The following is a 56,745-nucleotide window of genomic DNA, read 5'->3' as shown; positions in this document are numbered from 1 at the left end:
TTGCGCCCGTGCTATATGAATTCTCTATGACCTTTCCTGAAGTCGATATCCATATCAAAGAGCCGTTTCGCGGCGACGTGGAGGCGATGGTGAAAAATGGCGAAGTCGATCTCGGCATCGCGCTCTCTCATCCCGTGGAGAGCGAGAAAATTGAGTTCACGCAGCTGGGGAAGGTGGTCATGGTGCATGTCGTCAGCGCCGCGCATCCGCTGGCGCAGCGCATCCCCGTCTCCTTTGCCGATTTGCACAGCTGGCGGCATATCACCTTTGGCTCTCAGGAGAAAAGAATCGCCACCACCGAATATCTCGACAGCCCTATGCTGTGGCGGGTTGAAAGCTACAGCGCGATGCTGGAGGCGGCGCTGGCCGGTCTCGGATGGGCGTCGCTTCCCCGCGAGTTCGTCGAGCGCGAACTGCGCGCAGGCACCTTGATCGAACTACGGCAGCAGGAGTATCCCCATACCGACTGGATCGTCGGCATTGACCTGCTCTGGTCTAAACAGGCGCCCGCCGGCAAAGCGCAACGCTGGCTGCGCGACCGCCTGGTGAAGCATAAAATTTTTGAGCAGGACCAGGCGGGAAACCGAACCACGCTATAGCGACGAATAATCGTTTCTCAAAAGTAAACGTCCCGGCTTTTTTGACCGAAATCATTTGGCCTGCCCGCCATTTTACCCGACAATCTGCCGCCTTGTTATGTGTCTGGTCTGGCGCGGATGTCCGGTCTCCTTCGCTCTGTTCAGTCTGACCAGACAAAGAGTGATCAATCCTGTCGCGCCGGCATCTGAACAACCAGTAATTCAAAGTGTAAAAATGACTATTCAAGCAAGTACGGAAAAGGCAGTCGCAAACAGGCCATCCTGGTCGATGAAAGATACCATCTGGATGATGGGGGTATATGGCACCACGGTGGGCGCCGGTACGCTATTTCTGCCGGTGGAAGTGGGAACGCGCGGGCCACTGGTGTTTTTTATGATGCTGCTGCTCGGCCTGCCGCTGTCGCTGATACCGCACGTGCTGATCTGCCGCATCTTTATGCGGGACAATCAGGCGGAGAACGCCGAGCTTCCGCTGTTTGGTAAATTTTTCGGCCCAAAAGGGCGTCAGGGCATTAAGATCTTTTTCTGCGTGGCCCATTTCCCCGTCACGCTGGTGTACGTCGTCTCGCTGGTCAACGCCTTAGACAACTATGTTACCGCCCACCTGCATTTCGCGGCGTTGAATCGCGCCGTGCTCGCCTTTATTGCGGTATCGCTACTGTTTATTGTGTTAAGCAAAGGCCGCGACCGCGTGGTCAGCACCATGAGCACGCTGGCGATCCCCTTTGCCCTCTCTCTGCTGTTGATTGCCATGATGCAGATCCCCTCGTGGCATCTCTCCAACCTGACGGAGGCGCTGCGCGAAACCACGGGCGCGCCTGCTGGCGAATCGCTGAAGGCGCTCTGGCTGTCGCTTCCGCTTATCACCTTCTCGTTCTGTTCCGCGCCGATGATGTCGCCGCTCTCCTCCTGGTATCAGGAGAAGGGGAAGGGCGGCGAGCAAAAAGCCGTGCGCGTGATCCGTCTGGCTTACTGCGCCATCTTTTTCAGCATCATCTTTTTCGTGCTGAGCTGCGTGCTGAGCATGCCGCGCGAGGTGTTTATCGCGGCAAAGGCGCAGAACCTCAACGTGCTCTCGGTGATGAAAGGCAACGGCAGCGCTGAACTGCTCTTTTTATTCGCCCCCTTTATCGCGATGGTGGCGATGACCAAATCGTTTCTGGGGGTTTGTCTGCCGGTCGCCGAAACCTTCGCTACCCTGCTCGGCGACGCCGCCGGGCTGAAAGATCAATCTGGCCGCAAGCGAGCCAAAGCGGTGGCCTTTACGCTGATGTTTGCGGTGTCCCTTGCGGTGGCCTACTGGAACCCGGACGTGATTGCGCTGATTGAAACCGTCTGCGGGCCGCTGATCGCGATCTTCCTGTTCGCGATCCCCGCCTGGCTGGTGTACAGCCGAAAAGAGCTGCAGACGCTGCGAGGCAGCATGTCCGTAATCGTCATCGTCGGCGGCCTGCTCACCGTGTCGGCGCTGATCTACGGCATGCTGTAAGCCGCGCCCCAGGGATGGGGGACGCGGTCGGGCGGTCAGACCTGACCGCTCGCCTGATTCCGGCCGTTGCGCTTGGCCTTATAAAGCGCGCGGTCGGCCTCTTTTTTCAGCTGCTCTGCCTCGCCCGGTTTGCCTTCAGAAACCAGTGAACTGTAGCCGGCGCTGATGGTCACGATACCGAGCGAGACTTCCGTACTCTCATGGGCGATGCCCATCTCCATTACATTTTTCACGGCGCGCTCGGCCACAATCTTCGCCTCAGACTCATCGGTGTTCGGCATAATAATCGCGAACTCTTCGCCGCCGTAGCGCGCCACCACATCGCCGTGAAAATGAACGCTCTCTTTCAGCGCGTGGGCGACATCCTGCAGACACTCGTCGCCGGCCACATGCCCGTAGGTATCGTTAAAGCGTTTGAAACAGTCGATGTCGATCATGACCAGCGCGATCGGGTCGCCGGTTTTCAGCGACCTAAGTAACCCCTGCTCGAGCAGCGCATCAAACTGCCTTCGGTTGGCCAGGCCGGTTAAGCCGTCGACCAGCGCCAGCGACTGCAGCGTGTGATTGATATTGGTCAGCTCGTCGCGCACGTAGGTTAATTCAATCTGATTTCTGACGTTAGCGCCCACCTGGCGAAGCAGCATGATCCCCATGCCGGTAATGGCAGCGAGCAGAGCCAGGTTCAGCAGCAGGTTAACCAGGTTTCCGGACAGCCATTCCCGTCGAATGCTGTCGCGGTCGTAGCCCGCCGTCACGATCAGCGGATAGCGCTCCAGCCGGGTGTAGCCAAACACGCGCACCACGCCGTCCAGCGTCGATCGCCAGGTGGCATTGCCGCTCGAGGCGGACTTAAGCTCGGTTTTGAACAGCGGGCTGGAGGCGAGCGTCCGGCCGATAAAGGCGTCAGGGAACGGGCGAATATATAAGACGGAGGAATCGGCCAGGATCAGCCCCAGGGTGTCTTTATTGCCCAGGGCGAAATAGCTGTAATACTGACGGAAATAGTCAACCCGCACGGTGGCCAGCGCCACGCCGGCAAAATTCCCCTGGCTGTCGTTCAGGCGAACGGAAACCGGGATCACCAAATCGCCGGTTGAGCGGCTGCGTATAACCCGACTGATAAGCAAATTGGTATCGTTATGGGTGCGATGCCAGATGAAATAGTCGCGGTCGGCATTGCTGGCGTTGGTCGGTACGAAATTGCCGGAGGAGGCGATCCAGTGCCCCTCGGTGTCGTAAATAAACAATCCGTGCAGCTGCGGAAGTTTACCCTGCTGCTCTTTTAGCTGGTGCAGGAACGCCGGCGTCGCGGCGTACTCATTTCCCCGCTGCCGCAGCTGCCGCACCGCATCCGCCAGGGTGATATCCACCTGCAGAAACGCATCTTCCGCCTGCTTCGCCAGCGAGACCGACAGGTTGCGGGCGTCGTCGTTTTTTTCGCCCACCGTCTGCTGCCAGGAGTTCCATAACGACCAGGCGTTGATGGCGATAACGAAGAGGCTGGTGAGCAACAAAAACACGGCCATGCTTTTGCCAAGAGAGGTTTTTAACAGGGCGACGCCGGAAGCGCCTGATTGAGTTTTTCGCATAGTTAAGAGGGATATCAGCGCAAGCGGCAAAGGTCAGTCACGCATAATACATTAATTATGCTCAGGTCATAATGGTTGGGCGCGCGCATTTTGAGCGCGCGCAGCTGGATTCGTCGCCTGTAGAAAAACGAATAAGTCATTCTCACCTATACTTCACCGCGTTGACTGGAATGTTCAGCCGCGTTCAGGTTCGCCGTGCGCGCGGCGGCGCATCCGGTCATAACTAACCTTCTGATTTTTACCATTTATCCTGACAGGGAATTTGCTGCTATGTTGCCTTCTCAACCTTCACGCGCCGGCACGCTGCTGCTCCTGCTGGCGGCCGCGATCGGCTTCGCGCTGGCGCTCTACGCCTGGCTGACGCCGTTAACCGGCGTCACCGGCACCATCGGCGCGCTCGGCGTGGCGATCGCCAGTGTGGTTCTGGCCTTGCTGACGCTGATTCTGCGCGCCGCTTCAGGCCGCGGCGCGCGCATTTTCTGGGGCATCGTGACGCTGATTGTGCTGGTGGGTATCGGCTTTGCCGCCTTGCTGCTCCATCAGGGGATCATTACCGCCGCCATGGTGCTCGGTCTGGCGGGTCTGATCCTGCTCGGCCGCCGTCCCGCCCGTCACACCCCCCCCGCCAGAGCCTGAGGAAATGCCCGTGTATAGCGATAAACAAAAGCCGCTGATGAAAGTCAGCATGACGGCGCTCGCGCTGCTGATGACGCCACTCACATTACAGGCCGCGGATAAGGCCGCCGAAGCGTCTCAGGGAACGCAGGAAAAGCTTAATGTGGATGCCGCCGATCAGCAGTCGCCTGGCACCACGAACACCACGAAAGAAGCCTCTTCCAGACAGGATGGCAAAAAAGTCGCGTCCGCGGCCAGCACGGCGTCGCCGCTGGTGCCGGAAAAAGCGACCTGGGATAGCTTCCATGGCCAGCTTAACGCCCAGAAGTACAGCCCTCTCAAGCAGATCACGGCCGATAACGTCAGCAAGCTGGAAAAAGTGTGGGAGTTTCATACCGGCGACGTCTCCGACGGCAAAGGCAAAACGCCTGCCACCGTCTGGTCGGCCACGCCGGTGTTCGCCAACGATACGATTTACATCGGCACGCCTTTTGATCGGCTGATTGCGCTCGATCCCGGCACCGGCAAAGAGAAATGGCATTACGACACGAAAGCGCCGCGCGAAGCGCTGACCCAGCCGGTGCTGAAGAACCGCGGCGTCTCTTACTGGCAGGCGAAAAACCCGGTCGCCGGGCAGGCCTGCCAGAAGATCGTTTATATGGGCACCGTTGACGGCAAACTCTATGCGCTGGATGCCGACTCCGGCAAACCGTGCGAAAAGTTTGCCGATAAGGGGGTGCTGAACGTCGATCAGTGGAACACCCTGAATGCGAAATTCCCGCTGTCGCTGCTGCAGCCGCCTACCGTGGTCGGCAGCCATCTGATCGTCGGCTGGGCCGGTAAAGACTGGGCCTATGCCGAAGCGCCTCCGGGCACCGTCTTCTCCATCAATGCCGAAACCGGTCAGCGCGAGTGGACCTTTGACGCCATTCCAGCCGACATCAGAAAGCGCACCGGCACCGCCAACGTCTGGACCCATATGTCCGCCGACGAGGCGAACGGGTTGGTCTATCTGCCGGTCTCTTCGCCTTCGCCTAACTACTGGGGCGGCAACCGCGTCGACGCCATTCCGCTCGGCACCTCAACCACGGCGCTCGATGTGAACACCGGCAAAGTGGTCTGGTCGCGCCAGTGGGTGCATCACGACGTCTGGGATTACGACATCAACTCCGCGCCGACGCTGATGGATATCACGGTCAACGGCAAACCGATCCCGGCGCTTATCCAGGCGACTAAACAGGGTTTTCTGTTCGTCGTGAATCGCCTGACCGGCGAAGATGTCTGGCCGATTGAGGAGCGTCCGGTTCCGCAGGGCGACGGCTCCGTTCAGGGCGAGAAGCTTTCGCCTACTCAGCCGTTTCCGACCAAACCGGCGCCCTTGCTCGATCAGTCTAAAAAACCGGAAATCTGGAAGCTGGCCGATATCGTCGGCGCCGGACAGTGCTCGCGTCTCTGGGATAAGCTGACCTACGAGGGCATGTATACCCCGCCAACCACCAAAGGCGAGGGGGCATTGACCTACCCTGACAGCGCCGGCGGCGTGCAGTGGGGCGGCGTCGCCTTCGATCCGCAGAATCAGATTGCGGTGGTGAACACCTCGCATATCGTGCAGTACGTCAAGCTCTACAGCCGTGAAGAGTACAATAAGGCGGATAAAGACTCAGGCAATGAGAGCGGATTCGCGCCGCAGGAGGGCGCGCCTTACGGGATGCGTCTGAACGTGGCGAATAACTGGCTCGGCATGCCGTGCTGGCAGCCGCCGTTTGGCGAGATCGTGGCGCTGGATATGCACACCGGCGACGTGAAATGGCGACGTCCGGTTGGCGCCTCTCAGCAGTACGGCTTCTTTATGCCGGAAAGCTGGGGATCGCCGACTATCGGCGGCCCGGCGGTCACCGCAGGCGGCGTCATCTTTATCGGCGCCTCGATGGACGCGAAAGTTCGCGCTTACTCGCTGGCGAGCGGTAAGGAGCTTTGGTCCGATCAGGTTGAAGCGCCAGCCGTGGCAAACCCCTCGGTGTATGAATACAAAGGACGCCAGTATGTCGCCTTTGTCGCCGGCGGCAACACCATCCTGAAAGACCAGGTCGGCGACCAGGTCGTGGTCTACGCGCTGCCTGAATAACCCTGCTGAAAAGTTCTGAATCGAGAGCAAAGCGATTTGCTCTCATTCAGAACTTACAGATGTCAGCCGACGACGTTAGTTAAACACCATACCGCCGTCGATTAATAAGGACTGTCCGGTCATATAGTCGGAGTCAGGCCCCGCCAGGAAAGAGACGCAGGCGGCGACATCTTCCGGCTCGGACAATCTCCCCAGCGTAATGCGTTTAGCAAATTCCCGCGTGCCATATCCCGCCGGCTCGCCCGCCGCATCCGATATCTGCTTGTCGATCGCTTCCCACATCGGCGTTTTCACAATGCCGGGACAGAACGCGTTCACCGTGATGCCCGCCGCAGCCAGATCTTTAGCCGCCGTTTGCGTCAGCCCGCGCACCGCGAACTTGCTGGAGCTATACACCGCCAGCTCTGGATTGCCGACGTGGCCCGCCTGAGAGCAGGCGTTGATAATTTTCCCGCCGTGGTTTTCTGCGGCGAACGCCTGGATCGCCGCCTGCATACCCCAGATAACGCCCTTCACGTTGACGTTATAAACCTTATCGACAACCTCTTCAGTAATCTCGGCGATCGGCGTAGAGGGCGCGACGCCGGCGTTATTCACCATCACGTCGAAACCGCCCAGCGCGCGTCTCGCCTCCTCGACCGCCTCAAAAACGCGATCGCGTCGGGCGACATCAACCTGCAGCGCAACCGCCTGGCCGCCGGCGCGGGTAATCGTCTCCGCCACCTGCTGCGCGGTGTCGGCATTATAATCGGCGACCGCCACGGCAAAGCCGTCTTTAGCCAGACGTAACGCAATCGCCGCGCCGATGCCCTGACCAGCGCCGGTAACAAAAGCCACTTTATTTTTCATCACGCTATCCTTTTAAGGTTAACTCAGAGCAGCTGGCTGAGATGCAGCTGTCCCATCAGCAGCGGGTTGTCGCTGTAGTCGACGGGAAGGGCGACCACAGCCGGCCCGTTCACATCCATCGCTTTACGCAGCGTCGGCTCCAGCTCTGCCGCGCTGTTCACCGCAAACCCGGCCGCGCCGAAGGCTTCGGCATAGGCTTTGAAATCAACCGGGCCGAAGTTGACGCCGGAGAGGCGCTGATACTTTTTCTCCTCCTGGATGGCGACCATGTTGTAGGCGTTGTCGACCCAGATAATGTGCAGAATGTTGGCCTTCAGCCTGACGGCGGTTTCCAGCTCCATGCTCGACTGCAAAAATCCGCCGTCGCCGGAGACCGACACCACTTTGCGCGACGGATCCACCAGCCAGGCGCCGATGGCCCACGGCAGCGCCACGCCCATCGTCTGCTGCCCGTTGGAAATCATGATTTGCCGCGCCCGGAAGCTGTAAAGATAACGGGCTATCCAGATGTGAAAGCTGCCCATATCCACCGTCAGGCTGACGTCGCTGTTGATGATGTCCTGCATGGCGCGCACGATGCGCAGCGGATGCAGCGCGAACTGATCCAGGCTGGCGCCCTGCATCGCCAGCAGCTGTCGTTGCTGGCGACGATCCTCCAGAATGGCGGCGGCGGCCTCGCTGAGCTGCAGCGGCGAGGCGATACGCGCGGCGATTTTACGCACGGTCTGCGCGATATCGCCCACCAGCTCGGCGTCGGGCAGGTAGAGATTGTCAGCCTCCGCCGGCAGCACATCGATATGCACCAGCATCGCTTTGCCGCTGTTCCACATCGCGGGCTCATACTCAACCGGGCTGTAGCCGATGGTGATAATCAGATCGGCCTGCTGCAGCAGGCGATCGCCCGCCTGGTTGTTAAAGAGGCCGATACGTCCCGCGAAGCGCGAAAAATGCTCCTGGCGCACCGCGCCAGCGGCCTGATAGGTGCTGGTGACCGGGATGCGGCTTCTGGTCAGCAGTTCATGGATCGCCTCGCTGTTCTCTGGCTGGCTCGCCATCAGGCCCAGCAGGATCACCGGATTTTTGGCCCGGGCGATTTCGCGGCTGACCGCCTCCACCAGCGAATCGGGCGCGGCGCCCAGCGTGACGCGTCCTTTGTGCTGCAGCGGCGTGCCCGATACCGGCTGATCGACGATATCCTGCGGCAGGCTGATAAAGGCGCCGCCGCCGCGGCCGTTCTCGGCATGGCGAAAGGCGTTGGAGACGCATTCGGCCAGCGCAGAGGCGTCGGTGACCTCAACGGCGAACTTGGTCACCGGCCGAAACATCGACACGGTATCCATGCTCTGATGAACCTGCTTGGCGCTGTCAGAACGCTTTACCGCGCCGCCAATCGCCACTACCGGATCCCCTTCGCTGGTGGCGGTGGCCATGCCGGTCACGAGGTTCGAGCAGCCCGGCCCCGAGGTGACCAGCGCCACGCCAGCGTTGCCGGTCAGCCTGCCGACCGCGGCCGCCATAAAGGCGGCATTCGCCTCATGCCGCACCGGGATCAGCTGAATCGGGGAATCCAGCAGCGAATCGAACACCTTGTCGATTTTGGCGCCGGGAATGCCGAACACATGGTTGACGCCCTGCGCTTCAAGCTGCGCCACCACGAGATCGGCGCCGCTGTTCCAGAGCACGTTGGTTTTTAGCGTTTTCATCATCACCTCAGTTATTAGCTTTCGACAGCCCGAATGGCTTCATCCAGATCCTGCGGGTTCAGATCCGCCTGCAGAAAATCGCGGTCCTGCGGCAGATCGATCACCAGCTGGCTGATGGCGCCGAACGTCAGCTGGCCGCTCTCCAGCACGTAATCGAGGATGTGGCCGCCGCCCTGGCGATCGCCGGTAATAAAGTGCTCGTGGTAGCCTGCGACGTTGATGCCCTGCATATACTGCGGCGTGCGGAAGCCAATCAGTTCGCCCTCCGCCTCGCGAAAGTCGAAGGTGGGCTGATTGCCGAGCACTTCAGGCATGGTGCGATAGGGGCGGCACTGGCAGGGCACGGTGCGCGTCTGTACGGCACGGAAGCGGCCGCTGATGCGCAGCGCGCAGAACTGGTTATCTGAGGTGATTTTGCTGTCGATAACGCGGTGCACAGCGTCACGCGTGGCGGTTTCAGCGAAGCGGTGCTGATATTCCGGTTTGAAAAACGTCATCACCGCAAAGGGCGTTTTCTGCTCGGGCCGGGCGGGACGGGCGCTGCCGTCGGAGCGGAGCTGATACACCTCGCTGTCAAACGCGATCAGCTCGCCGTCGAGCTGATTAAATGTGCCCAGACCAAAATCGCCTTTGCGCAACAGATCGGAAACCGTGGTCGATCCATCGTAAACCCCGTTAAGCAGCGCGCTCATCAGCGAGGTCTGATAGATAACCTTTTCTGGTGATTTTTCCGCAAGTTTGCCAAGGGTCTCCTTGAGCTGATCCTCACATGAACAATCAGATACAATATTACACATATGGCGCCTCACAAACCCATAGTTAAGCCGTGTTAATATCATGTTGGGCCAGCTGGCTCGCAGAATCCAATAGCGAAACCTGTTAACTTTGAGACGTTTTTGATATGGAACTTCGGCATCTACGTTATTTCGTTGCTGTAGCCGAGACGCTGCACTTTACCCGCGCAGCGGAAATGCTGGGCATTTCTCAGCCGCCGCTCAGTCAGCAAATCCAGCGTCTGGAACACGAGATCGGCACGCCGCTGCTGAGGCGCTTAACGCGTGGGGTTGAGCTGACGGAGGCGGGCAGCGCGTTTCTGCCTGACGCGATACAGATTGTGCAGCAGGCCGACAATGCGCTGGAAAAAGCGCGCGGCGTGGCGCGCGGCATCAGCGGACAGATGTCGCTGGGCTTCGCCAGCTCGGTGGCGTTTGGTCAGCCGGTATTCGATTTGATCCGCCGTTTCAAGGCGCGCTATCCCGCCATAACCCTGACCACGCGGGAGGAGAACATGGCGCTGCTGATGCAGGATTTACAGGAAGGACTGCTCGACGCGGCCTTTATTCGCCTGCCGTGCGAAAGCAGCAAGGCCTTCAATCTGAAGGTGATCGCCACCGAGAGAATGCTCGTCGCTTTGCCCGCGGGCCACGCGCTTGGCCATCAGCGAAGCGTGGCGCTGTCGCAGCTGGCGGACGAAACGCTGATTATCTTCCCGCGCGACGTCTCCCCAAGCCTGTATGAACTTATCGTCAGCACCTGCCTGCGCGCGGGCTTTTCCACGGCGCGATTTCAGCAGGCGCCGCAGATTGCCTCCTCTCTCGGCATGGTGGGCGCGAAAACTGCGGCATCGCGCTGGTGCCGGCCTCGATGTGCTGCGTCAATAATCCGCAGATTGTGTTTTGCGAGATCGAGAACAACACGCTTTACACGGATATCGCCTTTGCCTGGCGACGCAGCAGCACGGCCAGAACGGTATCGCACCTGCTCAGGCTGATTAACGACGCTAAGCAGGACGCGTCGGGCGATCCTTCTCCGCCCGACGGCCATTGACCTTCAGCCGGCCAGCGCCGCGGCGAAGTCGCGGTACGCATGCAGCGGACGGCCCAGAAGCGCCACCAGCCGCTCGCGATCGCCAGCCTGCGGGATCATGCCGTCGCTGACGTAACGCTCGGCCATCAGACGCATTTCATAGGCCATCCATTTCGGCATAAATCCCGCCATGCTCGCTTCAAAAGCGGCGGGATCGTCGCCGCCGTAGCTAACCGGTCGCCCGAGCGTCTCAGCCCATATCGCCGCGGCCTGAGGTCCGGTAAGGGTGTCGGGCCCGACGATGTTGATGGTGTCGACCGGCAGTTTGCCGGGCGCCCGGTCGCGTCGTATCAGTTCGATAGCGGCCACCTCGGCAATATCGCGCACATCTGCCATCGCCAGCCCGACGTTGCCGATCGGCATCGGATAAACGCCGTGATTGAAGATGACCTCTTTCACCATCGCGTCGTTATCGATGTAATAGGTCGGCCGCAGGATGGTGGCGCTAAAATCCATCGTTGCGAGCATCTGCTCCGCGCCGTACTTCACGGCGAAGTGCGGAACGTTCACCGCTTTATCCGCCTCGAACACCGAGAGGTAGACGATCCGTTCAACGCCGCATTCGCGGGCGACGTTCAGGGTAATGATGGCCTGAGTAAACTCATTGGCCGTGACGGCGTTCAGCAGAAAAAGCGTGCTCACGCCAGAGAAGGCGGCGCGCAGGGCGTCGAGATCGAGCAGCTCGCCTTTGACTACCTCGACGCCCGGCGCAAAGCTGGCAGCGTCAGGATTGCGCGTCAGTACGCGAACAGCAGCGCCGCGGCTGATAAGCTGGGCGACAACATGGCGGCCGACACGGCCGGTGGCGCCGGTAACAAGAATAGTCATGATGTTTACTCCGTGGTGTCAGGTGGGTGTAAACAGAGACTAAGGTGTTTTGATTAATGGCGTAAGACGCTATTCTCGGGACTCTGTGTTCCATAAATGAGACACCCATGGACCTCAACGCCTTAACAGATTTTCATCTCATTGCCGCATCGGGCGGGCTCGGCGCCGCCAGTCGCGCCAGCGGCAAGTCGAAAGCGACGCTGTCGCGACGGCTGGCCGATCTTGAAGAGGCGCTTGGCGTTCGCCTGATTGAGCGCGGCAGCCGACGGCTTGAGATTACCGAGGCAGGCAAACTTCTGCTGGCCAGAACGGCCGGGGCCCTGCGCGAAATCAGTGAAGCTGTCGTGATGACGCAGGAGAGCGCGACCCGCCCCAGAGGATGCCTGCGTATTGCAGCGCCGCTGCTGTTTTCACAGGTGGCGCTCGGCCAGATCGCGGCCCGATTCCGCGCGCGTTATCCCGACGTCCGGATTGAGTCCGTCGCAGAGGACAGGCTCAGCAATCTGGTTGAGGAGCACTTCGACGTGGCCATTCGCATTAATCCGCCCACGGACAGCACGCTGGTGGGCAGATGCTTTGCCAGAGACAAGCTTATACTGGTCGCCGCTCCCGGGTTTGAGATGCCGTTCAGCGACGGCGGCAGCCCGCTTCCGGTCGCGGCGGTGGTGATGCCCACGCACCGGGAAGGCGAGATCTGGTCGCTGGATAACGAGCGACGCTGCGTCGTCCCACAGCCGGTGGCGCAATTCTCTTCCCTGCTGGCCGTGCGCGACGCCGTTGCGGCGGGCGGCGGCGCGGCGATGCTGCCGCAGTCGATTGTCAGTAGCCTGCTGGACAAGGGCGCGCTGATCCGCTGGGGAGAGGCTGGCAATACAACAGAGCTGTGGGTGCTGCACACCTCTCGCCGCCTGCAAAGCCCTAAAGTCAGCGCCTTTGTGGCATTTATCTGCGAACAATATCCCGACGGCTGGTTTACGACCTGAACCCGCAGGCGCATGCCCTTATTGCGCGCTTCCCGACGCCAGCGCACGCTGCAGCCGCTGCGCCGTGCTTTGCTCGCCCCGGCTCTCAAACAGCGGCACCAGCTCGGCCAGCTGCGCGTCCGTCAGCCCGACGTTTCGGCTGATATTCAGGTGCACTTTGAGCTGGGACTCCACGCCGGTCATGGCTGCCAGCGCGCCGACGGTCGCCAGCTCGCGGCTTTTCCAGTCGAGGTTGTCACGGCTGAAAATATCGCCGAAAAGATGGACCTTCAGGTAACGATCGATAGCGGGTGCGAAATCGAAAAGCGCGCCTTTAACCGGGCCGCCAGCGAGCGTGGTCTGGTTCTGCGTGCCGGCCGCCAGCATCTCTTCAGGCGTCGGCAGCGGCCCTGGCGGGCTGCCTTCCGCATCGTTAATGCCCTGCTCACGACGCGCATCAACGACTTTCATCAGCTCAGCCAGCGCATTCAGGCTACGGGGAAAACCGGCATAGGCGTAAAGCTGGACCAGCATCTCACGACAGTCGCTGATGGTGAGACCGGCGTCCAGCCCCTGCTGCAGCGCAGCGTTCAGTGCAGGTATGTCGCCCGTCGCAGCGCTGGCGGCAATCGCCGCCGTCTGCTTTTGCGGCGCGGTAAGAGGATATTGCTGCTGGGTCAGCATGGTTCTGTTCCTTATCGAAGAAGCGGGACTGAAGACTTCTTCGGCGACGCTGCCGGAGCAAACCAGCGCGGCGCAGAGCGCCAGCAGGCTCACCACGCGCCGCCGAATCGTTATGCCATCACGATTTATCACGGGACGCATACTGCTCGTCGCTGACATGCTCCATCCAGTCAACCACTTTGCCTTCCTGCGCTTCGGCAATGGCGATATGCGACATGCTGTTCTGCGGCGCGGCGCCATGCCAGTGCTTCACGCCCGCCGGGATCCAGACGATATCGCCAGGCCTGATTTCGCGCGCCGGGCCGCCCCATTCCTGAACGAGGCCGAGCCCTGCGGTGACGATCAGCGTCTGGCCGAGGGGATGGGTATGCCACGCCGTGCGGGCGGCAGGCTCAAACGTCACGGTCGCGCCGCCCACGCGTGCCGGATCGCTTCCCTGAAACGGCGAGTCAATGCGCACCGTGCCGGTGAAATAGTCTGGCGATCCCTGAACCGAGGGTTTTTCTCCACTTTGCATAATGGTAATCACAGGTGTCTTCTCCGTTGAGTAAGCAGCTGAACAGGCCAGCGCGAGGGACATCGCAGCAGCGGCAATGGTCTTCATACGGCTCCGGTTCTCAGTATAGGGGAGCAACGTCAGGCGCTGGCCCCGCTGGTGGATAGTGAGTTCAGTGTAGGCTCAGCGAGATTGTTTGATAAGATGGTCAAATGTGAATGCGTATGTGCAAAATATTCAACAATGATGCCTGAAAATCTCAACGACCTGCGCGCCTTCCATCTTGTGGCGCGTGAGAAAAACTTCACCCGAGCAGCCGCGCAGCTCGGCATGTCGCGCTCTGGATTGAGCCATGCGATTACGGCGCTGGAGGCGCGCCTGGGCGTCAGACTGCTGACGCGCACCACGCGCAGCGTCTCCCTTACCGAAGCCGGCGCGCGGCTCTATAACACGCTGCTGCCGATGCTGCTCGCGCTCGACAGCGAACTCGCCTCGCTGCGCGCGCTGGGTGAAAAACCCGCGGGCACCGTGCGCATCACCGCGCACGATCACGCCATCGAGTCCGCGCTCTGGCCGCGCCTGCGGCCGCTGCTGAAGCGCTATCCTGAGATTCAGATCGAATTAAGCGTGGACTATGCGCTGACCGATATCGTGGCGCAGCAGTTTGATGCCGGAGTGCGAATCGGCAATGTGGTCGATAAGGATATGATCGCCGTCCGGATCGGCCCCGACTTTTATATGGCAGTCGTCGCCTCGCCAGATTATCTGCAGGATAAAACGGTGCCGGGAACGCCAGCTGAGCTGACAACGCATCAGTGCATCAACCTGCGGCTGCCGACGCGCGGCGGGATCTATGCCTGGGACTTTGAAAAAGCGGGCAAAGCGTTATCGGTGCGCGTGCAGGGACAAACCGTTTTTAACACCACCGGGCTGATGCTGCAGGCGGCGCTGGATGGGCTGGGGCTCGCTTATGTTCCGCTGGATCTGGCGCAACAGCATATCGAAAGGGGGGAATTAGTGCCGGTTCTGCAGGCGTGGTGGCCGCTTTTTCCGGGATACCATCTTTACTACGCCAGCCGCCGTCAAATGATGCCGGCGCTGACGGAAGTGATTAATGCGCTGCGCTACAGGGAAGCCTGATGTTAAGTCAGAGGCCGGATAAGCGAATTAAGCTGAACCATCCTGAAAAAAAATGGTCGAAGTCCACTGGTTTCACACTTCCAGATATGACATTAACGCATAGCTAAACAACGCGTGGATAACCTGATGTATTTGCGCGTTAATCTGTCGCTAAAACGCTCCTGTTTCCTGCCATACTGCGCAGTTCGCCGCATCTTTTCCCGGAGTTTCACACAGGCTGTCCACTTTTTCTGTGGATAACTTGGCGGCTTACTCCTCACTGTTTTCCATCAGATCGACCATTGCGCCTTTGTGCGCTTCCACATAACGGATATAGCGCATCAGGGTTTCTGGTTTTTTCCAGGTCCCTTCCTGCATGATTTGCGGCACAGAATAGCCTTTGCGCGCCAGGTCCTGCGCCGCGCCCACGCGCGCGCTGTGACCGCTCCAGCGTCGATAGCGATTTTTGTTCGGCTTCATGGTGGTGGTATGCCCGGCAGCCTCCCACGCACGGGTGAAAATACTTTTCAGCGCGGGCGTACTCATGGGTTCGTCGGTCACGACCATCACTTTGCCCGAACGGTGCACCGGCGCAAAGAGAAAGGCATCGGGTTCATTAATCAGTCCCGATGCCACAATCCACTTTGTCAGCACCGCTGATGACTTCGATCCCAGCGCTTTCACCAGGCTGCCGGTATCGAGAATGGTTTTGGTCCAGGAGCCTTCGAGAATGATGCGCCCATCTTCCGCGCGCATCACGTCACCGACGCGAAAGCGCGCCACCTCGCTGATACGCATCAGGGTGCTGTAGGCCACATGCAGAAAGGCGAGATCGCGCAGATTCCGTAGGCTCTGGTTTTCTGCCCAGGCCGCCTCGACCTGTTGCAGATCGCTTAACCGGAACGGAACCGCCTGACCGGTACGCTCGCCGGATACCACCGCCACGCGATTGATCTTTTTTACCGCACGCGACACCAGCGGCGAGGTCGATGGCGGCACCAGTCCGGCGTTACGGTGTAACATCGTAATCAGCGACTGATGCGTGCCGATGGTCGATGAGGCGCGCCCGATAGACTGCAAATAGCTCAGGTAATCGCGCAGATCTTCAGGCGACATCGGCAGCAGCACGCGATCGTTAGCCAAAGCCCAGCGGTGGCAGACGCGCATCACGCTCATCAACTGTCGCCAGGTATTGGGCGCAAACGCATCTTTATCCTGAACGAACTCGCGCAGGCGTTGCGCAAGGTCATCATCCGACTGAGAAAGCGGGAGCAGGGCGTGTGAGGTGATCAATCCATCCATATCTGTTCAATTTATCCGCAGTTCAGCTTGAGATCGCGCTACGTGAATTCTGAGAAAAGAGCAGGGGTGAACTGCTGCAGATTTTGCGTAGCGTTGTCATTTTCAGTGGGCAGTACGTTACCTGTTTTTATGTCCGGACATCGTTTTAAAGAGGAGGATAACTGTGCTTACGCTCAGGATCCGGGCCGGATCCGCATGATAGCGGGTTTGCGCAGGGATGTCGCTGGGTTTGTATAAGTCTTATTATATGAAGTTAGAAATTTAATAATAAATAGCTACCAACTGGCAATGAATAAAATAAAACTTAAAATATATAATTCATTAAATAAATTTTGATAAAAACGGAAAATTAAATTTGTTCAGCAAAATATTAATATATCAGTTAGAATTGCTAGAGATAATATTTGCGACATACTCTTTCCTTTTTAATTCTGCCTGTAATGCCATCTGGTTTATTAATTCTGGCAATTCAGCATGTCTGTTCGATGGAGAATAAGGTATAACAATTAATTTCCTAAGTTTTCTATGAATGTCTTTAATGTTTTCTGGAGTGTTATCTGTTGTAAAAATATAATGTGGTCTGGATTTTGGGTATCGGAAAGCATACATTTCCATCAAGGATAAAATAGCAGGATCATCCATAGAAAATCCCACATATAAAAATGTGTAGTTTAATAATAAAGAGTCGATAAAGGACGAGTATGTTTCATTGCCAAATGCTAATCTAATATACTGTGATCGAGAGAAAACAATATTGGTAAAGTCATCTATAGATCCGTGTATTTTTATAATATAAGATGTATCATGATCTTTAAGCACTTTAAAAATGTCATTGTTCAATTTCGAAATTACTTTAAAATGTCTTTCTCCATCAGCTAGTGAAGAGGACCATGCTGTCTCGATAAGCTTATCAAAGTTAGTTGTTAAAATTATTCTTTGTTTTAGCGATATTAAAGACTTATGGAGTTCAGATGGTTGAGCGGCCCTGCCATATTCTTCAGTGACCTTTCCTTCCCAATTTTCAGCATAACTACTTTGAAGAAGCTCACAAGCTAGAAGATAATCTTTTGCTTCCAAAAGGCTAGCCACCTGATTTCTCAAGGCTTCATCTCTATCCTTTGCTGCATCGTCAAGAAAAGCTGGCCACCCTTTAAATCTATGTTTTTCTTCTAAATTTACGCTCGATGAAACACCTGCACCTAGAAAGAGTACAACTTTTTGTTTAGAAAGGTCCTTAATTAAGTCATCGTTAAATTTAGGCATTTTATTTCTCTTTCTGTGCCTCGTTAACATTTTCCAAGTATCGGCGTGCAATATCTCTGTATAACTCTCTAGCACTTTTTCTTAATCTGGTATAATTTCCAGTCCCAGAAACTGAAATCATGGGTACATGTTGTGATTGAGATCTTGGAGCTAAACTTCCTAAATGTCGAATATCGCCCAAATGAGGGTTGATATTCTTGGCCGCAAAAAGTTTTGATAAATGCTCATTTACTTTTTGCGGAAAAATTTCTCCTATTTCCTCATAAGCCTTTACACGTCTTTTTGATCTGATTAATTCATCAGAAGTTTCATCCTGAATCGTATCATAACCGGATCTTTCTTTATGCTGTTGTGTTACATAACCTAGAAACTTTAATTTCCCAGCTGGTGATAATTGTGATAACTCAGTCGGCTCTTCAGAAAGTTTAATTCCAGTATCAAGTTCTTTTTTCCATACTGAAACAGTAGTACCGATATTTTTGATTGCCCATAAAGAAAAGACATCAATAGACATCGGAACAACAAAATATTCCATCGCAAGTAATACTGCTCTATTGATAGCACCTAATGAAGGTCCCATATCGAAAAAGACAAAATCATATTCTAACTCAGTAGCTTTTTTCACTAATTCAGCAAAAACAAATGTTGTTCTTATACCTCGCATTCCTCCGCCTTTAGCATCACGCCAGTCTCCTGCAAGTAAATCCTCTTGCAATGCAAGCCTAGGATCACCCACAATAATATCAAAACCGAACTTATCAATATGTCTAATTGGTAATTCATTTTCATAGCCTTTACCAAAAGAAAGAGGGCGAATTACGGTATAGATACTTTCTGGATTTTCTTGTGCATAAAGATGCTGTGTTTCTTCGTCAGTTAAAACGTATTGGGTTAAATTGCATTGCGGATCAGCATCGACAATGAGAAACCTTGGCATTAAAGTTTAATGACAACTCAGCTCCAAGGTTAGCAACTAAAGTTGTCTTTCCAACTCCTCCTTTATTGTTAAAAAAACATGTAGTCTTTGTTTTTTTTATATTTTTTATCAGCCTAATTTCCTCTTCAGTAAGAGCCATTTGCGTGCTTCTCGTATTTTTTTTACTTGTCATTGCTTTTGTTACCCGCGTTAATCCTGATTAGTAAAAATTCAGATGTTAAGTCTAATTTCTTGAATTCGACATATTGGAATATGTTAAATAATCGTTCTCATATTGAAGAAGCAGTAAATAACCTCTAAACACCAGCTTTAGCATAATCCCATGCAAAATGATGAAAATCAACAACACTTCTTATATTAAATTTTCAAGAATGAGATAGCTCAATTGGCAGTTTAAGCATCGCTGTAATTAATCTAATGCAGGGAGAAAAGTTATGATATGTCGCTTTAATTTTAGAAAAATCTAAATTTGCTTGAAACTAAAGTGACTTCTACTATTTCTGATGCAATCAATTATTTACGCACACAAAACCCATTGCGACTACGTTCGCCTTTTTAAGCGGTAAAGGAGGAAAGTAAATGCAATACCGGAAACTGGGTCACTCGGGCCTGCTGGTTTCGAAATTCGTGCTGGGCACCGTGCCGTTCGGCGGCAAAGCGGGATTTGAAAAAACCGGCAACGTCAACGCCAGCGAAGCGCGCCGCTTTATTGATATCGCGCTGGATCACGGCGTCAATATGATTGATACCGCGGACCTCTATTCGATGGGCGGCGCGGAAGAGGTGGTCGGCGAAGCGCTTGGCGATAAACGTGACAACGTCATTCTGGCGAGCAAGGCGCGCAGCCCGCTCGGCGATGGCCCGAATGAGAGCGGCGCCAGTCGTTATCATCTCATCAAAGCGTGCGAAGCGAGCCTGCGCCGCCTGAAAACCGACCACATCGACCTTTATCAGATCCATAACTGGGATGGCGTTACCTCAGTTGAAGAGACGCTGCGCGCGCTGGAGGATCTGGTGAAAAGCGGCAAAATCCGCTACTTCGGCACCTCCAACTACACCGCCTGGCAGATGATGAAGACCTTAGGCTGCGCCAGCGAACAGCACTTGCTCAAGCCTGTCAGCCAGCAAATCTACTACACCCCGGAATCACGTGAAGCGGAATTCGAGCTGCTGCCGATGGCGATTGACCAGCAGATCGGCACGCTGATCTGGGGGCCGCTGGGCGAAGGCCTGCTGACCGGCGCGGTCAGCCGTCACGGCAAAGCGCCGGAATCCACGCGTCAGGGCAGCGGCTGGCCAGAGCCCTACGTGCACGACATGGAGCACGCCTATAACGTCATCGAGGTGCTGGAGCAGGTTGGCAAAGAGATCAACGCCTCAATCGCGCAGGTCTGCCTGGCCTGGCTGGCGGAGCGTCCCGGCGTCAGCGCGCTGATCGTCGGCAACCGCAGCGAAACGCATCTGCGTGAAAATCTCAACGCCTTCGAGCTATCACTGAGCGATGAGCAGCGCCAGCGCATTGAACGCGTGACGCGTCCGGCGCCGCGCTATCCCTACTGGCACCGCTTCACCAGCGGCATGGACCGTATCGATCCGGCAGAGCAACCCTTCCTGGACGAGTATCGTCAGACCCTCGACGAACGTAAAGATCAGGCGCAGAAATAGGCCGCAGGCTGGCCGCGCGCTGCGGTCAGCCCTTATCATTTTCCCGCAAAAAGGCATCCAGCCGCAGCAGCGCAATCACGTATGTCGGCAGCGCTTCCAGCAGCGAAGGCAGATGAATGGTCTCATCAGCGCCGTGCGGAAAACCATGCCCTTCCGGCAAGAAATCCGGCGTGTTCTCTGGCGTTCGTCGATAGCCCGGCCCGAAGGTAATGGCGTTGGGCAGCACTTTAGAGTGCGTCACTCCGCCCATGGCATAGGGCCGATCGTCCCGACCGGTGACGCCATTCCAGGTCTGCTGCAGTAGCGCAATGACCGGGTGATCCTCAGGCAGATAGAAGGGCGCGACATCGCGCCAGCCTTTCCGAAGGTAGATGCCGCTGTCCGCTATCCGCCGCTCAATAAGCTCGACAATCTGCTCGCCTCGCCACGACACCGGATAGCGAATATCGCAATCAATCGTTAGCGTGCCCGTCTCAGCGCTGCGCCAGACGCCCGCGTTAAGCGTCAGCCTGCCCGACTGCGCATCCTCCAGTCCCAGCCCGGCATGCTCGCCGTAAGGCGAGGCAAAAAAATCAAACAGAAACACTGCCAGCCGCCGCTCGCGCTCGTTAAGCAACTCCATCTCCAGCAGGCCCCCCAGCAGGACGCGTGCCGCGTTGACGGTGCCGTCTGGAAAGGCGGCATGCCCGCCGTTGCCGCGCGCTTCCAGCATCGGCTGCCCGCCCTGATGCGACAGCATCACCTTTGAGGCGGCGATACCTTGCAGGATCGCCAGCCTGTCATGCAGGTCATCAGGCTGCGGATCGGCGAGCGCCACCTGAGCGAAAGCCGGCACGCTGTTGCTGGCGACGCCAGCCTGAATGCCCGCCAGCAAACCTGCATCGGGCACCGTCAGCGAGAAGGCGATCTGGCCTTTCTGCGCGTTATTTACCGGAAACATGCCGTCGGTAACGATCGAATAGTCGGGAACCGGGCCATGCTGCGCGTACCACTTAAGGTCATCCATCGTGGTCTCTTCCGCCAGGCCGTAAATCACGCGCAGGTTATGGTGAAGCGGAATGTCCAGGTCGCGGATCAGCTTCAGCAAATAGAGGTTCATTACCCCCGGACCTTTGTTATCCGCTACGCCGCGCCCGGTAAGAAAATCGCCGTGACGTGACAGCTCAAACGGCGGAAAAGTCCAGTTGTCGCCCGCCGGCACCACGTCCAGATGATTGATCAGGCCAATGTCGCGCGGATGTTCGCCAAGAATCACCGACCCTGCATAGCCATCATGCTGCTGCGTGGCGAATCCCTCGCGCTCCGCCTGCTGCAGCACATGTTGCAATATCGCGGCGCAGGTGGCGCCGAATGGCGCGCCCGGCGTCGCCTGGTCGGCCTGGCTAACGCCCGGAATAGCAATCCAGCTGGCAAGATCGGCGATCAGCGCCTCACGATGCTCTTCAATCCAGCGTTGAATACGCGGCAGAAGCGTCTGTTCCTGCGCGGTAAGCGTGGCGGTCATAGCGATCTCCTCAGGTTTTTTATCCACCATAAAACATCAGGCTGCGGACGCTTAGCTGGATTTAGCCGAAAGATAGCCAGCAAACGGTAAAAGCGCCTGCTCTTGCGATTTACAGCAAAGCTTAGTCATTTTTGTTAGTCGTCTTGACGCCTAAACCAACGGAGATTAGCGGCTTACCCAGGCGATAAATAACCTGACTAATCAGCCGTGCAGGAGAAAAAAAGGTGGATAACAGCCCCGCAGCTGGCGCAACAGTCGGCGTGGACGTCGGCGGAACCTTTACGGATTTTGTTCTCTTTGATCCTCAACGCCAGCAACGCTTCTTTCATAAACAGCCCAGCACGCCCGCCGATCCCGCGCTAGCGGTCAGCGAAGGCCTGGAGGCGATCCTGCGCAAAAGCCAGCTGCCGGCCAGCGCGCTGTCGCTGGTGCTGCACGGCACTACGCTAGGCCTCAACGCCATTATCCAGCGGCGAGGCGCCAATATCGCGCTGGTGATTACGCGCGGCTTTCGCGACGTGCTGGAGATTGCGCGCGCGCGAATGCCGTCCTCATTTGATTTTCACGCCGACCGCGAGCCGCCTTTTTTACCCCGCCAGCGCGTGCTGGAGATCCCGGCGCGCTTCAGCCCCTCCGGCAAGGTCACGCAGTGGCCGACGGATGACGATTTAGCGCAGCTGGCCGGGCAGATTCGCCAGCTGGACGTCAGCGCCGTCGCGCTGGTGACGCTGAACGGCTATGCCAGCCCGCAGCGCGAGGCGGAGCTGGCGGCGTTAATCGGCGAACGGCTGGAGGCGCTGCCGGTGATCTCTTCGGCGCAGCTCTGGCCGGAAATCCGCGAATATGAACGCACGCTGGTGGCGGTGCTCAATGCTTACATCCAGCCGCTTATGCAGCGTTATTTTACGCGTCTTAACGCGCTACTCAGTCAGCAGACGGTCAGGGTGCCGCTGCTGATCACCGCATCGAACGGCGGCGTGCTGCCGCTGGCCTCGGCGCAGCAGCGCCCCGTGGACACGCTGCTCTCCGGCCCGGCGTCAGGCGCCATTGCCGCCGCGCAGCTTGCCGGCGGCAGAGGATTTGTCTCGTTCGATATGGGCGGCACCAGCAGCGATATCTCGCTCTCGGCGGAGGGCGACGTCGAGCGCGTCAACCGTACCGATATCGGCGGGCTGCCGTTGATATTGCCGGTTGTGGGCGTCTCCGCCATCGGCGCGGGTGGCGGGTCGATCGTGCGCGTCGACGACTACGGCATCCTGAAAGTTGGGCCGGAAAGCGCGGGCGCGGAGCCAGGCCCGGTTGCCTACCAGCGCGGCGGCGCGGCGCCTACGCTGACCGACTGCTATCTGGTGAGCGGGATATTGCCCGCCGACGCCGCGCTGGCAGGGGCGATCCCCCTTAGCCTCTCGGCGGCGCGCGCGGCGCTGGCGCATGCTGGCGCGCAGCTGGGATGGCACGATGCCGGCGCGGCTGAGCAGGTTGCCAGCGGCGCGATCGCGGTCGCGACGGCGCAAATGGCGACGGCGTTGAACACCGCGCTGGCGCAGCGCGGCCTGTCCGCAGAGGCGCTGACGCTGATCCCCTTCGGCGGCGCTGGGCCGACGCACGCCAGCTTCTTTGCCGAAGAGGCGGGCATAAACCGCATTCTGGTGCCGCTGCGACCGGGCACCTTCTGCGCGCAGGGCGCAATCGCCGCCGACATTCGCCGCGACTTCGTGCGCAGCCTGCGGATTAACGTCAATAACGAAACCGTCGACCTCATCATCGCAACCGTGCTGGCGCTGCGCGAGCAGGCAAGCGAATGGTTCAGCCAGCAGGCTGGCGCGCTGAGCCGCGATGCGCGCTTTTACGTTGAGGCGGATATGCGCTACAGCGGTCAGGCCTATGAGCTGAGCGTCAGCCTTGGCGCGCCCGAAGAGGTCACGCTCGACGCGATTCTGCAACTGTTTGAACACCTGCATCTGCAGCGATACGGCTTCACTAACGCGGAAGCCCCGGTGCAGCTCACCACGCTGCGCCTGGCGCTAAGCGCGCCGCTGCCGCGTGCGCCGGAAAAAGCCTATGCGCCCGAGCCGCCTGAGGAGGCACCGGTCACGCGCGCGCTATTCCTGCGCCAGCGTTGGGTTGAGGCGCGTATCTGGCAGCGCAACCGCATTCCGTTCGACGCCGTAGTATCCGGACCAGCGGTCGTTGAGCAGGAGGACACCACCACGCTTATTCTGCCCGGCTGGTCGGCGCAGCTGGATGCCAGCGGCAATCTGCTGATCACCCGCCAGCAGGAGGTTACGCCATGACGCTGGACGCCATCACTCTCGAAATTCTGAATCAAAAACTCACCGCCCTGGCCGAAGAGATGTGCCATATCCTGCAGCGCACCGGCCGCACGCTCTATGTCAAAGAGACGGCCGATTTTTGCTGCGCGGTGGCCGATCGTCAGGGCCGCTTTTTCGCCTATCCCAAAGGCATCGGCGTCTCGGGCTTTGTCGGGCTAAATGCCTTAACGGCTATTAGCGCGGTAGAGGAGATTGCGCCTGGCGACGTGATCCTGACCAACGATCCCTGGCGCTCGCGCGGGCTGGCGACCCATTTGCCCGATCTACAGGTGCTGGCGCCCTGGTTTGTCGACGGCGAGCTGGTGGCCTGGGGCTGGGCGTTTCTGCACGCCTCTGATGTGGGCGGCCGCGTGCCGAGCAGCATCTCGCCGACCAACAGCGATATTTATCAGGAGGGCCTGCAGATCCCGCCGGTCAAATTGGTGCGCGCGGGCGCGCTGAACCGCGACGTGATGAACATCCTCACGGCGAACAGCCGAACGCCGGAGGCGATTGCCGGCGATATTCAGGCGATGCTCGCCGCGCTGCAAACCGGCCGCGAACGGCTGAACCGCATTGTGGCGCAGCACGGCTGTCGCGACGTGATTCAGGCGCAGCAGGATCTACAGCGCTATTCGGCGGCGCGCGCGCGTGAGGTGCTGCGTCGCATTCCGGACGGAGTGTATCGCTTTGAGGACTATCTGGACGACGCCGCAGGCAGCGGTCTGCCGGTGCGTCTGGCGCTCAGCGCGACCTTTACGGATGGCGCCGTTCACCTCGACTTTACCGGCAGCGACGCGCAGGTTGCGGCGGCCATCAACATCCCCGGCCATGGCGATCCGCACGCCTGGCTGACGCTGCGCATTCTGGCGCTGGTCTGCACGCTGGATAAGAGCGTGCCGCTCAACGCAGGTCTGCTGGAGTCGGTCAGCCTCTACGCGCCAGCCGGATCGCTGGTCAATCCGCGCTATCCCGCCGCCGTCGGCGTGCGGCACGCGGCGGCGGTGCGCGTCAACGATCTGCTAAACGGCCTGCTCGGTCAGGCGCTGCCGGAGGTAATGCCCGCGGCCAGCGGCGGCACCATTATTCCTTTCGTGGCGGCTGAGATAGCGCGCGGCGGCAACGAGCAGAACGTGCAGGTTATCGAGCCGATGGTGGGCGGCGGCGGCGCGCGCTTTGGCCGCGACGGCATTGACGGCCGCGACAACAGCATCTCCAACCTGGCGAATAATCCGGTCGAGATGGTGGAAGCGGAAACGCATATCGAGATCCGCCAGTACGCTTTGCGCCCCGACTCTGCCGGGGCCGGCCAGTGGCGCGGCGGCATGGGGCAGCAAATTCATATCCGCATTCTGCAGGATGACACCACGCTGCTGGCGCGCGGTATGGAGCGCATGCTGTTTCAGCCGTGGGGCGTCAACGGCGGAGAAGCGGCAGCGCCCAGTGCTATGACGCTTAACCCCGGCACGGCGAGCGAGCGGCAGCTGGGAAAAATCGACCTGCTTGCCGTCAGCGCTGGCGACGAAGTGCTGCTACAGACGCCGGGCGGCGGCGGCTGGGGCGACCCTTTTCTGCGCGACGCGGACGCGGTCAAACGCGATGTAGAGAATCAGCTGCTGAGCCTTGATGCCGCCGCACAGCAGTATGGCGTGGTAGTAAATGCCGAGGGCGTCGATATCGCCGCCACCGCTGCGCTGCGCCAGCAGCCACGCCCGGCGCGCTCCGCCTGGGGCGCCGCACGCGAAAACTGGCAGGCGGTATTCGCCGCCGACGCGCTGACGCGGTTGAATCAGCTGCTCTATCCCCTGAGCGCGCCGCAGCGCCAGCGCTGCCGCGCCGCCGTGTTTCATCCTGCGCTGGCGCGGCTGCCAGCCAGCTTCCCACGCGATACCCATGCAGACATCGCGCCTGCGCAGCAAGCTTTCGCCGACGCGCTGCGCGCGCTGGAAAAACAGTTAACCACACCCTTAACGCCAGGAGATGGCCATGCATAAAAAAGAGAATAAAACCGTTCTGCTCGCCGTTGTGGCGGGCCTGTTATTCAGCGCTACCGCCGTCGCGGCCGACGCCACCGACGCGGTCGTCGTCGGGGTTTACGGCGGCGACTGGGAGAAGAACATCCGCGCCTCCGGGCTGGAGCAGTTTGCCAAAGATAACCACCTGAAACTGACCGTCGTGCCGGGCGCGGATGCCGAGTGGTTCGCTAAACTGCGCGCCGCCAAAGGCCGCCGCTCCCCTTACGACATCGTGGTATTTCAGCCGGATACCGTGCAGCGCGCGCAGGCGGCGGGGCTGTTGCAGCCGCTTAATGCCAAAGATATTCCCAACCTGAGCCGTCTCTATCCCAGCGTGCAGTCGCGCTTCATCTACGATAATCAAACCTACGCCGCCGCATTCAGCCTGGGTCAGCTCGGGCTGGCCTACCGCACCGATCTGGTGAAAACGCCGCCGAAAAGCTGGCTCGACCTCTGGAGGCCGGAATATAAAGGCCACGTCGCCATCTCCTCGCCAACCTACGCCGCCGGCCTGCAGTTCTTCGCCGGGCTGGTGCACGCGCTGGGCGGCGAGCTGAACCAGCCTGCCGCGGTAGACAAAGCCTTTGCGAAGCTGGCGGATCTGCGCGGCAACGCGGTGGCGTTTCCGGACAGCCCGGGCGCGATCCAGACGCTGCTGGAGCGCGGCGACGCCTGGGTCGTGCCTTACTGGGACGGGCGCGTCTTCGCCCTAAAACAGCAGGGGATGAAAATTGACTTCGTTTATCCTTCAGACGGCGCGGTGGTCGGCGCGGCTAACTGGGTGATCCCCAAAGGCGCGCCCAACCTGGCGAATGCTTATAAAGTGGTGAATGCGATGTCGAGCGCCGAGGTGCAGAAAGCCTTCTCGGATAAATCGCTTTACGGTATGACCAATCAGGACGTGCAGTACAGCGACAACCTGAAGAAGCAGGTGCAGGTAGGCGAAGAGGCGTACCGCAAGCTGATCTGGATAGACTACAGCACCGCCACGCCGCAGCTGGCGGACTGGACGCGCCGCTGGAGCCAGGCGCTGGGCGGCGCGAAATGAGCGCAGTCGTCATTGACGGCGTGGCGCGACAGTTTGACAGCCATCGCGCCCTGAATGACGTCAGCCTGCGCATTGAGCAGGGCGAATTCTTTTCGCTGCTTGGCCCAAGCGGCTGCGGCAAAACGACGCTGCTGAATATCATTGCCGGTTTTCTTGCGCCCAACAGCGGGCGCATCCTGCTGGCCGGTGACGATGTCACCGCGCTGCCGCCGTACCGCCGCAACATCGGCATGGTGTTCCAGAACTACGCGCTGTTTCCCCATCTCAGCGTCGGTGACAACGTCGCTTTTGGGCTGAAGGTGCGCAAGCTACCGCGCGCGGCGCAGCAGCAGCGCGTCTCGGAGGCGTTAAAGCAGGTGCGGCTGGAAGGGCTGGCGGCGCGTATGCCGCATCAGCTTTCCGGCGGCCAGCAGCAGCGCGTGGCGATTGCCCGCGCGCTGGCGATCCAGCCGCAGGTGCTGCTGCTGGACGAGCCGCTCTCCAATCTGGATGCGCGGCTGCGTAAGGAGATGCAGGAGGAGCTGCGCGCGATCCAGCAGCGCGTTGGCATTACCACTATTCTGGTGACGCACGACCAGGAGGAAGCGCTGACGCTGTCAGATCGCATCGGCATCCTCGGGCAGGGCGAGTTGCAGCAGATTGGCTCACCCTCCACGCTCTACCGTCAGCCCGCAAATCGCTTTGTGGCGGAGTTTGTCGGCGAGGCAAACCTGTTTCAGGTGACGGTGGAGAAGGGCGTTTATTGCGCCCGTGACGTCTTCTCCGCCCCGGGTCAGGCGCTACAGCTCGCGGCGGCCGACGGCGCGCCGGATGCCACGCTGTTAATCCTGCGTCCAGAGCGCATTCGCTTCTCTTCCGCGCCCGCGCAGCCTGGGGTTAACCAGACCGAAGCGACCATCGCCGACGTCAGCTTTGCCGGTGCGACCTTGCGTCTCGTCTGCGCGCTGCCCGGCGGCGGCTATCTCCATGTACAGCCCGCCGAAGCGCATTTTCAACAGCTGCCGCGCGTCGGGGAACGCTGCTCGCTCAGCTGGCGCGCGGAAGATGTCATTGTGCTGCCGCAGGAGCCTGCGCGATGAAACTGACGACGCGACACGCCTTTCCCTGGCTGATGCTGACGCCATGCCTGCTTTTCCTGCTGCTGTTTTTGCTGGTGCCGCTGCTGCTGCTATTCGATCAGAGTCTGACTAACGTAGACAGCCTGCTCAATCCGCTGCCGGGCTACAGCCTGGCGCAGTATGTGACGGTGTTCGGCGATGCACAGTATCTGCACGCGCTCTGGACCACGCTTTGGGTCTCGCTGCTGACGGCGGCGATAACGGTGCTGCTCGCCTGGCCAGCCGCCTGGCTGCTGGTGACCACGCAGCGCCGCAGCTGGCGCACGCTGCTCTATGTGATCCTGATTTCGCCGCTGCTCACCAGCGTGGTGATCCGCACCTTCGCCTGGATTGTTCTGCTGGCGCAAAATGGCCTGATCAACAGTTTTTTGCTGTTTATCGGCGCGATCCCGCAGCCGCTCAGCCTGCTGTGGAACATGAATGCGGTGATTATCGCCTATGTGCAGGTGATGCTGCCGTTCGCCGTGCTGCCGCTGATCACCTCGCTCAACGAGATCGCCCCGTCGCTGCGGCTGGCGTCGATGAGTCTTGGCGCGACGCCGGGCGAAACCTTTCGCCGCGTGGTGCTGCCGCTTACCCTGCCAGGCATGCTGACCGGTTTTATCATCGTGTTCTCGCTGGCCGCGGGCAGCTATATCACGCCGTTGCTGATCGGCGGGCGCTTACAGCCGCTGCTGCCAATCGCCATTTATCAGCAGGCGATGCAGATCGGCAACCTGCCGCTGGCGGCGGCGCTGTCGCTGACGCTGCTGGTGATGACGCTGGCGGTCGCGGTCATTGCGGGCGGTTATCTGAAACGCTGGGAGAAGAAAAATTATGGCGCCTGATCGCAACCTGTCGCAGCGGCTGAGCCGCCTTGCCGCAACCGCGGCGGGCGCGCTGGTCTATCTGTTTCTCGCGCTGCCGGTACTGGTGATTGTGCTCTCCGCCTTCAGCCCGGATCCTTATCCGCAGTTTCCGCCGCACGGCTTTTCGCTGCGCTGGTTCGAGGCGCTGATGCAGGATCCGGCCTGGATGGAGTCGCTCGTCATCAGCGCACTGCTGCTGGCTATCGTCACGCCGGTGACGGTGGCGCTCGGCACCTTCGCCGCCTGGGCGCTGGCGCGGCTGGAGTTTCGCTATCGCGGCGCGCTGCAGGCGTTTATCCTGTCGCCGCTGATGATCCCGCAGGTGGTGCTCGGCATCGCGCTGCTCTATGTCCTTACCGCCGCCGGGATTGCCGGCACCCTGAGCAGCCTGGTCATCGGGCATATCGTCGTGGCGCTGCCCTATGTGGTGCGCACCGTTAGCGTCAGTCTGGCGGCGATGGATCGGCGGCTGGAGGCGGTAGCGATGAGCCTGGGCGCAGGGCGCTGGTACACCTTTCGCAAGGTGACGCTGCCATTAATCAAGCCCGGCATTCTGGCCGGCGCGGTGTTTGCGGCGGTGACGTCGTTCGGCGAAGTGTCGGTAAGTCTGTTTCTTAGCGCGCCCGACACCGTTACCGTGCCGGTGCGGGTCTTCAACTATGTCGACCAGACCTTCGATCCGACGGTAAACGCCATCTCGGTGATTTTTATCGCCATCGCCGTGCTGCTGCTGGTGGTGATTGAGAAAACGCTGGGGCTGGTGAAGCTAATGTAGTCGCGTCCGCGCCAATAAAAACGGCGGCCCGAAGGCCGCCAAAAACCCTCAATTATGGTTAGTATTGAGGAAGCAGTGGCACTGCAATGATGAAGAGGTTAGCCCTTAACGCCGCCCGCCGTCAGGCCGCTGACCAGCCAGCGCTGCGCCAGCAGGAACACCAGCGTGATCGGGATGGCGGAGAGCACGGCAGCGGCGGCGAAGTCGCCCCACAGATAGTTCTGCGGGTTGAGATACTGCTGCATCCCCACCGCCAGGGTATAGCTGTTGACGTCCCGCAGCAGTAGCGAAGCGACCGGCACTTCCGTTACCGCGGCGATAAACGCCAGAATAAACACCACCGCCAGGATCGGCACCGAAAGCGGCAAAAGCACCAGACGGAACGCCTGCCACGGCGTCGCGCCATCCAGCGCGGCCGCCTCTTCCAGCGAGCCGTCGATGGTTTCGAAATAGCCTTTAATCGTCCAGACGTGCAGCGCGATACCGCCCAGGTAGGCGAAAATCACGCCGCCGTGCGTATTCAGCCCCAGGAAGGGCAGATACTGCCCCAGCCGATCGAATAAAGCATAAAGCGCCACCAGCGAAAGCACAGCCGGGAACATCTGAAAAATCAGCATCCCTTTTAGCAGGCTGGCGCGTCCGGCAAAGCGCATGCGAGCAAAAGCATAGGCGCAGGTGGTGGAAAGCGCCACTATGCCGAGCGCGCTGATGCCGGCGATCTTCACCGAGTTCCACAGCCACAGCAGCACCGGGAACGGCGGCGGCGTGACGCGGCCGTCGGCATGGGTCACGCTGAAACCCAGCGCCAGCCGCCAGTGCTCCCAGGAGATCTGCTCCGGGATCAGGCTGCCGGTAGCAAAGTTGCCCGCGCGCAACGAGATGGCCACTACCATCAGCAGCGGGAAAAGAATCGCGGCGATAAACGCCAGCAGCAGCAGATGGGTCAGCAGCAGACGCAGCTTCTGCGATTTAGGTTGTACCATAGCCATAACGCCTCCTTAGTCGAACTTCATCCGCACGGCTTTCAGGTTAATCACCGCCAGCGCGCCCACCAGCAGGAAGATCAGCGTGGCGATCGCCGCCGCTAGGCCAAAGTCCTGCCCGCCGCCGCCCTCGAAGGCGATGCGCCACGTATAGTTCACCAATAAATCGGTATAGCCCGCCGGCGTGGTGGTGCCAAGGCGATCGGGGCCGCCGTTGGTGAGCAGCTGCACCAGCACGAAGTTATTAAAGTTAAAGGCGAAGCTGGCGATCATCAGCGGCATTAGCGGCTTCAGCAGCAGCGGCAGGGTAATCAAAAAGAAATTCTGCATCGGCCCTGCGCCATCCATCGCCGAGGCTTCATAGAGATCGTCCGGAATCGCCTTCAGCAGCCCCATGCAGAGGATCATCATATAGGGATAGCCGAGCCAGGTATTGACGATAACCAGCATGGCGCGCGCCAGCAGCGGGTCGCTGAACCAGGCGGGCTGCAGGCCGAACAGCGCGTTGAGCAGCACGTTGATCTCGCCAAAGCTCTGGTTAAACAGCCCCTTGAAAATCAGTATCGAGATAAAGGCCGGCACGGCATAGGGCAGGATCAGCATCACGCGATAAATCGCTTTGCCTTTCAGCGCCTCCCACTGCACCAGACAGGCGAGCACCATGCCGACGGCGACGGTCAGCGCCACGGTCAGCAGCGAGAAGAGCAGCGTCCAGCCGAAAATCGCCAGGAAGGGCTTCTGGATGCCTTCGTCGGTGAAGACGCGCGCAAAGTTCTTCCAGCCTGCGCCAACCGTAAAGCCGGGGCTGAGCTGTTCGCTGCCCCAGCTGCCGTCGGCGTTGACGCGCTGGAAGAAGCCGGTTTGATCGTTCGCCTGATAGATCTCGCCGCTCTGCTGATTTTTCAGCCGCTGGTCGGCGGTGAGCTGATAGAGCGGCCGCGTGCCGGAGAACTGCCGCAGCGAGCTCATCACCAGCTCGCGGCCGTCCGGCAGCCTTGCACGGAGTTGACTGAGCGCCTGGCGGTTGCCGGTGACCACCTTCAGCGTCGCCCGCTGGCCCGCCGGCGGCGCGGCGTGGGTCATGCTGAGCTGCTGTTCGCCGCCGAACGCGAACGGCGGCGAGACGTAGCTCTCGCTGTCGGCGGAGAGCACCAGCTGCCAGCGATCGCCCGCCGGATAGAGCGCGAAGTTCATGCCCGCGCCGTCCTGATACTGACGGCTCAGCAGCACCTGCTGCGCGCGCGCCTGGGTCAGCTGGTTGGTGCTGCTGTAGTTGGTGAAGGCGATCGCCACGGTACAGGCGAGAGGAAAGAGCACAAACAGCGCCATTCCGGCGAGACCGGGATAGACGTAGCGCCAGGCGTAGGCGCGCCGGTTCGCGTAGATCCAGATGCCCGCCGCGCTGACGATCAGCGTCAGCAGCGCAAACAGATATTCGCCCTGCGCATACATCAGCACCAGAAGGTAGCCGACCAGCAGACAGCAGATCCCGACGAGAACGCGCTTCAACAGCTGGCCCGCGCGGCCTGTTTTCGGTTTTCCTGACATGATTCGGTGTTCCTTAACAACCAGTGGTAAGCCGGCGCGAACCGGCTTCGGGAGAGGCATTACTTGTTCAGGCGCGCCTGCGCGTCTTTCAGCGCGGCATCGACGCTCTGGCGGCCGCTCAGGGCGTTAAGCGTGGCGGTGCGCATCGCATACCAGAAGGCCGCCATCTGCGGGATATTCGGCATAATGTCGCCGCTGCGCGCGTTGTTCATGGTGGCGGCGATACGCTCATCTTTTTCCAGCGTCTGCTGGAACGACTTCAGCGTCACCGCGCCCAGCGGCTTGTCTTTATTCACCGCGTCCAGCCCGGCGTCGGTCAGCAGATAGTTCTCAAGAAATTCTTTCGCCAGCTCTTTATTCGGGCTGGCGGCGTTGATGCCCGCGCTCAGTACGCCGACGAAGGTTTTCGACGGTTTGCCGTTCAGGGTCGGCAGCAGCGTGACGCCGTAGTTGATGCCGCTCTTGTCGATATTGCTCCAGGCCCAGGGGCCGTTGATGGTCATCGCGGTCTGCCCTTTATTGAACGCCGCTTCGGCGATCGAGTAGTCGGTGTCGGCGTTGAGGGTTTTGGCTTTAACCTGATCGACCAGGAACTGCATGCCTGCTTTCGCGCCAGCGTTATCTACGCCGGTATCTTTGACGTCGTAGCCGCTGTCGCTCTTTTTAAAGGCGTAAGCGCCGCCCGCAGCCAGCAGCGGCCAGGTGAAGTAGGGTTCCTGCAGGTTGAACATAATGGCGCTCTTGCCTTTGGCGCGCAGCGCTTTATCGACGGCCGCCATCTCTTCCCAGCTTTTCGGCGGGTTGGGCAGCAGGTCTTTGTTGTAGATCAGCGACAGCGATTCAACCGAGACCGGATAGCCGATCAGCTTGCCGTTGAAGCGCACCGCGTCCCAGGTAAAGGGAAAGAGCTTCTCCTGGAAGCTTTTATCCGGCGAGATCTCCGCCAGCAGCCCCGACTGGGCATAGCCGCCAAAGCGGTCGTGCGCCCAGAAGATAATATCCGGGCCGTCGCCGGTGGCGGCCACCTGCGGATACTTCTCTTCCATTTTATCCGGATGCTCGACCGTCACTTTAATGCCGGTATCCTGCTCGAATTTCTTACCCACCTCGGCAAGCCCGTTGTAGCCTTTATCGCCGTTGATCCAGATAACCAGTTTTCCCTCTTCGATCTTCGCGATTGCCGAGGCCGAAAACAGCATGGCCGTAAGGGCGGAAAGGGCAAAAATGCGTGCGCCGTTTTTCATTGTGATAACTCCATCCTGTTAGCGGAACGGAAATCGTTTTCCCGCACATTGTGACCATCCGCTGCCGCTTCTCATCCTCCCGCGCTCTACGCCTGCTGGCGCTAAGCCGTGATCCCCGTTGCAAAACCGGGTGGTTATCACGGTCTGGCGCACACTCCGGTCGCCGCGACTCTGCGCAGTCGATCACAAAAAACCGCGCGCCGCCGCCGCTGCTGGGAGACGCGCGGCGATCTCCTCCTCCTCTCTCATCCCCCAGCTAAACCGCCTGCGGCGGAGGATGCGCGCGCCCGGAACCTTTCCCATAGTGGACGCCGGAGTCTGCCTGCGGCGATGCAGGCAAGAATGAGCAAGCGGAGAGGAAAGCATCATGGCGAGCGTCGCGTTACGCAATGTCACCAAGGCCTGGGGCGACACCCTGGTCTCGAAGGAGATCAATCTGGAAATCGGCGAAGGCGAGTTTGTGGTGTTCGTCGGCCCGTCGGGCTGCGGCAAATCCACGCTGCTGCGCATGATCGCCGGTCTGGAGACCATTACCCGCGGCGAGCTGCTGATCGGCGGCCAGCGAATGAACGAGGTGCCGCCCGCCGAACGCGGCATCGGCATGGTGTTTCAGTCCTATGCCCTCTATCCGCACCTGTCGGTGGCGGAAAATATGTCTTTCGGCCTGAAGCTGGCGGGCGTCAGGCGCGGCGAGATCCAGCATCGCGTGAATCAGGTGGCGGAGGTGCTGCAGCTGGCGCATCTGCTCGATCGCCGACCCAAAGCGCTCTCCGGCGGTCAGCGCCAGCGCGTGGCGATCGGCCGCACGCTGGTCGCCGAGCCGCGCGTCTTTTTGCTCGACGAGCCGCTCTCCAACCTGGACGCCGCGCTGCGCGTGCAGATGCGCATCGAGATTTCGCGTCTGCACAAGCGCCTGAAGCGCACCATGATTTACGTCACCCACGATCAGATCGAGGCGATGACCCTGGCGGACAAGATCGTGGTGCTGGACGCCGGGCGCATCGCCCAGGTCGGCCGTCCGCTGGAGCTTTATCACTATCCCGCCAACCGCTTCGTCGCCGGTTTTATCGGCTCGCCGCGCATGAACTTTCTGCCGGTCAAGGTCACCGCCACCGCCATCGATCAGGTGCAGGTTCGCCTGCCCAACGATCAGCGCATCTGGCTGCCGGTCGAGAGCGCAGGCGTCCAGGTGGGCAGCAATATGTCGTTAGGCATCCGCCCTGAACACCTGCTCTCCAGCGATATCGCCGACGTCACGCTCGAGGGCGAGGTGCAGGTGGTCGAGCAGCTCGGCAATGAAACGCAAATCCATATCCAGATCCCCGCTATCCGTCAAAACCTGGTTTACCGCCAGGAGGACGTCGTGCTGGTAGAAGAGGGCGCCCTGATGGGCATTGGCCTGCCGCCGGAGCGCTGTCACCTGTTCCGCGAGGACGGGAGCGCCTGTCGCAGGCTGCATCAGGAGCCTGGTGTTTAGCCCTGCAAAACAATAAAAGCAATGATCTCAGGAGATAGAAAATGATAACTCTGCGCAAACTTCCCGTCGCTATCGCCATCGCGGCGGGCACGATCTCTGCCTCGTCGATGGCGGTCGACTTTACCGGCTACGCCCGTTCCGGCATCGGCTGGACCGGCAGCGGCGGCGAGCAGCAGTGCTTTCAGGCCACCGGCGCGCAAAGCAAATACCGTCTGGGCAACGAATGCGAAACCTACGCCGAGCTGAAGCTGGGCCAGGAAGTGTGGAAAGAGGGCGACAAAAGCTTCTACTTCGACACCAACGTCGCCTATTCGGTGGCGCAGCAGAATGACTGGGAGGCGACATCCCCCGCCTTTCGCGAGGCGAACGTCAAAGGCAAAAACCTGATCGATGCGCTGCCGGGCTCCACCATCTGGGCCGGTAAACGCTTCTACCAGCGTCACGACGTGCATATGATCGACTTCTACTACTGGGATATCTCCGGCCCTGGCGCCGGTCTGGAAGATGTGGATCTCGGCTTCGGCAAGCTCTCTTTCGCGGCGACGCGCTCCTCAGAGGCGGGCGGCTCCTATACCTTCTCCAGCGATCGCATTCGCGATTACGCCACCAGCACCGCCAACGATGTCTTCGACGTGCGCCTGGCCGGACTGGAAACCAACCCGGACGGCGTGCTGGAGCTGGGTGTCGATTATGGCCGCGCCAACGCGCGCGACGGCTACCGTATCGAAGACGGCGCGTCGAAAGATGGCTGGATGTTTACGGCGGAGCATACCCAGAGCATGCTCAAGGGCTACAACAAGTTCGTGCTGCAGTACGCCACCGATGCGCTGACCTCGCAGGGCAAAGGGCTGCCGCAGGGCACCAACATCAATAACAACGGCAGCATGTACCGCGTGCTCGATCACGGCGCCATCTCGCTGGCCGACCGCTGGGACCTGATGTACGTGGCGATGTACCAGAACACCGATCTGGACAACAACCGCGGCACCGAGTGGTACACCGTCGGCGTGCGCCCGATGTACAAATGGACGCCGATCATGAGCACCCTGCTGGAAGTGGGCTACGACAACGTGAAGTCGCAGCAGGTCAGCGAACGCAACGGCCAGTACAAAATTACCCTCGCTCAGCAGTGGCAGGCGGGCGACAGCATCTGGTCGCGTCCGGCGCTGCGTCTGTTCGCTACCTATGCCAAATGGGATGAGAAGTGGGGCTACAGCAAAGACGCCTCCGGCGATCTCACCTCGCTGGCGTCCGCGGACAGCACCGGCAACGGCCTCTTTACCAACAGCCGCGGCGACAACGATGAGTGGAGCTTCGGCGCGCAGATGGAAATCTGGTGGTAAGCCGCCTTTCCCTGTAACGCAAACGGCCGCCGTGCGTTCAGCGCACGGCGCTTTCTGAGCAGCCGCGGCCATTGCCTGGCTTCTGCGGCTGCCCGACAGCCTGTCGAGAAGATAAAAAATGAAAAAGAAAACCCTTACCGCGCTCTGTCTGAGCGCCGCGCTGCTGACCAGCCTCGCCCTGCCAGCGCATGCGGAAATCAACCTGGTGCCGCAGGATCTCTCCGCCGCGCCGACCATCCCGACCGCGAGCCTGCAGCGCCTGAGCTGGCAGCCCGTCGACACCTCGCGCCCGCAGAGCGTCTCGCTGGCGCAGAGCGGCACGCAGCTTGACGTCAGCGGCATCACCGGTCCGGTCGCCGCCTTTAGCCTGCCCGCCAGCCAGGGCGAGCTGACGGTGACGCTGAGCAGCGAAGTGGCGCACAATCAGGTATTCGCCCCCAACGTGCTGGTGCTCGACGAGAACCTGCGTCCCGCCGCCTGGTTCCCGAGCCGCTTTTTTACCTATCAACAGCCGGGCGTAATGAGCGCCGATCGCCTGGAAGGGGTGATGAAACTGACGCCGGCGCTGGGCCAGCAGAAAATCTATCTGCTGGTATTCACCACCGCGCAGGATCTCAGCCAGACCACCACGCTGGTGGATCCGGCGAAAGCCTACGCCAGAGGCACCGGCCATGCGGTGCCCGATATTCCCGATCCGATCGCGCGCCACGGCGTGGACGGCAAAATCAAGCTGAAAGTCTCCACCAGCTCCGCCTCCTCGATTCTGGTCGGCCCGCTGTTCGGCTCATCAGGGCCGGCGCCGGTCACGGTCGGCAGCACCCAGCCGGTTGCGCCGACGGCGGCACGCACCGCGCCCGCGACGCCGACGGCGCCGCTGGTGGATGACACCGAGAGTTACTTTAATCAGAGCATCCGTCAGGCGGTGGAGCAGGGCAATATCGACAAAGCCCTGAAGCTGCTGGACGAGGCGGAACGCCTGGGTTCGACGTCGGCGCGCAAAACCTTTATCAGCAGTGTTAAAGGCAAGGGGTGAAGCTGCCCCGACAGTGCTGAGTTGCCCCACCTGGTGCGCTACGGCGCACCTTTTTTATGGAAAATAACGCCTGAAGGGCGGCTATACATCACGCCTCTCTCGGCATATACTTGGCATATGTAAGGATGGGAGGATAAAAAATGCGTACGGTATCGATATTCAAAAACGGTAATAATCGGGCGATTCGCCTGCCGCGCGATCTCGATTTCGACGGCGTAAACGAACTGGAGATTATTCGTGAGGGCGATTCTCTGATCCTGCGACCCGTCAAGCCGAGCTGGGGTTCATTTCGCGAGCAGGAAAAGGCTGACGCCGATTTTATGACGGAGCGCGCAGACGTTTTCAGCGATGAAGGGCGATTTGAGCTGTGATTAAAACCTATATGCTCGATACAAATATCTGCTCTTTTATTATGCGGGAACAGCCGGAAGCCGTACTCATGCGGCTGGAGCAAGCTGTGCTGCGCCGCCATCGCATTGTTGTGTCGGCGATAACCTATGCGGAAATGCGGTTTGGCGCCGTTGGCAAGAAAGCGTCGCCTCGCCATGCACAGCTGGTTGAAGCGTTCTGCGCGCGCCTGGATGCCATTCTGGCCTGGGATCGCCATGCAGTGGACGCTACCACAGAAATCAAGCGTGCGCTGACCGCTATTGGCCAGCCCATTGGCCCGAATGATACCGCCATTGCCGGGCACGCTATTGCGGCTGACGCCATTCTTGTTACCAATAACGTCAGGGAATTTGAGCGCGTGCCAGGACTTGTTTTTGAAGACTGGAGCAAGTGATCGCGACGGTGATGGAAATAGCGCAGTCCATAATCGTCAGCCCGCGCGCGGCGGGCTAACGTCGCTCTTCTATTTCATCCCCTTCCTGCCGCGATCGACCGCCGCCAGCAGCGCATCGACCGCCGGATCGCTGAACATCTCCTCCAGCGTCGCGCTGAGCTTGCGCCGCCAGTTAGGCCAGGCGTCGATGGTGCCGGGCACGTTGACCGGCGTCGTCATCTCCAGCCACTCTTCCGGCTGCAGGCCGAGCAGCGCGCTCTGCGTGCTGGCCAGATAGCCCAGAATCGCCTGGCTGAGCGCGCGGGTCATCCGCGCGCCGCCCCGCTGAAAGCGCCGACGCGGCGGCAGCGCGCCGCTGCGCAGCAGGGTCTGCAACAGCGCTTTCCTTGCCGCCTGCCTGTCGCGGTACAGCCCCGCCAGAACCTCTTTATCGGGATAGAGGCCCAGCCTGCTGCCCAGTCGAAGATCGTCGCTGCGCCACCAGCCGCGCAGCGTCGGCATATCGTGCGTGGTGGCGACCGCCATCGCCTGGCGCGGCCACTGCGCCGGCGCGCGGAAAGCCTGCTTCGACGCCTGCTCGAAATAGAGCACCTTGTAGGAGTAAACGCCCGCGTCGCGCAGCTTGTCGACGATCGCCGCCGGCACGGTGCCTAAATCCTCACCGATCACCATACAGCGATGACGCTGGCTCTCCAGCGCCAGAATCGCCAGCAGCGCATCCACCGGATAGTGCACATAGGCGCCATCCGCCGCGCTTTCGCCCTGCGGGATCCACCAGAGGCGCAGCAGCGCCATCACATGATCGATACGCAGCGCGCCGCAATCCTGCATGCTGGCGCGCAACAGGGCGATCCAGGGCTCAAACGCGCGCGCCGCCATCACCTGCGGATCCATCGGCGGCAGCCCCCAGTTTTGCCCCAGCGGACCGAGAATATCGGGCGGCGCGCCGACGCTCGCCTCAAGGCAGTAAAGCTCCCGCTCGCGCCAGGTTTCCGCGCCGTCGCGCGCCACCCCTACCGCCAGATCGCGGTAGAGGCCAATCGCCATCTCATGCTGCCGACAGTGCTGCCAGCACGCTGCGAACTGCCGGGCCGCCAGCCACTGCAGCCAGAGATAAAAACGCACTTCATCGCTCTGCTCGATGCGAAACGCCAGCACGGCGGCGCTGTCGGGATGCTGAAAGGCGTCCGGCCAGCTTTGCCAGCCGTGACTGTCACTATTCTGCTTACGTCGCTCGGCATGCAGAGCGTCGAACAGGCCCTGGCAGAGCAGGCTGTCGCCGCCCGCCTCGACAAAGGCCTCAAACGCCGCCATTTCCGCATCTTCCGCATCGCGCAGTCGAAATGCCTGCCAGGCCAGCCGCAGCCCCTCCAGCTTCAGGCGCGTCACGGCAGGGTAATCCACCCATTCCGTACGGCGCGCCGCCTGCAGCGCCTGCTGCGTCGCCTCAAGACGCCACCAGTCTTGCGCCGCCTCGCTCTGCTGAAAGTCCGGCACCGCGTTGACGTCGATGCAGAGAATATTGAGCCAGCGGCGCGACGAGGGGCTGTACGGACTGGCGCTCTCCGGCTCGGCGGGAAACAGAGCGTGTAGCGGGTTCAGCCCGACAAAGGCGCCGCCGCGGCGCGCCGTCTCGTCGATCATCCGCCGCAGATCGCCAAAGTCGCCGATGCCCCAGTTATGCGCCGATCGCAGCGTATAGAGCTGGATGCAGCTGCCCCACAGCGATTCGCCCGCCAGCAGCGCGGGCGGCTCATAGCAGCGCGGCGGCGCGACGATAACGCAGCAGCTGTAGCGCTGCGCCTCATGCTCCAGCGTCAGCTGGTGGTAGCCGTCCGGCAACGGCGGCAGCGTCAGGGTTTCGCCCGCCGCGCAGCGGCCTGACCAGCGCCCGCCCGCCTCGCTGATCAGCTGCCAGTCCGCCGCGCTGAGAAGCGCCGGCGAGAGCGCCAGCGGCTCGCCCTGGCGGAAGATGGCCGCAGGCGGCAGCGGCGACGTGCCGGCGTTCTGAGGCTGCATCAGCGCCAGCAGACGCTCGCGGGTCAACGTAGAGACCTGCTGCGGCCGTCCGTGGGCGTCAATGTAATCGGGCGCAATCAGGCCGTCCGCGGCGCGATCGAGATGGTTCTTGGGTTTCATGGCGTTCCTCAGCGCGCGGCCTGCCAGATACGTTGCTGATAGTCGCGGATGGCGCGGTCGGCGCTGAACATGCCGCAGCGCGCGGTATTCAGGATCGCGGCGCGCGTCCAGGCCTCCGGGTCGGCCCACAGCGCCTCCACCTGCTGCTGGGCGTTGAGATAGTGGCGGAAATCGGCCAGCACCAGATACGGGTCGCCGCCTTCCGGCCCCAGGCTCTGCGTCAGCGCGGCAAAGGCCGTGCGGTCGCCGTCGCTAAAGGTGCCGTCCTCCAGCGCGGTCAGCGCCCGATCCAGCTGCGGATCTTTTTTGCGCCAGGTCGCCGGCGCGTAGCCCGCCTGCTTCAGCGCATTCACCTGTTCGACGGTATGGCCGAAAATAAAGATATTCTCCTCGCCGACCTGCTGGGCGATCTCCACGTTAGCGCCGTCCAGGGTGCCAATCGTCAGCGCGCCGTTAAGCGCCAGCTTCATGTTGCCGGTGCCGGACGCCTCTTTGCCCGCCGTCGAGATCTGCTCGGAAAGGTCGGCGGCAGGAATGAGCCGCTCCGCCACCGAGACGTTGTAGTCGGGAATAAACACGATTTTAAGGCGGTCGCCGACGCGCGGATCGGCGTTAACCACGGCCGCCACCTTGTTGATGGCGTAAATGATATTTTTCGCCAGCGCGTAGCCCGGCGCCGCTTTAGCGCCGAACAGCATCACGCGCGGCGTCAGGTTCGCCTGCGGATCGCTGACCAGCGTTTGCCACAGGGCGATGATATGCAGCAGCATCAGATGCTGGCGCTTATATTCGTGGAGGCGCTTAATCTGCACGTCGAACAGGGCGTCAGGCTGAACGCGGATGCCGGTCTTTTCAGCGATCCAGCGCGTCAGCGCCGCCTTGTTCTGCTGCTTGATGGCGCGATACGCCGCGCGAAACGCGGCGTCCTCCGCCAGCGGCGCCAGATCGCTGAGCGCGTCCAGATCGTTCAGCCAGGGGCGCGACAGCGTATTGTCGATCAGCGCCGCCAGCGCCGGGTTGCACTGCTGGATCCAGCGGCGCGGCGTAATGCCGTTGGTGACGTTGTGGAACTTCTCCGGCCACAGCGCGTGATATTCCGGGAAGAGATCCTGCACCACCAGCCGGGAGTGCAGCGCCGCCACGCCGTTGACCGCAAAACCGCTGACCACGCAGAGGTTCGCCATGCGCAGCTGCTGATTGTGCACCACCGCCAGCTTCGCCCAGATCGCCTCGTTGCCGGGCCAGCGCGCCTCGACCTCTTTTTTCAGCTGCGCGTTCAGCGTATTGATAATCATCATATGGCGCGGCAGCAGCGCGCGCACCAGGCGCAGATCCCAGCACTCCAGCGCCTCCGGCATCAGCGTATGGTTGGTGTAGGCGAAGGTGCGCTGGGTAATGCGCCACGCCCGATCCCACGAGAGCTGATGCTCGTCGAGCAGCAGGCGCAGCAGCTCCGGGATCGCCAGCGTCGGATGGGTATCGTTGAGCTGGATCACCTCATAGTCGGGCAGCGTCTCGATGGCGCGGCCCGCCTGATGGTGACGGCGCAGGATATCGGCCAGCGTGCAGGCGCACTGGAAATATTGCTGCATCAGGCGCAGCTTTTTCCCGGCCTGATGGTTGTCGTTGGGGTAGAGCACCTTCGTCAGCTTCTCCGCGTCGATGCCCTGCTGTTCGGCGCGCAGGAAATCGCCGTCGTTGAAGCGCTGCAGGTTGAACGGGCGCGCGTGTTTCGCCTGCCAGAGGCGCAGCGGCTGGGTTACGCCGTTGCCATAGCCGACCACGGGCAGATCCCAGGCCTCGCCCTGCAGCAGGAAAGCGGGCTCCCAGCGCGGGCAACCCTCCTCCGTCACCACCTTGCCGCCCAGGCCGACCTGTACGGTCAGCGCGGCATTGTGACGGAGCCAGGGATAGCGGTCGCGTCCCCAGTCGTCGGGCTGTTCATGCTGCGCGCCTTCGACAAAATGCTGGCGGAACAGGCCGTACTGATAGTTCAGGCCGTAGCCGATGGCGGGCTGGCCGATGGTGGCCATCGCGTCGAGAAAACAGGCCGCCAGCCGTCCCAGGCCGCCGTTGCCGAGCGCCGGATCGGTCTCATGCTCCAGCACGTCGCTCAGGGCGACGCCCCAGGCGGCGAGCGCGTCGTCGACCGCCTGATACCAGCCCAGGTTGAGCAGATTATTCCCCGTCAGCCGGCCGGTGAGAAACTCCATGGAAAGATAGTTAACGTGGCGCTGCGGCCCGGATGCGGGCTGCGCAGGCCGTTCGGCCAGCAGTTCGGCCAGCGCGCCGCTCAGCGCCTGCCACCACTGCTGTTGAGTCATCTCCTGCGCGTCGCGCAGGCCGAAGCGTTGCCACTGCCGCGTGAGCGCGGCGGTGAAGCGGGCGTGATCGAAGGGTTGCGAATGCATGTCGTGGCTTCCTGTCAGAACGAAAAGGGATTGCCTGCCAGTTTGCCTGCCGCCTGTCGGGCGCTCCTCCTCCTGCATGAAATTCAACAGGGAGGATAACGAGGGCGGAGAGGCCAGGGTAAATCTGAAAGCGGCGCAGGAGTGTGATTACACTCGCTTTTGTTAAGCCTGCCTTACAGGTTCGCTTGCATTCAGCTAACGGATCCGTGAACGTGTATGAAGATTAATTACGAAGCGTAAAAAAATGATGCGCTGAACGTTAATGGAGAAGCGTGCGCCCATGTTAATTCCCTCGAAGCTCAGTCGTCCCGTTCGCCTTGAAAGCACCGTCACGCGCGACCGCCTGCTGCAAAAGCTCGGCGCTGCAGGCAATTACCGGCTGGTTTTGATTACCAGCCCGGCGGGCTACGGCAAAACGACGCTGGTTTCGCAGTGGGCGGCGGATAAAAAGGATCTGGGCTGGTATTCATTAGACGAGGGCGATAATCAGCCGGAGCGCTTCGCCGACTATCTTATCGCGGCGCTGCAGCAGGCGACGCAGGGCGGCTGCAGCCGCAGCGAAACGCTGGCGCAGAAGCGTCAGTACGTCAACCTCAACGCGCTGTTCGCGCAGCTGTTTATTGAGCTGGCCGAATGGCGGCAGCCGCTGTGGCTGATCGTGGATGACTATCACCACATCGCCAATCCCGCCATCCATGAGGCGATGCGTTTTTTCCTGCGCCATCAGCCCGACAATCTGACGCTGGTGGTGCTGTCGCGCAATCTGCCGCAGCTCGGCATCGCTAATCTGCGGGTGCGCGAACAGCTGCTGGAGCTGGGCAGCCAGCAGCTGGCGTTTACCCATCACGAAGCGAAACAATTTTTTGACTGTCGCCTGAGCGCGCCGCTCGCCTCCGAAGAGAGCGGGCGCCTGTGCGACGACGTGGCGGGCTGGGCGACCGCGCTACAGCTGATTGCGCTCTCGACGCGTCAGGGCGCGGGTTCGGCGCAGGACTCCGCGCGGCGGCTCTCCGGCATCAACGCCAGTCATCTGGCCGACTACCTGGTGGAAGAGGTGCTGGATAATGTCGATGACGCGACGCGCCACTTTCTGCTGAAAAGCGCGCTGCTGCGCTCGATGAACGACGCGCTCGTCGCCTGCGTGACGGGCGAGGCCAACGGCCGCATGCGGCTGGAGGAGATCGAACGCCAGGGGTTATTCCTGCAGCGCATGGATGATTCAGGGCAGTGGTTCAGCTATCACCCGCTGTTCGGCTCTTTTTTGCGCCAGCGCTGCGAGTGGGAGCTGGCGGCGGAGCTGCCTGCGGTGCATCGCGCGGCGGCGCAGGGCTGGATGGCGCAGGGATTTCCCGGCGAGGCGATCCACCATGCGCTCGCCTCCGGCGACGCCGCGATGCTGTGCGAGGTGCTGCTGGCGCACGCCTGGACGCTGTTCAATCAGAGCGAGCTGGCGCTGCTGGAGCAATCGCTCAAGGCGCTGCCCTGGACGATGCTGCTGGAGAACCCCAGGCTGGTGCTGCTTCAGGCCTGGCTGATGCAGAGCCAGCACCGTTTTTCCGAGGTCAACCGCCTGCTGGCGACGTTCGAGCAGGCGTGCAGCTGCGAGATCGACGCGGCGCTGCAGGGCGAGTTCAACGCCGTGCGTGCGCAGGTGGCCATCAACGACGGCAACGCCGACGAGGCGGAGCAGCTTGCCCGTCTTGCGCTGGAGACCCTGCCGGAAAGCCGCCGCTACAGCCGCATCGTCGCCACCTCGGTGCATGGCGAAGTCATGCACTGCAAAGGCGAGCTGGCCCGTTCGCTGGCGCTGATGCGTCAGACCGAACAGATGGCGCGGCGCGACGAAGCCTGGCACTACGCGCTCTGGAGCCTGATCCAGCAAAGCGAGATCCTCTTTGCGCAGGGCTTCTTGCAGGCGGCGTGGGAGATTCAGGAGAAAGCCTTCGTGCTGGTGGGCGAGCAGCATCTGGCGCAGTTTCCGCTGCATGAGTTTCTGCTGCGGATTCGTGCCCAGCTAATGTGGGCGTGGGGCCGGCTCGACGAGGCGGAGCAGGCGGCGCGCGAGGGCATGAAAGTGCTGAAAGGCTATCCGCCGCAGCAGCAGATCCAGTGTCTGGGACTGCTGGTGCAGTGTTCGCTGGCGCGCGGCAATCTCGATAACGCGCGCAGCTACCTGAACCGGCTGGAGAATCTGCTGAACAACGGCAGCCTGCACAGCGACTGGATCGCCAACGCCGACAAGGTAAGGGTGATTTACTGGCAGATGACGGGCGACGTGCAGAGCGCCAGCCACTGGATGCGCCACACCGCGAAACCGGAATTCGCCAATAATCACTTTTTGCAGGGGCAGTGGCGCAACATTGCGCGGGCGCAGATACTGCAGGGCGATCTCACCCAGGCGGAGGTGGTGCTGGAGGAGCTGAACGACAACGCCCGCGCGCTGCGTCTGATGAGCGATATGAATCGCAATCTGCTGCTGCTGAATCAGATCTACTGGCAGACCGGGCGCAAAGCGGAGGCGCAGCGCGCGCTTATCGAGGCGCTAAAGCTGGCGCGCGGCACCGGCTTTATCAGCCATTTCGTGATTGAAGGCGAGATGATGGCGCAGCAGCTGCGTCAGCTTATTCAGCTCAACGCGCTGGAAGAGCTGGAGAGCCATCGCGCACGGCGCATCCTGAATGAGATCAACAAATATCATCGGCATAAATTCGCCCATTTTGACGAGGGCTTCGTCAGCCGGTTGCTCAACCATCCCGACGTGCCGGAACTGATCCGCACCAGCCCGCTAACGCAGCGCGAATGGCAGGTGCTGGGGTTGATCTACTCCGGCTACAGCAACGATCAGATCGCCAGCGAACTCGATGTGGCGGCCACCACCATCAAGACTCATATCCGCAACCTCTATCAGAAACTGGGCGTGACCCACCGCGCCGAGGCGATGGGTCAGGCGCAGTCGATGCTGAAAATGATGGGGTATGTCTGACCATGCTCAGCTGGCGGGGCGCAGCACAAAGCTGCCGTTCAGCATCCAGCGCGCCTGTTCGCTTACCCGCGTAGCCTCGCCCGGCATCCAGGTCGTCACCCGCACCTTGCCGCGCAGAAAAGTGCCTGTCGCCGGGCCGCCGTTTTGCCAGAACGTCAGGGCGTGCTCCGGCGTGAAAGCCATAGCGGCCGCATGTCGGCCGTCGCTGACCACCTCCGCCTGACGATCGTCGATAAAGAGATCGTGCAATACCAGAGTGGCCCGGCCAGCCGCGCCAAAGCGGTAGCTTTGACTCTCTGCCACAGGCGCGATGAACTGCAGCGCCAGTGCCGTGGGCGCATCGCACTGCACCGCGATATCCACATCCTGCGCATCGCCGGTGCGCAGTTCGCTGGCCATCAGCCCGTTTTCCGGTCGGGCGAGAAGCTCGCCGCGCGTCACCGGCGCGTAATTTATCTGCGGGTCGCTGAGCAGGATGTCGCACTCAGCGCGGGCAGCGGATGTCGCCGTTAGCGCCAGAAGAAAAAAGAGGGAATAGTTCATAACACGCATCTCGCGGAAAGGGGAGTATAGAGGCTGTCAGGACGATCAACCCAGGGCGTGGTCAGCGCTATTGCGCAGCGCGTGCCGTCTGGCCGCCGGGCGTAAAGCGTGCCAGCGGGAAGATCGTCGATAAACAGCGTGTTGTCTTCGCCAACAAAGGCGATCAGCTTGCCTGCGCTGTTTTCCACCGCGCTGCCCGGTTCAGGCCTCTCTTCGGCGGGAAAGCTCAGCAGCACGCGGCGCACGCGCCAGGCAGGCATCTCAACCGGTATCACCGCGCCGCGGAACGGCGTCAGCTCGGCGATGCCGCCAGGGATCTGCACATTGTTCGGCAGCGTGTTCGGATTAATTTGCACGATGTTTTTCTGCCAGGGCGTCCAGGATACGACGGCATGGCCGCTGCGGTCGCTCCAGACGCTGCCGGCTGGCGTACGGATTTCGACGTCCGGCTGCGCGCGGCGCAGCGAAATGACGCTGAACGTCTCGCCTACCTCGCGCGGCGTAAAGGTCAGCCCTTCGCTGTGCCACACCGCGCCGCCGCGCGCGCCAAAAGAGAGGTGATTGCTGGCCGCGCTGCGCGATATCCCGCCGCTCAGCTGGCTGTATTTGCTGGTCCAGCTGGCGCTGCTGGCAATGGAAGGCGTTTCATGCGCGCCTTTTTCGCTCGACAGGCTCCACGCAAAAGCCGGGCCGATCGTTTGATCGTAGCTGCTGCCTGCGCGCGCCTCTTTGTCGTTATGCGTTATCCAGCCACGCAGATTTCTGTCGCGGCCCAGCGGAAGGGAAAAGTTAAGGTAAGCGTAGCGATCGTCGTGATGTTGATGCGGGGTGGTGATGCGGTTTTTCTGCACGCCCAGATTGACGTTAACGCGCCTGAAGGTACGACTCCACGCCAGCGTATAGCTTCGCGTATGATGGCCCTGCCAGTTCTCCACGTAAGATCCGTAGAGCGAAAACAGCCCCAGCGCGGAGCGGTTAAAGCTGGCGCCGGCCGCAAACTGCGACCTGATCTGCCCGCTCTCCTCGCTCTCGCTTTCCACGCCCCAGCCGCTGCCAATCGCCCGGTAGCCACGGCTACGAAAGTTAGCCGATGTGGTCAGCGAAAGCTGCTTATTCAGCGGGTAATTCAACGCAGCCTGGTGCGTCACGCCTTGCTGATCCGCCTGAGAAAGGATCTGCGACAGGCTGCCCGAGAGCTTTCCGGTAAGACGCAGCCGGGCGCGCCACGCGGCGGCCTGATAGCGCTCGCCCGCCAGCGCGCCGATCGTCAGCCCGAAATGCGGCGTCTGCAGCAGTCCGGTTGAGGCCACTACCAGCGGCATATTATCCCGGCTCAGACGCAGCCGCCCGGCAGCAAAGGCGGGGCCGTCTTCCGTCAGCGCCGTTTCTGACTGCGCCTGAATGCGCGGGATCCTCTGCTGCTGACGATTACCGTTTTCATCGATGGTTACTAGCGTGAAGTCATCTTGTTGATTAAGGGCCGGCAGCGCGCCCAGCCGATTGATGCCGGCGGTCACCCGATAGGTTTTAAGCAAAATATTTCCCTGCCAGACCTCTGCGCTTCCCGATTGAGGCAGCGATACCGTGAGGCTAACCAGGTTGCTCGCGGCGCGCTCGGGCAGCACCTGTACGCCGGTCAGCGTAATGCCCGTAAACAGGGGATCGTTGGTGATGATCTCCCCGGCCTGCATCACCGCAGCGTGACCGGGGAAAGAGCGTTGCGCATAGCGGTAAAGAGGCGTCAGTTTGCCATGGTTATTGAAGGCGGAGTAATTCTGACCGCTGCGCAGGATCCACTGGCGGATATTGGCGCCCAGCTCTGAGGTCAGCGTTTCGGAATGGCGATATTTCCCCCCCAGAGCCTGAAAGTCATAGCGGCGAAAATCGTAATTCATCATCATCGCGCTGCCGCCGGTCGCATACTGGTTCTCTATAAGCAGCGCGCTGGCAGGAATATGCAGCAGCAGCGTGCTGTGCTCAACCTGTTCCTCCAGGCGGATGCCGCTCCCTTGAGCGGGCTGCAGGCAGGCGGGCTGAACCAGCGTAAACGCGCGAGGATCGATATCCAGCCGGCGCAATAAGGATGCGTCCCAGCAGGGCGAACCGGCATCATCAAACAGGAGTGAATGAATGCCGCTGTTTTTTCCATTGGTGATGAGGCTGACGGGATGTGTTCCCGGCAGAAAATGCGCGCCCGCTTCCAGCAGATCGGTAACAGCGGCGTCATAGCCCAGCGCGGCCAGCATCTGGCGATCGTATTTTTCCGCTGCCGAGGCGCTGACCGCAAACATCAGCGCGCCCAGCAAGAAAAAGAGGTTCATTATGCTGACCGCGTCAGTCGCTAAAGCTCGAGTGACCAGGGCGAGGTCAGAATGCCAAAGCGGGTCACCGGATGCAGCCTGATGCTGCGCGCGCTGCTGATAGCGGAAGACGAGAGCGGAATAGTCAGGGTTTCCTGCGGCAGAATATAGGTTTTGGGCAGCGTCACGGGCTGGTTACCCGGCAGCACCTCGGCCTGAGTGGTTAATCGCACCAGCCAGGGCGTGGGATTGACTATGTTGATCGCGCCTTGCGTGCGCTGCACTTTTAGTCCTGTCCAGGGCGTGGTATTAACAGGCAGCGAAGCCGGGGAAAGAATAACGGGAATATTCTGGCCAATAACGGCGCGAACGCGGTTTTTATCGCCATCCTCAGCGGGAACGCCGATAAAATTAATACGCTGCAGTGTCTGATGAGTGAGTTTAACTCCCTCTTTTAATAACACGCGAATCTGCTGTTTTTTTCCGGGTTCGACGCGCGCCAGCTGCGGCGTAATAATTAATTTATTGTCAGGTTCTTCCGCGATGGTTTGCAGGCTGCTGTGCAGCAATGCGGAACGATCTTCGGTATTCTCGACGCTAATTGTCGCCTCGCGCGTTTTGTCGTCGATAAAGAGCACGGGATGTTCTGGCTTCATGCCTGCCGCAAGAGCATGTGTCACAGAGGCGGTAAATAAAAGGGAGATAAGCGTTAATTTACTCAGCGTATTCATAGCATAACTTTTAATAGGCAGGCCGGCTGGCCTGCGTGTGGATAAAGGGATTATAAATAAACAAGCGAGAAGGTAACGTTGCCGTCTATATTGACCGCTTCGCCGCCAGGATATTTCTCCGCTCTTTTCAGGATAATTCCCGCACGCAGCGTATAGCTGACGTTGGTAACCGCCGCCGGCGCGGTTGCGCTCTCGTCAGACGCCATGGCGAAGTAGCCGTTTTTCACCAGCGGATAGGGCGAAGTGAGTGAGATGGCATGCGGATGCCATGACGCTTTGTCGCTGCTGGTCAGCAGGTTATTGCTGGCAGCGCCATTCAGCGCGGCATTCGTCAGCACCAGCATCATAACGCCAATTTTGTTATTGGCGCTGTCGGTGCCTAACCCAAACAGGCTGTCGTCGCTCAACGAGGTTGACGTGTGCATCGCCTCTTCCATTTCCGCGCCCGTCATCGCGCTGGAAGCGCGGTTATCGCTGGTCTGTATTGCCATGGCGGTGGCCGCATCGCAGGCGACATTAAGGTTGATCGCGCTGCTGCTTTTATCGTTATGCAGCCCGGTCAGGGATGCAGCAGAAATAGGGCCAAAGTCAAATTTTTCCGCGCTCAGCGAAACATTGCACGAGGTCGGAGAAATCGTCCCGGTGACGCTAAGCGTAGCGGACTCCGCCGCATAACCGGTGTAACTTACGGCACCCAGCGCCAGCGCGACGGAAGTAGATAACACTATTTTATTCACAGGAACTCTCCCCTTATAGAATTATTGTATTAATGGGTATCTTTTTTCTGGCTGCGCGCATCAACGCGCAAAAATATTTCCATATCCGCCGATAGCCTTTGTAAATCGCGTCACTCATTTAACAGCGTGACGTTATTCACAGTGTTCGTCAGATAACGATCGCATAATAGCATCGTCTCACCCGCGCACAATTACAGAGATACAGTGATTCGTTTTTATTTGAAAAGCGGCGTAAAAAGCAGGTTAATTGATTATGGCTTGTTAAGAATAAAACAGCGTGAGCGGGATTATATTGCCTGACAGATGACCTAATAAAAAACGTCCCTTTAACTTTTAATCAGTTTATCGCGATTTATATAACCAGCTTAATGAAAAGGCCGGCAATTAACATTCAATCAACGTTAATGCCGGCCTGTTTTTCCTGCACAGCGCTTTTCAGCGCATTAATCAATGCGCCTCGCTGCGCTTTATCGCTTCGCCGTGAGGTAGCGCGTTGCGTTTAGCGTACCGCGGCGGTCAAAACGCCGCATGCCCAGCCATAACAGCGCCGTTGCGAACCAGCCAATAATCCACGAGACGTCATTGCCGGCAAAAATCCAGGTCAATGAACCGTGGTGCAGCGGATTATCGATAAACGGCAGCTGGATCAGCACGCCAGCAAAATAGGTGGCAATGCCCGCCCAGTTCCAGCGGCCGTAGCGCCCGTCAGGCTGCGACAGCGCGGGAATGTCGATATGGCCTTTGGTAATAAGGTAAAAATCGGTGAGGCTAATGGCGCTCCAGGGCACAAAAAAGGCCAGCAGAAACAGCAAAAAATGGGTAAAGGATTTGAGAAAAGCGGGTTCGCTGATCAGCGCGATGCCGCAGGAGATCGCCACCATCAGCACCACGAAGCCTATCCGTCCGCGCCGGCTCAGCGAGGTTTGCCGGCTGAAGCCGGAGACGATGGTGGTCAGCGACATAAAGCTGCCGTAGGCGTTCAGCGTGGTAAAGGTGATCTTGCCGAAACAGATAGCAAAATAGATCACCGCCGCCATCGTGGCGCTGCTGCCCAGGCTGACAATATAGCCCACCTCATTGCCGGAAAAGGCGCTGCCCGCGATAGCCGCGACGATAACGCCCAGCGTCATTGACGCCTGGGTGCCGAGCACGGTGCCGAAAAACACCGCGCTGAACAGGCGTTTCGCGGAGACATCCTGCGGCAGATAGCGTGAGTAGTCAGAGACGTAGGGGCAAAAGGCGATCTGCCATGACGAAGAGAGCGACACGGCGAGTAAAAAGGTCGAGAAGGCGAAGTGGCGATTCTGCCAGAGCGGCGCTAAATCGTGGGTGGAGAGCAGCGTGACGAACAGATAGAAGAACGCCAGCACCCCGATGACGCTGGCGACTTTGCCCAGCTTGTGAATAACCCGATACCCCAGCACCGCAATCACGATAATGATCAGGCTGAACAGGATCATCCCGGCGGCGTTATTAATATGCAGCAGCTTCGCCATCGCCTGCCCGGCCAGTACCGTGCCGCTGGCGGAGAAGCCGATATACATGATGCACACCAGCACCAGCGGGATCACCGCACCGAACACGCCGAACTGGATGCGGCTGGTGATCATCTGCGGCAGTCCCATTCGCGGCCCCTGCACGGCATGCAGCGCCATCACCGCCGCGCCGATAATCTGGCCGACGAACAGGCCGATAATCGACCAGACCACATCGCCGCCCAGCACCACCGCCAGCGCGCCGGTGACGATAGCGGTAATTTGCAGGTTGCCGCCGAACCATAGCGTGAACTGGCTGAACGGATGACCATGCCGTTCGCGTTGGGGAATAAAATCGATCGAACGGGTTTCAGAAAGCCGCTGGCTCTCGCCGCCCGAAGGCGCTGCTGCAGGAAGTTCCGCTGACATAGTTTCCTCGCCAGGTTGAAGTGTTAATTTTTATCTGCCCTTTGTTAACTGTTGCGACGCTACATGTATATACATGTACGGATGTTGTCATGCCGTTTTAAAACTTACAAGCTGGCGGGTCATTGGAAATTGTGATGGCGCTGGCAAGCCTGCCACGACGAAAGAGAGAAAAGCGCGCGGGAATATGCTACATAAGCGCAGTCTGCCGCCGCGATAAAAACAGCAGGCGAGAAGAACGGGCTAACCTGCAGGAAGCGCAGGATTTACCCGCAAGATTATTGTATAGTCCGCGCTTTTTGGAGGTTTCCCTTGCTTAACGCATCCACGCGCCTGAACAAATACATCAGCGAGAGCGGAATCTGTTCGCGCCGCGACGCCGATCGCTACATCGAACAGGGCAACGTGTTTATTAACGGCAAACGCGCTGCCGTCGGCGCACAGGTTTTTCCGGGTGACAGCGTCAAGGTAAACGGCCAGCTGATTGAGCCTCGCAGCGAGGAGAATCTGGTGTTGATCGCGCTGAACAAGCCGGTCGGCATCATCACCACCATGGAAGAGGGCGAACGCGACAACATTCGCGACTTCGTTAACCACAGCGAGCGCATCTTCCCTATTGGCCGCCTGGATAAAGATTCTCAGGGGCTGATCTTCCTTACCAACAATGGCGATCTGGTCAATAAAATCCTGCGCGCGGGCAATAACCACGAGAAAGAGTATGTGGTCACCGTCGATAAGCCGATCACCGACGACTTTATCGCCGGTATGGGCGCAGGCGTGCCGATGCTCGGTACGGTCACCAAAAAATGCAAAGTGGTTAAAGAGTCCGCGTTTGTCTTTCGCATTACGCTGGTGCAGGGCCTGAATCGTCAGATCCGCCGCATGTGTAAGCACTTCGGCTTTGAGGTCACGAAGCTGGAGCGCACGCGCATCATGAACGTCAACCTGAAGGGCATTCCGCTGGGCGAATGGCGCGACCTCACCGACGACGAGCTGGCGGAGCTGTTTAAACTGATCGAAAACTCCTCGTCAGAAGAGAAGCCCGCAAAGAAAAAGACGCCCGCGAAAAGCAGTGCGGTGAAAAAGCCGGTTATCAGCAGCGCGCCGAAGAAGAACGAGAAAGGCGATGACCGCGCGGGCAACCGCAAACGCTTTGTCCAGCCAGGACGCAAAAAGAAGGGACGTTAAAGCCTGCGCCCGCCCGGATAGCCTGACGGGGTCGCGTCAGGCGTCTTCAGATCGCCCGCCGTGCGCGTCGAACCACGGCGCGCAGACGTCAAGATGGTGGTTCGCCAGCGCAACCGCGCAGCGGCGGGCGGCCCCCGGCGCGGAAAAGCGGCTCAAAGCGAGCCAGCACCGCCTGTCGATCGGGCAGTGCCGCCTGCTCTTTTATCCCATTGATTAAAAAGCTTTTTAGCGCTTTTGCGTAATCCATGATAGAGTAGACGCAAAAAAATCACGCTCATCTCTAGACGACCGGTCTAATAAATACTATCTTAACCCCATGAACAGAGTCGCTCACAAACACAGAGAAGACATCCGCGAGCATATCCTGGAGACCGGCCAGCGCATTATGGCCAGCAAGGGGTACTCGGCTGTCGGCCTCAATGAAATTCTGACGGAAGCAGGCGTGCCGAAAGGCTCGTTCTATCACTACTTCGGGTCGAAAGATGCCTTTGGCGTCGCGATGCTGGAAAGTTACTTTGATAGCTATCTGGCGAATATGGACGAGACGCTGGGGCGGCCTGGCTGCACGATGCAGCAAAGGCTGATGCACTACTGGCAGCAGTGGCAGGATACGCAATCTTTTCAGGAGTGTCAGGGCAAATGCCTGGCCGTTAAGCTGGGCGCCGAGGTGGCCGATCTCTCGGAAGCGATGCGCCATACGCTGGAAAAGGGCACCGCCGGGATTGTGGCGCGCCTGACGGACGCCATCGAGGCGGGCGTCGCGGAAGGATCGCTGCGCACCGAAGAGAAGCCGGCCGTGGTGGCGGAAAGTCTCTATCAGCTCTGGCTCGGTGCCAGCGTGATGGTCAAGATTGTACGCAACAAGCGGCCGTTTGAATCGGCCATGGTGCTGACGCAGCACATGCTTAACGCTGCCTCCTGACGGGGCGGCAAATAAAAAGTCGGCAGCGACTTTTTTTATCAGCAGAATCTAGACGACTGGTCTACTATTTTAATGACACCTTTACCAAGCGGAGAGCAGACATGAAAGTATTAATGGTTTTGACCTCACACGATCGGCTGGGCGACACCGGACGTAAAACCGGCTTCTGGCTGGAAGAGCTGGCCGCGCCTTACTACGCCTTTAAAGACGCTGGCGCCGACATTACGCTGGCCTCGCCGCTGGGCGGCAACCCGCCGCTGGATCCGAAAAGCAATGAGCCTGATTTCCAGACCGAGCTGACCCACCGCTTCGAGGCGGATGAAGAAGCCAAAGCGCAGCTGGCGTCGACGGTACGCCTGGAGAGCGTTTCCGCCTCCGACTTCGATACGGTGTTCTACCCTGGCGGCCACGGCCCGCTATGGGACCTGGCGGAAGATCAACACTCTATTGCCCTGATTGAAAACTTTATTGCAGCAGGAAAACCGGTTGCGCTGGTCTGCCATGCGCCTGGCGTGCTGCGCCACGTGAAAACCGCGGCGGGGCGTCCGCTGGTCGAAGGTAAAAAAGTCACCGGCTTCGCTAACAGCGAAGAAGAGGGCGTCGGCCTGACCCATATCGTGCCTTTCCTGGTGGAAGATGAGCTGATCGCCAAAGGCGGCCTCTATTCCAAAGGCGAAGACTGGGGCTCTTATGTCGTGCAGGACGGCCTGCTGATCACCGGGCAGAACCCGGGATCATCGGCGGCAACGGCGGCGCAGCTGCTGAAAGCCTTAGCGAAATAATCGCTGATCCTGCGGCGGCGCGCCTTCACCCTGGGCGAGGGCGCGCCAGCCGACTTCTTGCTATTTTCGCCCCGGAGCGGTTGGCTTTAAATCACCGTAATTTGCTTTTGCGCCAGCAGTTGCCTCATCTCGGCATCCGGCTCGCCGTCGACCACCAGCGTGCTCGCCAGCGTCAAATCGCCGATGGCAAACGCCGAGGCTGAATTCATCTTCTCCTGCGACACCATTACTACGGTTTCCGAGGCGCGCGCCGCCAGCGCCCGTTTAATCCCCGCCTCTTCATAGTCGCCAGTGGTTAACCCGGCGCTCTTGTGTACGCCCGTGACGCCCATAAAAAAGAGATCGGCGTTGATGCGCGCGATGGACTCCAGCACCGCCGCGCCTACCGCCACGACAGAGTGACGATAGAGCAGTCCGCCAAGCATAATCACCTCGACCAGAGGCGAGTCGACCAGCGCCACGGCAATGCTCGGGCTGTGAGTGACGGCGGTAAACGCCAGATCGGCAGGCAGCTGCCGCACCATCGCTTCGGTGGTGGTGCCGCCGTCGATAATCACGACCTGCCCGGGCTGAATAAGCCTGACCGCTTTTTGCGCAATAAGCCGTTTTGAACTGATTTGCACGTTTTTGCGTGTTTCAAAAGAGGCCACCGCCGCTGACACCGGCAGCGCGCCGCCGTGTACGCGCTGCAGCAAGCCTTCCGCCGCCAGCTCCCGTAAATCGCGCCGTATTGAGTCCTCTGAGACGGCAAAGCGCTGGCTCAGTTCGCTGGACATCACCTGTTTTTCCGCGGCGAGTATCGCCAGAATCTCCTGCTTGCGCTGGGAACTCAGCATAAAGAAACGCCTTTGTTTTTTCTTGATGTTGCACGATTATGCATGATAGCGTGCTTTTTGTCATCTTCCTGAGGAGAAAACATGCAGCCGAACATACGCCACCTGCGCGAACAGGTGTTATCCGATAACTGGTACACGCTAAAGAAATATACCTTTGAACAGCAGCGCGCCGACGGCAGCTGGCAAGAGCAGAGCCGTGAAGCCTACGATCGCGGCAACGGCGCCGTCATTCTGCTCTACAACCGCGCCCGTAAAAGCGTGGTGCTGACCCGCCAGTTTCGCCTGCCGGTCTATATCAACGGCCATAGCGGCTATTTGATTGAGGCGGCGGCTGGCCTGCTCGACAACGCTTCGCCCGAGACGCGCATCCTGGCGGAGGCGGAAGAGGAGACGGGCTTTCGGGTTACGCATGCGGAGAAGGTGCTGGAGGCCTATATGAGCCCGGGCTCCGTTACGGAAAAACTCTACTTTTTCATCGCTGAGTATCATGACGACGATCGGCGCGGCAAAGGCGGCGGGCTGGCGGAAGAGGGCGAGGATATTGAAGTGCTGGAGTGGCCTTTCGCCCGCGCGCTGGAAGGGATCCGCAGCGGCGAGATTGAAGATGCCAAAACCATCATTTTGCTGCAGCACCTGGCGCTCAGCGCCGTTTTTGAGAGGGAATGACAATGCTGATTTTAATCGCGGGTCCGGTTCGCAGCGGCACGCACGGCGATCCGGCGTTGATTGACGCCAATCTGGCGAAGATGAACCGCATGGCGCTGGAGGTTTATCAGCGCGGACACACGCCGGTAATTGGCGAATGGCTGGCGCTGCCGCTCGCCGCCGCCGCGGGCTCGACGCGCATCGGCGACGAGATCAGCGAAAGATTTCTCTATCCGGTCGCGCATCGCTTAATCGCCTGCTGCGACGCCATTTTGCGCATGCCGGGCGCGTCGCAGGGCGCCGACAACGACGTGCGCCTTGGCGAGTCCCTTGGGCTGAGGATCTTCACCTCGGCAGAAAGCCTGCCTGCCGTCGAAGCGTAGCAAACAACAGCTTAGCCGCCGGACGGTGCGGCGGCTAAGCGTAATACGTCAGACAGGAGTTAGTGACGGATTTGCTGCAGATCTTCTTCGGACAGGCCGGTCACTTTCATCACTGAAGCCA

Annotated in this window: 47 protein-coding genes and 1 pseudogene (2 of these 48 only partly in view); 25 read left to right on the top strand and 23 right to left on the bottom strand. The window is 59.8% G+C overall.

Translation table 11 applies throughout. From position 1 onward, the window contains the following. A protein-coding gene (locus AC6I7Z_RS22720) for a LysR family transcriptional regulator (protein ID WP_497816060.1) crosses the window boundary here: on the top strand, positions 1 to 599 show its 3' portion. Its footprint begins 316 nt before the window's first position; the window shows 599 of its 915 coding nt (coding positions 317-915); its start codon lies beyond the left edge, outside the window; it ends in the stop codon at positions 597 to 599. 214 nt (positions 600 to 813) lie between these two features. Beyond that, a complete protein-coding gene (locus tag AC6I7Z_RS22715) occupies positions 814 to 2,088 on the top strand; it encodes an amino acid permease (RefSeq protein ID WP_497816059.1) in 1,275 nt (424 codons plus the stop codon). 35 nt (positions 2,089 to 2,123) lie between these two features. Here the strand turns inward: AC6I7Z_RS22715 and AC6I7Z_RS22710 are convergent, their stop codons facing one another. After that, positions 2,124 to 3,614 carry a sensor domain-containing diguanylate cyclase gene (locus tag AC6I7Z_RS22710; RefSeq protein ID WP_497816058.1) on the bottom strand — a complete coding sequence of 497 codons (1,491 nt, stop codon included), beginning with the start codon at positions 3,612 to 3,614 and terminating at the stop codon, positions 2,124 to 2,126. A 333-nt stretch (positions 3,615 to 3,947) separates the two neighbouring features. On the opposite strand from AC6I7Z_RS22710, the gene AC6I7Z_RS22705 reads away from it, so the two are divergent. After that, complete coding sequence (locus tag AC6I7Z_RS22705; protein WP_497816057.1) at positions 3,948 to 4,313, top strand: hypothetical protein; 366 nt, start codon at positions 3,948 to 3,950, stop codon at positions 4,311 to 4,313. Positions 4,314 to 4,317: 4 nt separating this feature from the next. Beyond that, complete coding sequence (locus AC6I7Z_RS22700) at positions 4,318 to 6,417, top strand: pyrroloquinoline quinone-dependent dehydrogenase (RefSeq protein WP_497816056.1); 2,100 nt, start codon at positions 4,318 to 4,320, stop codon at positions 6,415 to 6,417. Between the two features lie 75 nt (positions 6,418 to 6,492). Here the strand turns inward: AC6I7Z_RS22700 and AC6I7Z_RS22695 are convergent, their stop codons facing one another. From AC6I7Z_RS22695 to budA, 3 genes are read right to left on the bottom strand one after another with little or no spacing between them, the layout of a single operon-like run. Then, positions 6,493 to 7,266, bottom strand: a complete 774-nt coding sequence (locus tag AC6I7Z_RS22695) for a (S)-acetoin forming diacetyl reductase (RefSeq protein WP_497816055.1) — start codon at positions 7,264 to 7,266, stop codon at positions 6,493 to 6,495. Positions 7,267 to 7,289: 23 nt separating this feature from the next. Beyond that, positions 7,290 to 8,969, bottom strand: a complete 1,680-nt coding sequence (gene alsS / locus AC6I7Z_RS22690) for an acetolactate synthase AlsS (protein WP_497816054.1) — start codon at positions 8,967 to 8,969, stop codon at positions 7,290 to 7,292. A gap of 14 nt (positions 8,970 to 8,983) precedes the next feature. Then, entirely contained in the window at positions 8,984 to 9,766 is a 783-nt protein-coding gene (gene budA / locus AC6I7Z_RS22685; RefSeq protein ID WP_497816053.1) for an acetolactate decarboxylase, read from the bottom strand. Positions 9,767 to 9,870: 104 nt separating this feature from the next. Between budA and AC6I7Z_RS22680 the strand changes: the two are divergent. Continuing rightward, positions 9,871 to 10,796 (top strand): annotated as a pseudogene (locus tag AC6I7Z_RS22680) (LysR family transcriptional regulator). A gap of 3 nt (positions 10,797 to 10,799) precedes the next feature. On the opposite strand, the gene AC6I7Z_RS22675 reads toward AC6I7Z_RS22680, so the two are convergent. After that, entirely contained in the window at positions 10,800 to 11,663 is an 864-nt protein-coding gene (locus AC6I7Z_RS22675; protein WP_497816052.1) for an SDR family oxidoreductase, read from the bottom strand. A 107-nt stretch (positions 11,664 to 11,770) separates the two neighbouring features. Between AC6I7Z_RS22675 and AC6I7Z_RS22670 the strand changes: the two genes are divergently transcribed. Then, on the top strand, positions 11,771 to 12,646 hold the full coding sequence (locus AC6I7Z_RS22670; protein WP_497816051.1) for a LysR family transcriptional regulator: 876 nt from the start codon (positions 11,771 to 11,773) through the stop codon (positions 12,644 to 12,646). 18 nt (positions 12,647 to 12,664) lie between these two features. Here AC6I7Z_RS22670 and AC6I7Z_RS22665 read toward each other — a convergent pair whose 3' ends face one another. Further along, entirely contained in the window at positions 12,665 to 13,450 is a 786-nt protein-coding gene (locus AC6I7Z_RS22665) for a carboxymuconolactone decarboxylase family protein (RefSeq protein WP_497816050.1), read from the bottom strand. Then, positions 13,428 to 13,913, bottom strand: a complete 486-nt coding sequence (locus AC6I7Z_RS22660; RefSeq protein ID WP_497816049.1) for a (R)-mandelonitrile lyase — start codon at positions 13,911 to 13,913, stop codon at positions 13,428 to 13,430. Before AC6I7Z_RS22660 ends, AC6I7Z_RS22665 begins: the two co-directional genes overlap by 23 nt. A gap of 135 nt (positions 13,914 to 14,048) precedes the next feature. Here AC6I7Z_RS22660 and AC6I7Z_RS22655 point away from each other — a divergent pair, with 135 nt between their 5' ends. Further along, the gene (locus tag AC6I7Z_RS22655; protein ID WP_497816048.1) at positions 14,049 to 14,945 is read left to right on the top strand and encodes a LysR family transcriptional regulator; all 897 of its coding nucleotides are present in this window, start codon (positions 14,049 to 14,051) and stop codon (positions 14,943 to 14,945) included. A gap of 249 nt (positions 14,946 to 15,194) precedes the next feature. Here the strand turns inward: AC6I7Z_RS22655 and AC6I7Z_RS22650 are convergent, their stop codons facing one another. From AC6I7Z_RS22650 to AC6I7Z_RS22640, 3 genes are all read right to left on the bottom strand, one after another. Further along, the gene (locus AC6I7Z_RS22650; RefSeq protein WP_497816047.1) at positions 15,195 to 16,226 is read right to left on the bottom strand and encodes a tyrosine-type recombinase/integrase; all 1,032 of its coding nucleotides are present in this window, start codon (positions 16,224 to 16,226) and stop codon (positions 15,195 to 15,197) included. Between the two features lie 378 nt (positions 16,227 to 16,604). Continuing rightward, positions 16,605 to 17,489, bottom strand: a complete 885-nt coding sequence (locus AC6I7Z_RS22645; RefSeq protein ID WP_497816046.1) for an SIR2 family protein — start codon at positions 17,487 to 17,489, stop codon at positions 16,605 to 16,607. A gap of 1 nt (position 17,490) precedes the next feature. Continuing rightward, entirely contained in the window at positions 17,491 to 18,426 is a 936-nt protein-coding gene (locus AC6I7Z_RS22640) for a ParA family protein (protein ID WP_497816045.1), read from the bottom strand. A gap of 579 nt (positions 18,427 to 19,005) precedes the next feature. On the opposite strand from AC6I7Z_RS22640, the gene AC6I7Z_RS22635 reads away from it, so the two are divergent. Beyond that, positions 19,006 to 20,091 (top strand): aldo/keto reductase, encoded by a 1,086-nt coding sequence (locus AC6I7Z_RS22635; protein WP_497816044.1) that lies wholly within the window; start codon positions 19,006 to 19,008, stop codon positions 20,089 to 20,091. A 25-nt stretch (positions 20,092 to 20,116) separates the two neighbouring features. On the opposite strand, the gene AC6I7Z_RS22630 is transcribed toward AC6I7Z_RS22635, so the two are convergent. Continuing rightward, a complete protein-coding gene (locus tag AC6I7Z_RS22630) occupies positions 20,117 to 21,595 on the bottom strand; it encodes a Sapep family Mn(2+)-dependent dipeptidase (protein WP_497816043.1) in 1,479 nt (492 codons plus the stop codon). A 224-nt stretch (positions 21,596 to 21,819) separates the two neighbouring features. On the opposite strand from AC6I7Z_RS22630, the gene AC6I7Z_RS22625 reads away from it, so the two are divergent. Genes AC6I7Z_RS22625 through AC6I7Z_RS22600 form a run of 6 tightly spaced genes read left to right on the top strand, consistent with a single transcriptional unit; the run spans position 21,820 to position 29,711 of the window. Beyond that, on the top strand, positions 21,820 to 23,889 hold the full coding sequence (locus AC6I7Z_RS22625; RefSeq protein ID WP_497816042.1) for a hydantoinase/oxoprolinase family protein: 2,070 nt from the start codon (positions 21,820 to 21,822) through the stop codon (positions 23,887 to 23,889). After that, a complete protein-coding gene (locus AC6I7Z_RS22620; RefSeq protein WP_497816041.1) occupies positions 23,886 to 25,901 on the top strand; it encodes a hydantoinase B/oxoprolinase family protein in 2,016 nt (671 codons plus the stop codon). Before AC6I7Z_RS22625 ends, AC6I7Z_RS22620 begins: the two co-directional genes overlap by 4 nt. Next, on the top strand, positions 25,894 to 26,970 hold the full coding sequence (locus AC6I7Z_RS22615) for an ABC transporter substrate-binding protein (RefSeq protein ID WP_497816040.1): 1,077 nt from the start codon (positions 25,894 to 25,896) through the stop codon (positions 26,968 to 26,970). Before AC6I7Z_RS22620 ends, AC6I7Z_RS22615 begins: the two co-directional genes overlap by 8 nt. Further along, complete coding sequence (locus AC6I7Z_RS22610; RefSeq protein ID WP_497816039.1) at positions 26,967 to 28,049, top strand: ABC transporter ATP-binding protein; 1,083 nt, start codon at positions 26,967 to 26,969, stop codon at positions 28,047 to 28,049. The genes AC6I7Z_RS22615 and AC6I7Z_RS22610 overlap by 4 nt, the downstream gene beginning before the upstream one ends. Continuing rightward, on the top strand, positions 28,046 to 28,915 hold the full coding sequence (locus AC6I7Z_RS22605) for an ABC transporter permease (protein WP_497816038.1): 870 nt from the start codon (positions 28,046 to 28,048) through the stop codon (positions 28,913 to 28,915). Before AC6I7Z_RS22610 ends, AC6I7Z_RS22605 begins: the two co-directional genes overlap by 4 nt. After that, entirely contained in the window at positions 28,905 to 29,711 is an 807-nt protein-coding gene (locus tag AC6I7Z_RS22600; protein ID WP_497816037.1) for an ABC transporter permease, read from the top strand. The genes AC6I7Z_RS22605 and AC6I7Z_RS22600 overlap by 11 nt, the downstream gene beginning before the upstream one ends. Before the next feature lie 98 nt (positions 29,712 to 29,809). Here the strand turns inward: AC6I7Z_RS22600 and malG are convergent, their stop codons facing one another. Genes malG through malE form a run of 3 tightly spaced genes read right to left on the bottom strand, consistent with a single transcriptional unit; the run spans position 29,810 to position 33,492 of the window. Continuing rightward, positions 29,810 to 30,700 (bottom strand): maltose ABC transporter permease MalG, encoded by an 891-nt coding sequence (gene malG / locus AC6I7Z_RS22595; RefSeq protein WP_033792433.1) that lies wholly within the window; start codon positions 30,698 to 30,700, stop codon positions 29,810 to 29,812. Between the two features lie 9 nt (positions 30,701 to 30,709). Next, a complete protein-coding gene (gene malF, locus AC6I7Z_RS22590) occupies positions 30,710 to 32,242 on the bottom strand; it encodes a maltose ABC transporter permease MalF (protein ID WP_497816036.1) in 1,533 nt (510 codons plus the stop codon). A gap of 59 nt (positions 32,243 to 32,301) precedes the next feature. After that, positions 32,302 to 33,492, bottom strand: coding sequence for a maltose/maltodextrin ABC transporter substrate-binding protein MalE (gene malE, locus AC6I7Z_RS22585; RefSeq protein ID WP_497816087.1), 1,191 nt, complete (start codon positions 33,490 to 33,492; stop codon positions 32,302 to 32,304). Between the two features lie 361 nt (positions 33,493 to 33,853). On the opposite strand from malE, the gene malK reads away from it, so the two are divergent. The 5 genes from malK to AC6I7Z_RS22560 all read left to right on the top strand — a co-directional run bounded on the left by malK (position 33,854) and on the right by AC6I7Z_RS22560 (position 38,123). Further along, positions 33,854 to 34,963: a maltose/maltodextrin ABC transporter ATP-binding protein MalK gene (gene malK, locus AC6I7Z_RS22580; protein WP_497816035.1), complete on the top strand. Its 1,110-nt coding sequence runs from the start codon at positions 33,854 to 33,856 to the stop codon at positions 34,961 to 34,963. 41 nt (positions 34,964 to 35,004) lie between these two features. Continuing rightward, entirely contained in the window at positions 35,005 to 36,306 is a 1,302-nt protein-coding gene (locus tag AC6I7Z_RS22575; RefSeq protein WP_033755645.1) for a maltoporin, read from the top strand. Positions 36,307 to 36,424: 118 nt separating this feature from the next. Further along, a complete protein-coding gene (gene malM / locus AC6I7Z_RS22570; RefSeq protein WP_497816034.1) occupies positions 36,425 to 37,339 on the top strand; it encodes a maltose operon protein MalM in 915 nt (304 codons plus the stop codon). A gap of 140 nt (positions 37,340 to 37,479) precedes the next feature. Continuing rightward, the gene (vapB, locus tag AC6I7Z_RS22565) at positions 37,480 to 37,710 is read left to right on the top strand and encodes a type II toxin-antitoxin system VapB family antitoxin (RefSeq protein ID WP_048782087.1); all 231 of its coding nucleotides are present in this window, start codon (positions 37,480 to 37,482) and stop codon (positions 37,708 to 37,710) included. After that, positions 37,707 to 38,123, top strand: coding sequence for a type II toxin-antitoxin system VapC family toxin (locus AC6I7Z_RS22560; RefSeq protein ID WP_497816033.1), 417 nt, complete (start codon positions 37,707 to 37,709; stop codon positions 38,121 to 38,123). Before vapB ends, AC6I7Z_RS22560 begins: the two co-directional genes overlap by 4 nt. A gap of 69 nt (positions 38,124 to 38,192) precedes the next feature. Here AC6I7Z_RS22560 and malQ read toward each other — a convergent pair whose 3' ends face one another. Together malQ and malP are read right to left on the bottom strand one after the other, a co-directional pair. Next, positions 38,193 to 40,262 (bottom strand): 4-alpha-glucanotransferase, encoded by a 2,070-nt coding sequence (malQ, locus tag AC6I7Z_RS22555; protein WP_497816032.1) that lies wholly within the window; start codon positions 40,260 to 40,262, stop codon positions 38,193 to 38,195. Between the two features lie 8 nt (positions 40,263 to 40,270). Next, on the bottom strand, positions 40,271 to 42,673 hold the full coding sequence (malP, locus tag AC6I7Z_RS22550) for a maltodextrin phosphorylase (RefSeq protein WP_497816031.1): 2,403 nt from the start codon (positions 42,671 to 42,673) through the stop codon (positions 40,271 to 40,273). 280 nt (positions 42,674 to 42,953) lie between these two features. Here malP and malT point away from each other — a divergent pair, with 280 nt between their 5' ends. Next, complete coding sequence (malT, locus tag AC6I7Z_RS22545) at positions 42,954 to 45,656, top strand: HTH-type transcriptional regulator MalT (RefSeq protein WP_497816030.1); 2,703 nt, start codon at positions 42,954 to 42,956, stop codon at positions 45,654 to 45,656. Positions 45,657 to 45,662: 6 nt separating this feature from the next. Here malT and AC6I7Z_RS22540 read toward each other — a convergent pair whose 3' ends face one another. The 5 genes from AC6I7Z_RS22540 to AC6I7Z_RS22520 all read right to left on the bottom strand — a co-directional run bounded on the left by AC6I7Z_RS22540 (position 45,663) and on the right by AC6I7Z_RS22520 (position 51,871). Continuing rightward, complete coding sequence (locus AC6I7Z_RS22540; RefSeq protein WP_497816029.1) at positions 45,663 to 46,199, bottom strand: DUF1120 domain-containing protein; 537 nt, start codon at positions 46,197 to 46,199, stop codon at positions 45,663 to 45,665. Then, positions 46,196 to 48,520 (bottom strand): fimbria/pilus outer membrane usher protein, encoded by a 2,325-nt coding sequence (locus AC6I7Z_RS22535; RefSeq protein ID WP_497816028.1) that lies wholly within the window; start codon positions 48,518 to 48,520, stop codon positions 46,196 to 46,198. The genes AC6I7Z_RS22540 and AC6I7Z_RS22535 overlap by 4 nt, the downstream gene beginning before the upstream one ends. A 20-nt stretch (positions 48,521 to 48,540) precedes the next feature. Then, positions 48,541 to 49,230, bottom strand: a complete 690-nt coding sequence (locus AC6I7Z_RS22530) for a fimbria/pilus chaperone family protein (RefSeq protein WP_497816027.1) — start codon at positions 49,228 to 49,230, stop codon at positions 48,541 to 48,543. Between the two features lie 50 nt (positions 49,231 to 49,280). Further along, the gene (locus AC6I7Z_RS22525; protein WP_497816026.1) at positions 49,281 to 49,967 is read right to left on the bottom strand and encodes a DUF1120 domain-containing protein; all 687 of its coding nucleotides are present in this window, start codon (positions 49,965 to 49,967) and stop codon (positions 49,281 to 49,283) included. A 467-nt stretch (positions 49,968 to 50,434) separates the two neighbouring features. After that, on the bottom strand, positions 50,435 to 51,871 hold the full coding sequence (locus AC6I7Z_RS22520) for a purine-cytosine permease family protein (protein WP_497816025.1): 1,437 nt from the start codon (positions 51,869 to 51,871) through the stop codon (positions 50,435 to 50,437). Between the two features lie 309 nt (positions 51,872 to 52,180). On the opposite strand from AC6I7Z_RS22520, the gene rluF reads away from it, so the two are divergent. The 3 genes from rluF to AC6I7Z_RS22505 all read left to right on the top strand — a co-directional run bounded on the left by rluF (position 52,181) and on the right by AC6I7Z_RS22505 (position 54,760). Continuing rightward, entirely contained in the window at positions 52,181 to 53,056 is an 876-nt protein-coding gene (gene rluF / locus AC6I7Z_RS22515; RefSeq protein WP_497816024.1) for a 23S rRNA pseudouridine(2604) synthase RluF, read from the top strand. Between the two features lie 316 nt (positions 53,057 to 53,372). Next, positions 53,373 to 53,978, top strand: coding sequence for a TetR/AcrR family transcriptional regulator (locus tag AC6I7Z_RS22510; RefSeq protein ID WP_497816023.1), 606 nt, complete (start codon positions 53,373 to 53,375; stop codon positions 53,976 to 53,978). A 101-nt stretch (positions 53,979 to 54,079) separates the two neighbouring features. Beyond that, positions 54,080 to 54,760: a type 1 glutamine amidotransferase domain-containing protein gene (locus AC6I7Z_RS22505; protein WP_497816022.1), complete on the top strand. Its 681-nt coding sequence runs from the start codon at positions 54,080 to 54,082 to the stop codon at positions 54,758 to 54,760. A gap of 86 nt (positions 54,761 to 54,846) precedes the next feature. Here AC6I7Z_RS22505 and AC6I7Z_RS22500 read toward each other — a convergent pair whose 3' ends face one another. Continuing rightward, complete coding sequence (locus tag AC6I7Z_RS22500) at positions 54,847 to 55,596, bottom strand: DeoR/GlpR family DNA-binding transcription regulator (RefSeq protein ID WP_497816021.1); 750 nt, start codon at positions 55,594 to 55,596, stop codon at positions 54,847 to 54,849. 81 nt (positions 55,597 to 55,677) lie between these two features. Between AC6I7Z_RS22500 and AC6I7Z_RS22495 the strand changes: the two genes are divergently transcribed. Both AC6I7Z_RS22495 and AC6I7Z_RS22490 read left to right on the top strand, forming a co-directional pair. Next, positions 55,678 to 56,262 (top strand): GDP-mannose pyrophosphatase, encoded by a 585-nt coding sequence (locus tag AC6I7Z_RS22495; RefSeq protein WP_497816020.1) that lies wholly within the window; start codon positions 55,678 to 55,680, stop codon positions 56,260 to 56,262. A gap of 2 nt (positions 56,263 to 56,264) precedes the next feature. After that, positions 56,265 to 56,624, top strand: coding sequence for an NUDIX hydrolase (locus AC6I7Z_RS22490; protein WP_497816019.1), 360 nt, complete (start codon positions 56,265 to 56,267; stop codon positions 56,622 to 56,624). 59 nt (positions 56,625 to 56,683) lie between these two features. On the opposite strand, the gene AC6I7Z_RS22485 is transcribed toward AC6I7Z_RS22490, so the two are convergent. Further along, positions 56,684 to 56,745, bottom strand: partial view of an Rpn/YhgA-type helix-turn-helix domain-containing protein gene (locus AC6I7Z_RS22485; protein ID WP_497816018.1) — the 3' portion only. Its footprint extends 172 nt past the window's final position; the window shows 62 of its 234 coding nt (coding positions 173-234); its start codon lies beyond the right edge, outside the window — the gene reads right to left on this strand; the stop codon is at positions 56,684 to 56,686.

Source organism: Pantoea sp. X-Soil-MYKO-1289 (assembly GCF_059730625.1).
The sequence above is the reverse complement of the archived record's forward strand: the minus strand, read 5'-3'. Positions and strand labels throughout refer to the sequence as shown.

What these genes read in the sequence shown, in the direction of transcription:
- AC6I7Z_RS22495 (WP_497816020.1), top strand. Translation starts at nt 55,678, where the DNA reads ATGCAGCCGAACATACGCCACCTGCGCGAACAGGTGTTATCCGATAAC.
- AC6I7Z_RS22615 (WP_497816040.1), top strand. Translation starts at nt 25,894, where the DNA reads ATGCATAAAAAAGAGAATAAAACCGTTCTGCTCGCCGTTGTGGCGGGC.
- AC6I7Z_RS22600 (WP_497816037.1), top strand. Translation starts at nt 28,905, where the DNA reads ATGGCGCCTGATCGCAACCTGTCGCAGCGGCTGAGCCGCCTTGCCGCA.
- AC6I7Z_RS22695 (WP_497816055.1), bottom strand. Translation starts at nt 7,266, where the DNA reads ATGAAAAATAAAGTGGCTTTTGTTACCGGCGCTGGTCAGGGCATCGGC.
- AC6I7Z_RS22675 (WP_497816052.1), bottom strand. Translation starts at nt 11,663, where the DNA reads ATGACTATTCTTGTTACCGGCGCCACCGGCCGTGTCGGCCGCCATGTT.
- AC6I7Z_RS22660 (WP_497816049.1), bottom strand. Translation starts at nt 13,913, where the DNA reads ATGAAGACCATTGCCGCTGCTGCGATGTCCCTCGCGCTGGCCTGTTCA.
- AC6I7Z_RS22670 (WP_497816051.1), top strand. Translation starts at nt 11,771, where the DNA reads ATGGACCTCAACGCCTTAACAGATTTTCATCTCATTGCCGCATCGGGC.
- AC6I7Z_RS22500 (WP_497816021.1), bottom strand. Translation starts at nt 55,596, where the DNA reads ATGCTGAGTTCCCAGCGCAAGCAGGAGATTCTGGCGATACTCGCCGCG.
- AC6I7Z_RS22665 (WP_497816050.1), bottom strand. Translation starts at nt 13,450, where the DNA reads ATGCGTCCCGTGATAAATCGTGATGGCATAACGATTCGGCGGCGCGTG.
- AC6I7Z_RS22540 (WP_497816029.1), bottom strand. Translation starts at nt 46,199, where the DNA reads ATGAACTATTCCCTCTTTTTTCTTCTGGCGCTAACGGCGACATCCGCT.
- alsS (WP_497816054.1), bottom strand. Translation starts at nt 8,969, where the DNA reads ATGAAAACGCTAAAAACCAACGTGCTCTGGAACAGCGGCGCCGATCTC.
- AC6I7Z_RS22505 (WP_497816022.1), top strand. Translation starts at nt 54,080, where the DNA reads ATGAAAGTATTAATGGTTTTGACCTCACACGATCGGCTGGGCGACACC.
- AC6I7Z_RS22655 (WP_497816048.1), top strand. Translation starts at nt 14,049, where the DNA reads ATGATGCCTGAAAATCTCAACGACCTGCGCGCCTTCCATCTTGTGGCG.
- AC6I7Z_RS22635 (WP_497816044.1), top strand. Translation starts at nt 19,006, where the DNA reads ATGCAATACCGGAAACTGGGTCACTCGGGCCTGCTGGTTTCGAAATTC.
- malF (WP_497816036.1), bottom strand. Translation starts at nt 32,242, where the DNA reads ATGTCAGGAAAACCGAAAACAGGCCGCGCGGGCCAGCTGTTGAAGCGC.
- malT (WP_497816030.1), top strand. Translation starts at nt 42,954, where the DNA reads ATGTTAATTCCCTCGAAGCTCAGTCGTCCCGTTCGCCTTGAAAGCACC.
- AC6I7Z_RS22700 (WP_497816056.1), top strand. Translation starts at nt 4,318, where the DNA reads ATGCCCGTGTATAGCGATAAACAAAAGCCGCTGATGAAAGTCAGCATG.
- AC6I7Z_RS22620 (WP_497816041.1), top strand. Translation starts at nt 23,886, where the DNA reads ATGACGCTGGACGCCATCACTCTCGAAATTCTGAATCAAAAACTCACC.
- AC6I7Z_RS22705 (WP_497816057.1), top strand. Translation starts at nt 3,948, where the DNA reads ATGTTGCCTTCTCAACCTTCACGCGCCGGCACGCTGCTGCTCCTGCTG.
- AC6I7Z_RS22535 (WP_497816028.1), bottom strand. Translation starts at nt 48,520, where the DNA reads ATGAACCTCTTTTTCTTGCTGGGCGCGCTGATGTTTGCGGTCAGCGCC.
- vapB (WP_048782087.1), top strand. Translation starts at nt 37,480, where the DNA reads ATGCGTACGGTATCGATATTCAAAAACGGTAATAATCGGGCGATTCGC.
- malQ (WP_497816032.1), bottom strand. Translation starts at nt 40,262, where the DNA reads ATGAAACCCAAGAACCATCTCGATCGCGCCGCGGACGGCCTGATTGCG.
- malP (WP_497816031.1), bottom strand. Translation starts at nt 42,673, where the DNA reads ATGCATTCGCAACCCTTCGATCACGCCCGCTTCACCGCCGCGCTCACG.
- AC6I7Z_RS22630 (WP_497816043.1), bottom strand. Translation starts at nt 21,595, where the DNA reads ATGACCGCCACGCTTACCGCGCAGGAACAGACGCTTCTGCCGCGTATT.
- AC6I7Z_RS22520 (WP_497816025.1), bottom strand. Translation starts at nt 51,871, where the DNA reads ATGTCAGCGGAACTTCCTGCAGCAGCGCCTTCGGGCGGCGAGAGCCAG.
- AC6I7Z_RS22575 (WP_033755645.1), top strand. Translation starts at nt 35,005, where the DNA reads ATGATAACTCTGCGCAAACTTCCCGTCGCTATCGCCATCGCGGCGGGC.
- AC6I7Z_RS22610 (WP_497816039.1), top strand. Translation starts at nt 26,967, where the DNA reads ATGAGCGCAGTCGTCATTGACGGCGTGGCGCGACAGTTTGACAGCCAT.
- budA (WP_497816053.1), bottom strand. Translation starts at nt 9,766, where the DNA reads ATGTGTAATATTGTATCTGATTGTTCATGTGAGGATCAGCTCAAGGAG.
- AC6I7Z_RS22640 (WP_497816045.1), bottom strand. Translation starts at nt 18,426, where the DNA reads ATGCCAAGGTTTCTCATTGTCGATGCTGATCCGCAATGCAATTTAACC.
- AC6I7Z_RS22710 (WP_497816058.1), bottom strand. Translation starts at nt 3,614, where the DNA reads ATGGCCGTGTTTTTGTTGCTCACCAGCCTCTTCGTTATCGCCATCAAC.
- AC6I7Z_RS22645 (WP_497816046.1), bottom strand. Translation starts at nt 17,489, where the DNA reads ATGCCTAAATTTAACGATGACTTAATTAAGGACCTTTCTAAACAAAAA.
- AC6I7Z_RS22530 (WP_497816027.1), bottom strand. Translation starts at nt 49,230, where the DNA reads ATGAATACGCTGAGTAAATTAACGCTTATCTCCCTTTTATTTACCGCC.
- malK (WP_497816035.1), top strand. Translation starts at nt 33,854, where the DNA reads ATGGCGAGCGTCGCGTTACGCAATGTCACCAAGGCCTGGGGCGACACC.
- AC6I7Z_RS22715 (WP_497816059.1), top strand. Translation starts at nt 814, where the DNA reads ATGACTATTCAAGCAAGTACGGAAAAGGCAGTCGCAAACAGGCCATCC.
- AC6I7Z_RS22605 (WP_497816038.1), top strand. Translation starts at nt 28,046, where the DNA reads ATGAAACTGACGACGCGACACGCCTTTCCCTGGCTGATGCTGACGCCA.
- AC6I7Z_RS22510 (WP_497816023.1), top strand. Translation starts at nt 53,373, where the DNA reads ATGAACAGAGTCGCTCACAAACACAGAGAAGACATCCGCGAGCATATC.
- malM (WP_497816034.1), top strand. Translation starts at nt 36,425, where the DNA reads ATGAAAAAGAAAACCCTTACCGCGCTCTGTCTGAGCGCCGCGCTGCTG.
- AC6I7Z_RS22490 (WP_497816019.1), top strand. Translation starts at nt 56,265, where the DNA reads ATGCTGATTTTAATCGCGGGTCCGGTTCGCAGCGGCACGCACGGCGAT.
- malG (WP_033792433.1), bottom strand. Translation starts at nt 30,700, where the DNA reads ATGGCTATGGTACAACCTAAATCGCAGAAGCTGCGTCTGCTGCTGACC.
- AC6I7Z_RS22650 (WP_497816047.1), bottom strand. Translation starts at nt 16,226, where the DNA reads ATGGATGGATTGATCACCTCACACGCCCTGCTCCCGCTTTCTCAGTCG.